Raw genomic sequence first — 51,664 nt, 5'->3', positions numbered from 1 at the left:
GGGACGGGCCGACCAGCGACCAGGCAACAAAGGCGATCGCCGCGACCGCGATCACCGTCGGCACGAACCATCCCGAAACCGTGTCGGCAAGGCGCTGGATCGGCGCGCGGCTGCGCTGCGCATCGGCGACCATCTGGACGATGCGCGCCAGCATGGTGTCGCGCCCGATCTTCTCGGCGCGCATCACAAGCCCGCCGGTCTGGTTGATGGTTCCGCCGATCAGCTTCGCGCCCGCCTCTTTGGTCACCGGCATGGACTCGCCGGTCACCATCGATTCATCGACCGTGCCGCGCCCATCGAGAACTTGGCCATCGACCGGCACCTTCTCGCCGGGACGGACGCGCAGGGTATCGCCAACCAGCACCTGGTCGAGAGCGATTTCCTCGTCGGATCCGTCGGAACGAACGCGGCGGGCGAGCTTGGGCGAGAGGTCGAGCAGAACGCGGATCGCGCCGCTGGTGGTTTCGCGTGCGCGCAGTTCGAGCAATTGGCCGAGCAGCACCAGCACGGTAATCACCGCTGCAGCCTCGAAATAGGTTGGGACAGCGCCATGTGCGGTCTGAAACGCCTTCGGGAAGACGCCGGGCGATAGTGCGGCCACCATGCTGTAGGCCCAGGCAACGCCGGTCCCCATGGCGATGAGAGTGAACATATTGAGATGACGGCTTTTTAACGAGGCCCAGCCACGCTCGAAGAATGGCCAGCCGGCCCAGAGAACCACAGGCGTCGCCAGCGCCATTTGCAGCCAGTTCGACAACCGAGGGTCGATAAATCGGTCGAGCCCCAACAGATGACCGCCCATTTCAAGCACCACAACGGGCAGCGTCAAAATGAGGCCGATGACGAAGCGCTGCTTCATGTCGGCAAATTCGGCAGACGGACCTTCGCCGAGCGTGGGGGTCATCGGCTCCAGCGCCATGCCGCAGATCGGACAACTGCCCGGACCCGGCCGCTGGATCTCGGGATGCATCGGGCAGGTCCAGATCGCGCCTTCAGGTGCAAGCTTGGCTCGGCGAGGCGCATCGCTCAAATATCGAGCCGGATCGGCATTGAACATGGCCAGGCAACCGGCGCTGCAGAAGTAGTGATGCGTGCCGTCGTGGACCGTGACATGCTCGGTAATCGCCGGATCGACGCTCATCCCGCAGACAGGATCGATTGCCATTCCCGGTGTCGCAGGCCCGGAATGGGCGCAGCAGCTGTGATTATGATGCGACTCGGCCATAGATTGTGCTCCTTCAGTCGCGAGCTTAATCGACCCTGACATCATGTCAGGGTCAAGACCCTTTCAACTTGCCGCTTCGAGCGGGTCGAGAGTGCCAAGCCATGCGACCAATGCGAGGATCGTCACTACTGCCGTGCCCTCTGCCAGCAGACTTCGTTTGAGACCGCTGAGCGTCGGCGCAGGATCACCATTGCCGATCGTGGCACCGAGCGCAGGGGTCAACCGCCAGCGATTGAGCGCGGCCAGCGCCAGCATTGCGGTAAACAGCAGCAGTTTGATGATCAGCAGCTTGCCATAAGGGGTAAGGGGCAACCCCGTGAAATGCGGGAAGCCCACAACTGCGAGGCAATTGATGATCCCGGTGGCCAAGATCAGGCCGACGACGAGCGCGCCAACCCGCGAAAATCGATCGAGCGCGCGGTGCACTACGGTCAGATGCATATTCGATCGGGCCGTTTCGGGCCGAAACAGCATCCACGCGAAGGCAGCGATTCCGCCAATCCAGGCCGAAGCCGCGAGCATATGGACGATGTCACTGAGGCGATGGACCGTCCCGATCCAGCCTTCGGTTGCACCGGCATGCCCGGTCCAGACGAGAGTGGCGATGGCAACCGCAGTTGTAGCCAGCAAGACAAAGTGTGCGGCCGTTGGCCAGCGGCGAAGCGCAATTGCTGCGGCCACGGCAGCCATCATCGCTGTCATCCGGACGATCCATGCCGTGCCGATTGCGGTCCCGCTGACGATCTCACGCATCGTTTCGCGATCGACGGACAGGAGGCTCGAACCCGTCATTGATGCGACAAGTGCAAGCATTCCAAGTCCGGTCAGAACAAGACCTGCAAGAGTTAGAGCGAGTGCGGGACGTGCCAAGGGCAGCAAGCCGAGGCTGCGCTCTTTGCGGTTCAAGGCGTAGAGCGTGAAGGCAGTCAGGCCCGCCAGCACCATCAGGACGGCATAAAGCGCGAACCGGATGACGATGACGGGCAGGTTTTCCATGATGGCTAGCGCACGGTGAAGGTGAAGTTGCCACTCATGCGGTGCGTGTCCGCGCCCGCTGCCGCCCACGTCACGCGGTAGGTGCCGACTGTGAGCCCGCGTCGTAGCTGCAGTGTCATCGACTTGCGGTCCTTGCCCATTTGCGCGGTGAAGCCGGTGATTGGCATCGGCGCGTGGCTGGCCATGCCTGGCATGCCGGTCATCGCGATCTCGGCGCGTGCTGTGGCGCCGATGACGGCTTCGTTGAAGCGAAGTTCGATCCTGGTCGGAGCGGCGACTGTGGCATTGGCGGCGGGGCTCGATGAAACGAGTTGGGTATGAGCGGCAGCGATCTGCGGGGCAGCAAGCCCCAGTGCCGCGGCGGCGAGGGCAAGACTTGGCAGGCGCATCTACAATCTCCTTGGGCTGCGTGTCGTAAGGCAATACGCAGCGCAAATCCTGGCCCCTCGAAATTTGTTGCAGGAATTTCTTTGAGGGATGAGGCGCCCGTCCGCGTATAGGAAGTGAAGACATGAGGAGATTGTCCGTGCCCGACCTTGATCAGGCGCTTCACCGCCTTGGCGCATTGCCGGTTCCGTCCAAGCTGGCCGCGATCGACGATGCCGTGTTCGTCGGCCTTGCGCAGAGCCGCCGGGAAGCAGTAGCTGCCCCTCGCCTGCTAGGGTTTGCCGCTGCGCTTGCATTGGTCCTCGGGGTGGCCGGTGGCGGGCTAGTCGGCGGAGAGCCTGCCGTCGCGCAGCCGATGTCGCCCTTCGTGCCCAACAACCCGCTGGCACCATCGACCCTGCTGGCGGTTCATCCGTGAGCTGGGGCAAGCGTCTGGCGCTGATCGCACTTGTCGCCTTTCTGGCGGCTTTGGGCGGCACTTATGCGGGTCGGGCCATCTTTGCGCCGCAACGGCAGAGCGAGACCGAACTTCATGCGCTCCTGCACAAGGAGTTGAGCCTTGATGCCACCCAGGCAGCGAAGATCGAGGCCATCGAGCAGCGGTTCGCGGTTCGCCGCAGGGCGCTTGAACTCGAGATGCGGGCGGCAAACGCCCATCTCGCCGCCGCGATGCAGGCCGAGCATGGCTATGGACCGGAAGTCACCGCGGCGATCGATCACACCCATCAAGTCATGGGCGAGATGCAGAAGGAGACGCTTCAGCATCTCTTTGCCATGCGTGCCGTCCTCAAACCCGCTCAGGCGGCGAAGTTCGACAGTACCGTGGTCAAGGCCCTTTCGCCTGAAGTTCCGGCTCCCGAAGCGCAGTGAGTCTGCCGCTGTCCGATGGCAGCGATGCGGAACTCGCGGTGCTGGCGCTTGGCGGCAGGCAGGATGCCTATCGCGAGCTGCTGGCGCGACACCGGGAATCAGTATTTCGTCTGGTCCGTGCGACAACCGGCGATCCGCACGAGGCGCTCGACATTACGCAGGACACCTTCATCGCGGCCTTTGCAGCTCTGGGGCGCTACGATCGGGAGCGGCCCTTCGCAGTCTGGCTCAAGAGAATTGCGCTCAACAAATGCCGCGACTGGGTTCGGCGGCGCAGGGTGCGGTCCTTCTTTACACGCGCTGCGCCACTGGATGACTCGTTCAATATCTCCGACGATGCTGTTCCCGCCGATGTTCAAGCTGCGGACAAGGCAGAACTGGCTCGGGTGACCGCCGCCATTTCTCGGCTGCCCGCGCGTTTGCGCGAGGCGCTCGTGTTGCGAACTGTGGATGGGCTGAGCCAGACCGAGACCGCACAAGTGCTCTCCGTCAGCGAGAAGACGGTCGAGACCAGGCTCTATCGAGCCCGCACGAAATTAAAGGCGTTGCTCGGCGAATAATGTCGTCAGGAAAATTTTGAGGGGCCGGACGCGGTGCTGCGTATGGGCTTGTGACAGTTTCACAATCTCATCCGGATTACCCATGCCTGCAATCCCGTTCGATCGTCGCACCCTGATCCGTTCCGCCGCATGGGGTTGTGGTGGTTTCGCCCTCTCGTCGGCTCTGCCCGCATGGGCGCGCAGCGGAACACCCGGTCTCGCCGGACCAATGGCGACAATTTCGGGAGAGGACATCGCCCTTTCGATCGGCCACGCGATGATCGGCATCGGCGGCCGTGAAGGCCATGCCGTCGGGATCAACGGCGCTACCCCCGGCCCCGTCATCCGGCTGAAGGAAGGCCAGAGGGTTCGCCTTGCGGTGACCAATACGCTGGCTGAGGAAAGCTCGATCCACTGGCACGGCCTGCTGGTTCCGTTCCAGATGGACGGCGTTGCGGGGGTGAGCTTCCCGGGAATCAAGGCGGGACAGGCCTTCACTTACGAGTTCCCGGTGCGCCAGTCCGGCACCTACTGGTATCACAGCCATTCGGGCATGCAGGAAGCCATGGGCATGTATGGCGCCATCGTCATCGATCCGGCCGGCCCCGATCCCGCCCGCTATGATCGTGAGCATGTGATCCTGCTCGCTGACTGGAGCTTCACCCATCCACATGAGTTGCTGCGCAAGCTGAAGGCGCAGGGCGGTTATTTCAACATGCAGAAGCAGACCCTGTCCGACCTGCTGGCAGGCAAGGAGCAATCCGCTTCCGAACGGCGCATGTGGGCGAAGATGCGGATGGACCCGACCGACATCTCGGATGTCACGGGCTCGACCTATCACTACCTGGTCAATGGCCACGACTGCACGGCCAACTGGACCGGTCTGTTCACGCCGGGTGAACGCGTGCGCCTGCGGATCATCAATGCTTCGGCGATGACCAACTTCAACGTGCGGATACCGGGCCTGCCGATGACGGTGGTCGCCGCCGACGGGCAGAACGTGCAGCCCGTCGAGACCGACGAGTTCCAGATCGGCATCGCCGAGACCTACGACGTGATCGTCCAGCCTTCGGCGGACATGGCCTATGGCTTCATTGCCGAGGCGATCGACCGTTCAGGCCAGGTCCGCGCGACTCTGGCACCGCGCCTCGGCATGGTCGCGCCGATCCCTGTCATTCGCGAACGCCCGCTGCTCACCATGAAGGACATGGGCATGGGCGAGGTGGACATGTCCGGCGGTGGCCATTCAGGACACGGCGCGGCAGCACCCGCCGCTGACCCGATGCCGGGCATGGATATGTCGGGCAGTGGCGACATGTCCGGAATGGACATGAGTGGCGGTTCCATGAACATGCGAGATCCTTCGGTCGCGCCGCAGGTCAAGCTCGGTCCGGGGGTCGCGACCCTGTCGCCGATGCCGATGGACCGGACCGGCGAGCGCCCTACAGGCCTCGAAAAAGTCGATCACCGCGTCCTGACCTACCACGACCTTAGGTCGCTGGCCCCCAATGCCGACACCCGCACGCCATCGCGCGAGATCGACCTGCATCTTACCGCCAACATGGAGCGCTACATGTGGTCCTTCGACGGCGAAAAGTTCAGCGAGAATACTGAACCGATCCCCTTCCGGCATATGGAACGGGTGCGCGTCAACCTCATCAACGACACGATGATGCCGCACCCGATCCACCTCCACGGGCATTTCTTCGAGCTTGTGACTGGCAATCCAGGCCATCACCCGATGAAGCACACGGTCAACGTGCTGCCCGGTGGCAAGGTCTCGTTCGACTTGACTGCGGACGGGCTCGGCGACTGGGCGTTCCATTGCCACATGCTGCTCCATATGATGTCCGGCATGTTTCGCGTCGTGACCGTGCGCCATGAGGAGGACGCGGCATGAGAACGATCCTGCTCAGCACTGCCGCTGCGCTGCTGACTGTGCCCGGTATCGCCGCGGCACAGTCTTCCATGCCGGGCATGGACATGAAGGGCGTTCCGCAACCGTCAGACTCCGCTCCGCCCAAGGCGCCAGCTGATGCGCACGCCGGACATTCAACGCCTGAGGCGCCTGCACCAGCGCCTAACAAGGCCGATCCGGACGCGGCGCATGATACGACCTCCAAACCCTCCAGTGTAGAGGCGATGGATCATTCGGGTCATGACATGGCCGGAATGGCAGACATGCCCGCTCATGGAACGGAAATCGGCACCGCTCCGGCCCCGGCCCCGCCAGCCGATCATGCTGCCGACGCGGTGTTCGATCCGGCCGAGATGGCCCGATCGCGCGAAGCGTTGCGCCGAGAGAATGGCGCATTCACAGGCTCGATGGTGCTGTTCGACCTTGCCGAATATCAGGCGCGCAAGGGCGGCGATGGCTATCGCTGGGAGGGCGAGGCGTGGTTCGGCGGCGACATCGATCGCCTGCTGATCAAGACCGAAGGCGAAGGCACCTTTGGCAAGCCGATCGAAGACTTCGAGGTCCAGGCGCTCTATTCGCGGGCAATCTCGCCGTTCTGGAATGCGCAGGTCGGCGTGCGCCATGACATTGTCCCCAATCCCTCGCGGACTTATGCCGTCATCGGCGTTGAAGGCATCGCGCCCTATTGGTTCCATGTGACAGGACAGGTGTTCCTGTCCAACAAGGGTGATGTCCGGGCGCGATTGGAAGGCAGCTACGATGAGCGCATTACCCAGCGGCTCATTCTCCAGCCCCGGGTCGAGTTCAATTTCTCCGCACAGGATATTCCCGCAATCGGCATGGGCTCGGGGCTTTCGGACTTAGAGCTGGGTGCCCGGTTGCGCTATGAAATCCGTAAGGAATTCGCGCCCTATGTTGGTGTCGAATGGGTGAAAAAGACCGGCAATAGCGCCCGGTTTGCGAGGGCAGTCGGCGAAGATCCCGATGTCGTCAATTTAGTGGCGGGCATCCGGTTCTGGTTCTGAGAGGCCGTAACCAGCGCCTCTACCTGCTCGCGAGCAGGACACACTGTGGCTGGCTCTCGTGATCGGCGTGCGGACGCGCGCCTGCAAGTCGCCGCGGTTCAGCGCTTTGGAGTTCTTTTTCCAAGCAAGAGCATGGAAAGCGCTGCTGCCGCGAACGCCGCACCGGTAGCAAAAGTCACGCTCATCCCGAATTGATTCCATAGCAACCCGGCCAGGACACTTGCGACGAGCATGGCAATACCCGTTGCCAGATTGAACAGGCCGAACGCCGAGCCTCTCAATTCCGGAGGCGCACGCTCGGCCACGAGCTTTGCCATCAAGCCTTGGGTCAGCGCCATATGCAGACCCCAGAGCGCGATGCCGATGAAAGCGCCCAGCAATCCCGGTACAAGGGCAAGGAGCAGATCGGCGAGGATCAGGCAAGCAAGCCCCCATCCCAGCAAAGTGCGAGCCGAAAGCCGGTCCGAAGCAATGCCGGCCGGATAGGCACCAGCAGCGTAAACGATGTTCATGACGACGAGGACTGCTGGTGCAAATGTCAGGGGAAGTCCTTCAGCTGACGCCTTGAGTATTAGGAATGCTTCGCTGAACCGGGCAAGTGTGAACACAGATCCAAGCGCAGTCACTCGCCAGAACGGGCTCTCGAGTAGCCTCAAGTCGACGAGCGTGATTGGTGGCCGGTTCGGCATAGCCTGTTCATGACCGCACCGGTCCTCAACTCCGAAAATCACAAGCAGGACGGCAAGTATGGCGGGTACCACCGCGATCCAGAAGACAAGCCGAATATCATCGCTCAATGCTGCCATCAGCCCGATGGCGAGAAGCGGACCAGCGAAGGCTCCGACAGTGTCGAGCGACTGGCGCAGGCCGAAGGCCCGCCCGTGAATGGCTTCAGGCGTGACGTCGGCAACCAGCGCATCACGCGGGGCGCCCCGCAGACCCTTGCCGATCCTGTCCGCGAAACGTGAGGCGAGAACCACTGCAGCCGACCCGGCAAGGGCAAAAAGCGGTTTGGAGAGCGCGCCCAGCCCATAGCCCAAAAGGATCAGCGGCTTTCGTCGGCCCATCCGATCCGAGATATAGCCCGAGAACACCTTGCTAATGGAGGCGGTCGCTTCGGCAATTCCATCTATCAGTCCGACCATGACGACGCTCACACCGAGTGTGGTCGTGAGGAACAGCGGCAACAATGCGTGAATGATCTCGGACGACAGGTCCATGAACAGGCTGACAAGGCCGAGCGCCCAGACTGTGCGGGGAACCTTATCCACGTGGGCGCGGCGCCAGGGTTTCGATGATCTTGCAGTCGGCTACCGTCCCGTGGCTGCATGAACCGATTACGCGCGCAAGTTCAGCGCGCAGGGCCGTCAGGTCAGCGATCTTTCGGTCGATCTCAGCCAGGTGGACACGGGCGATACGGTCGACTGCTTCGCAGGATTGATCGACGTCGTCGGCAAGCGTGAGCAACTCGCGTACTGCATCCAGCGGAAAGCCAAGAGTCCGGCTGCGACGAATGAATGCCAACCGCTGTGTATCTGCATCGCGATAGATACGCCGCCCCGAAGCGCTGCGTTCGGCCTGGGGCAACAACCCGCTCTCTTCATAGAAGCGGATCGTATTTACCTTGGTTCCCGTCAGCCGGGCCAGGTCGCCGATTGCTAGATGTGGCGCCTCTGTCACCCTCGATCTCCATGTTGCGATTGATTCGCAAAAATCGCTTGCTCCTACAGTTACTGGAGGTTGTATCGGAAGTCCATGAACCTCGCCGAATCAAGTAAATCCGGGCTAAATCGCGTGATTGCCGCGCGAGGCTTACTGCCGATCCTCTTGGCTTTCCTGACGATAGCGCTTGGCCTGACGCAACCTGCCTACGCCAAGGCAAGCGATGACGATGTGCAAACCGCGTGGCGGTTGCTCGACTATGTGGCGGTCGATTACCGGGGTGCGGTTGCCGCTGGTCAGGTCAAGAGCGCATCCGAATATGCGGAGATGACCGAGTTTTCGGTGACGGTTGAAGCCAAGATTGCGGCCCTTCCGGTTACAACCAATCGCGCCAGCCTGATCGCCGAGGTCAGGGCGTTCCGGGCAATGGTTGCCCGGAAAGCAGCGCCCGATGATGTAGCGAAAGCCGCGCGGGCGCTTGGCAGCCATTTGCTGACTGCATATCCCGTGCCGCTCGCACCGACCAAAACGCCCGATCTTGAGCGTGGCGCGGCGCTCTACGCCGACAATTGCGCGAGTTGCCACGGCCTGAATGGCGATGGCCATGGCCCCGATGCTGCCAAACTGAACCCAGCACCCGTTGCTTTCCGCAATGCAGACCGCGCCCGCGAGCGCAGCCCATTTGCCCTCTATCAGGTGATTGGTCAGGGCCTCGACGGGACAGCGATGCGCAGCTTTTCCGAACTTCCGTCGCAAGATCGCTGGGCGCTCGCCTTCTATGCTGGCCGTTTTGCTTTCGGAGAGAGCGAAAAAGGCGAGCAGCTTTGGAAATCTGATCCTGCCTTGCGTAGCCGCGTTCCAAGCCTTGCGGCTCTCGCCGGATTGACCCCTGCAACGCTTGGGCAGCAAATCGGGCAGGACAAAGCTGACGCGGTATTGGCCTACTTGCGTGCGCATCCAGAAGCGGTGACAGCGGTGAGGGCCGGATCATTGACGGTCGCGCATGAGAAATTACAGGCGAGCGTTAGGGCCTATGAGGCGGGCGACCGGGAAGCGGCCAAGAAACTGGCACTTTCGGCCTATCTCGATGGATTTGAACCTGTGGAACCCGCCCTTGCGGCCCGCGATGCGACACTGATGGGCCGGATCGAAGCCGAGATGGGCAATCTGCGCGCGATGATCGGTCGCGGCGAGCCTGTTGCCGCAGTCAAGGATCAGGTCGCTGTTCTCGATACACTGTTCAGTGATGCCGAAGAGGTGCTGTCGCCTGACGCCGCCAGCACAGCATCCACATTTATCGGTGCCTTCACCATCCTGCTGCGCGAAGGACTGGAGGCATTGCTGATCGTCGTTGCGATGATCGCTTTCTTGCGAAAGGCGGATCGCGGGGAAATGGTCCGCCATGTCCATAGCGGCTGGGTAGCGGCCCTCATTGCCGGCGGCGTCACCTGGGCGATCGCTACCTTCTTCATCGGCATCAGCGGCGCGAGCCGCGAGCTGACCGAGGGCTTCGGCTCCTTGTTCGCGGCCATCGTCCTGGTATCGGTGGGTATCTGGATGCACGGCAAATCTCAGGCAGGCGAATGGCAGCGTTATATCGATGAGACGCTGGGCAAGGCCTTGTCGCGCAGCTCGGCATGGTTTCTGTTCGGCCTCGCCTTCATTGTCGTTTACCGCGAGGTATTCGAGACGATCCTGTTTTATGCGGCCCTCACTGCGCGAGGGAGCGGTGCAGTCATTCTTACTGGTGCAGTCACCGCCATTTCCTTGCTCGGGATCATAGCGTGGGTGATGCTGCGGTTCAGCGCCAAGCTGCCGGTAAGCGAGTTCTTCAAATATAGCTCCGCCCTCATTGCCGTCCTCGCGATCGTGCTGGCGGGCAAGGGTGTGGCCGCGTTGCAGGAGGCCGGGATGATCGACATCGCGCCGCTTGCCCAAATCCCGCGCATACCGGTGCTGGGCTTGTTCCCGACGTGGGAATCCGTGGGCGCGCAGCTTTTGACGGTTGCGATCGTCGTGTTGGGTGGCTGGTACAACGAGCGGCTTGCCAGACGGTCGGGTGCTGCATGACTTGGAGAGCAAATCATGGCTGACGATTGCTGCGCCAGCGCATGCGGAAGCAAGACCACGCTCAACGATCCGCGCTGGCGCAAGATTTTGTGGATCGCGCTGGTCCTGAATGCGGCGATGTTCGCGCTTGAGATCGTGGTGGGCCTGCTCGCCCATTCGCGCTCGCTCCAAGCCGACGCCCTCGATTTTCTCGGCGATGCCGCCAACTATGCAATCAGCCTCGGCGTTGCGGGCCTGGCGCTGCAATGGCGGGCGCGAACGGCCCTGATCAAAGGGGGCACCATCCTGATCTTCGGAATTGGTGTGCTCGGCTCAGCTCTTTGGGGTCTGGTCCACGGAGCAACGCCAGATCCAATTGCGATGGGCGCGGTCGGCTCTCTTGCCCTGCTGGTCAACGCTTCGGTTGCGCTGATGCTCTACCGCTACAGGACAGGCGATGCGAATATGCGCTCGGTATGGATCTGTTCGCGAAACGACGCGATCAATAACCTGCTGGTTATCGGCGCCGGACTTGCGGTGCTTTGGTCAGGCAGCGGGCTACCCGATCTGATCGTCGCTTTCATCATGGCGACGCTCGGGATCAGTGGGGGCTGGCAGATCGTTCGGCAATCGCTGCAAGAGTTGAAAGATCGAAATGTGCCCGAAGCCGTGCGCGGCTGAAGGTGCGTCGGGAATCGTGCTGTCTGAGGCTACATTGCAGGGAGGATCCTTCTATCCTAGACGCCGCGGCGTGAATCGTCGGTTGATTGCATTTCTGGTTCAGATGGCTCACGCGCAAATCTACTGGTAGTCAGAGCAACTGCACGCAACCTCAAGGAAAGCTTCAGTGTCGGCTATACCGTGATCCAGATCCAAACCGAACCGGGGGCGAGTGCGCGCTCGAACCCGACGATGGCGTCCAGGCACCCCTATCCCGATTTTCCGAGCCATCTCCGAGTTTTTCTGCATTGGCTGAACCACCTATTTCAAGCTGATCGGCAAACCCGCCGCGATGAAGATCGCGGAATCAACCGCTCTAGCCACCTCCTGATTGATCTTGCCCGCAACATCGCGAAATCTTCTAGCAAGGGCGTTGTCGGGTACAATGCCCAGACCCACTTCGTTGGCGACCAGAATGACCGGCCCCCGCGCGCTTAAAACCGCATGCACCAGCCCTTCCGTGGCGGCAGCCGTATCGCGTTCCGCCAGCAGCAGGTTGGAAGCCCACAGCGTCAGGCAATCGACCAGCACCACCGTTTCGGGCGTACTATATGACGTGATCGCCTCCGCCAGTTCCAGCGGGGCCTCGACGGTTGACCAGCGCGGACCGCGATCAACGCGGTGCAGCGCGATCCGCTCGCGCATCTCGTCATCGAAGGCCTGAGCGGTCGCCAGATAGACCAGTTCACCTGTCAGGATTTCGGCCCGGCCTTGGGCAAAGCGGCTCTTCCCCGAACGCGCCCCGCCCAGCACCAGCAAGTGACCGATAGCCCCGCTCACGCTCTGCCTCCCGCCATGGAAAGCGCCACCAGCGCGTCAATATCGAGATGCTCCTCCAGCGCGGTTGCGATATCGTCCAGTGCCGCCTCGACAGAGGCGCCATAGTCCACGCCTCCGGCTTCTACGTCTATGCGCGACAACAGTGCCCGGCGCAGCTCCGCATCGGCCAGCAGGCCGTGGACATAGGAACCAAACACCGTTCCGCCCGCATTTATCGCGCCCTCGCGTCGGCCATCAGCGAACACGGCGAAAGGCCGCTCCGTATCCGGTCCGCCGGTTCGCCCCATGTGCATTTCATACCCCTGAAAAGGCGCGCCCATTGCCATCCCGCTGACCGGGCGCAGCGCCTTGTCTGCGTGCAAGGTTGTTTCGACATCCAGCAGGCCGAGGCCGCGGGCGACGCTGGCCGGGCCTTCCAGTCCATCAGGATCGGCGATGCTGTTGCCGAGCATCTGGTAACCACCACAAAGCCCCAGGATCAGCCCGCCACGCCGGTAATGTCCGAGAATATCGATGTCCCAGCCTTCTGCGCGCAGAGCGGCCAAATCAGCAATGGTTGCCTTCGATCCAGGCAGGATGATCAGCGCAGCCTCTGCCGGGATCGGCTGGCCGGGCGGGACCATGCGCAGTTCAAGCGCCTCTTCGAGTTTCAGCGGATCGAGGTCATCAAAATTGGATATGCGCGGCAGGATCGGACAGGCGATCAACTTGCTGCCCCCCGCACGCGCCTTGCCGCGCTCCAGTACCACGGCATCTTCGCTGGGGAGCCGCGCTGTTGCGCTCAACCATGGGACAATGCCGAAGCCGCGCCAGCCTGACAGGCTTTCGATTTGGGCGTAGCCATCGGCGAACAAGGCGGGATCGCCCCGGAACTTGTTGATGATGAAACCCTGGATCATCGCCGCGTCGGCTGGGTGGATAATCGTCTTCGTGCCGACGATGGCGGCAATGACTCCGCCGCGATCGATATCGCCGACCAGGACGACCGGAACACCAGCCGCTCGCGCAAATCCCATGTTGGCGATGTCGCCGGCGCGAAGGTTGATTTCCGCAGGAGAGCCGGCACCCTCGACCACGACGATGTCGCACGCCCGGCGAAGCCGGTCATAGCTGGCCAGAACGTCGCCCAGCAACGCGCCCCGTGCCTGCCGGAAATTGCCCGCGCCCAATGTGCCCCGCACCCGGCCATGCACGATCAGTTGCGATGTGCGGTCGGCCTGCGGTTTCAGCAGCACCGGGTTCATGTCGGTATGCGGTTCAACCTCGCACGCTATCGCCTGCAAGGCCTGCGCCCGCCCGATCTCGCCGCCGTCGCTGGTGACAGCCGCATTGTTCGACATGTTCTGCGGCTTGAACGGCAAGACCCGCAAACCCCGCTGCACCAAGGCGCGGCACAGCCCCGCCACCAGCACGGATTTGCCCACATCAGAGCCGGTGCCCTGAAGCATTATAGCGCCCACGCCATACCTCCTGCAATTCCGGCCGCCATCAACCACAGACACAGACAGGCACGTGCGTAGATGCCCAACCCGCGCCGAATATCCTGTGGCCCAGCTGGACGGTCTCCCTCCCCAATCCAGAGCTTGTCCGAAAGAATCCCGTCATAGGCGATAGGCCCCGCCAGACGCAGCCCCAACACCCCGGCCATTGCCGCATTGGGCGAGGCGTGCTTGGACGCATCGCGCCACAATATCCGCCAGCCACCCCCACCGCACAGGCAGATCAGCAATCCCGACAGGCGCGCTGGCACGAGGTTCATCGCATCGTCGGTGCGGGCCGCAGCCCCGCCATAGGCGCGCCATCGCTCCTCGCGGTGCCCAATCATGCTGTCGGCAGTGTTGATCGCCTTATAGGCCCAGATACCGGGCAAGCCCAGCACCAGCAGCCAGAACAACGGCGCGACCACCCCGTCGCAGAAACTTTCCGCCAGACTCTCGATCGCCGCGCGGGCAACACCCGCTTCATCAAGCGCCGCCGTATCACGGCCAACGATCATGCCGACTGCGGCGCGCGCGGCGGGCAGATCCTGCCGCTCCAGCGCCTCGGCTACGGGTCGGACATGGTCGTACAGGCTGCGCTGCGCCAGACCCGGCCAGGCCAGCACAGCGATCAGGGGCCAGGCCCAAGGCCCGACGATAGCCACGAGCAGACTTTGCAGCACCCAGCCAGCACCGCCCGCCACACCCAGCAGGATCAGGACGGTGACCACCCCGGCCATGCGCCGCTGTCCATCGGAACGCGAGGGGACATTCCAGCGCCGTTCCAGCGCGGCGATAATCCGCGCAAAGATGCCCACCGGATGGCCGATCCGGCGATACAGTGGCTGAGGCCAACCCACCGCTGCATCAAGCGCCAAGGCCAGCAAAGCGACCGGCTCAATCATCAGCCAGCGCCGCATCGAGGCGATCCAGCGCCTCACGGTCGGCGGGCAGGCCCAGGCGCAGCCAGCGTGGATCGTAATCGAACGGCCGCGTCAGGATGGCATGGCGCGCAAGGCGTTCGAACAGCGCGGCGGCATCGGCCGTTTCGATCAGCCGGAACAGCGGGCAATCTCCCACCGCGCTGAAGCCGCGCCGTGCCAGCACCGCGTCCAGCGCGTGCGCCTGTTCGCGCAAGGCAACCCGCATGGCGGCAATCCAGTCCGCATCCCGATAGGCCGCTGGGCCGATGGCCAGCGCCGCCGCCGATAGCGGCCAACTGCCCAGCCGCTGACGATATTGCGCGATCACCCCGCGCGGGCCCAACACAAAGCCGAGCCGTACCCCGGCCAGGCCGAAGAACTTGCCGAATGAGCGGAAGATAATCAGCCGCTGTTCGTCCTGCACATGGGCGGCAAGGCTGCTGTGCGGGGTCGCATCGGCAAAGGCTTCGTCCACGACCAGCCACGCTGCGCTGTCGCGCCGCGCCTCCAGCCACCCAATCAGGGTGGCAGGCGGCATGATCCGGCCATCGGGGTTATTGGGATTGGCAAGGATCAGGGTCGCTTCCTCTGTCCCCGCCAATTCGGTCAGGGCTACGGGGCGGCTGCGGGGAATCATTTCGCCATGGGTGCGATAGCTGGGCTGGGCGTGGATGGCAGCGCCGGACAGGATATCGCCCAGCATGCGCAAGCCGATCTCCGTGCCCGGAACAGCGCAGACATGGGCAGGGTCCGCGCCGAAACAGGCGGCGGCGGCGGCCTCCAGATCGTTCAGCGCGCCTGCATCGGGCAGCGCCTGCCAGTCCACCGCCAGATTGTCCGCGCCGGGCCAGCCATGCGGATTGATGCCGGTGGACAGGTCGATCCACGGCGCATTGGCCATGCCGAACTGCGCCATGGCATCGGCCAATCTGCCGCCGTGAAAACTGAAGCTGTTCATGCCGTGAGTATCCATAGGCCGGTGATCGTCAAGCTGAGCAGCAAGCCGGTTTCGATCAGTTCGATGCCTGCGCCATGGCCATCGCCGGAAATCCCGCCCAACGCGCGGCGCACGTGCCAGCCCCACCACAGAACGAGTAATGGCGTGATGAGCAGCGCCGGCGTGAACCACGCCGCCGCAGCCAGCGCGGCGGCCCAGATTGCAAGATCGATCGGGCCGATGGCGGAACGGAATCGTGCCGCCAGCCCCTGATGCAGCGGCATCAGCCACCACGTCCACGCCAGCGGGCCGATACGCGCGGCAAACGGCACCAGTCCCAGCGCGCCAAACGCCCGTGCATCCACCAGCATATCCAGCAGCACCAACTTGCTCAGCAGTTGCAGCACAATCGCGACCACGCCAAAACTGCCGACGTGGGGATCGGCAAGGACGGCCAGCAGCTTGTCGCGGTCCTTATGCGCCGCGCCGCAGGCATCGGCGAGGTCGGACAGACCATCAAGATGCAGCGCGCCTGTCACGCCCACCCAGACGATCAGCGCGGCCAATGCGCCCAGCCAGTGATCGACCAGCGCGCCTGCCCATGCGGCGCCCGCAACCGCTGCACCAATCACCAGACCCGCAGCGGGAAACCAGCGCATCGACCGGGCAAACGCGGCATCATCCACGACGATTGTCCGCAGTGGAGCTGGCATCGGCAGCCGTGTCAGGAATTGCAGGGCGATGATGAAGCCCCTCACGGATAAAGCCCCGCGATCTGTGCCGTGGGGGTTGCTCCGGGCCAGACGCGCAACGTCAGCAGGCAATTATAGGGCAGGTCAACGGCCCATGACTGGCGCATGTCAAACCCGCATAGCACCGCCAGGGCGGCGCGCATCGCGCCAGCGTGGGTAACGATCAGCGTCGGTCGCGCGGCCAGATCGCCAATCGCGGCGGACACACGGTCCACCAGCGCGGACAAGCGTTCTCCGCCGGGCGGGGTATGGCCATCGGGATCGTCCCAGAACCGCGCCAGCGCCGCGCCTTCGACATCGCCCGGTGCCATCCCGTCCCAAGCGCCAAAGTCCAGCTCGCGCCAGCGGGGATCGATTGACAGCGGCACGCCGGTCGCCAGCCCGATGGCCTCGCCCGCCAACCGCGCGCGGGACAGGTCGGAGGCCATCAGCACTTCGGCCGCCAGATCGCGCGCCTGATCGACGCAGGCCGCGATACCTGTGGCAGTGGGCAGCGCATCGGTGCGACCGATCAGCCGCCCCGCGCCGTCCGGTTCGCCGTGGCGCAGGAGGTAAAGTGGAAAGCTGCTCACAGGCCGTCTGCCACCCCGGCCTCGGCAAATGTCGCCATACCATTGTGCGTGGCCAGCGCTGCCCGGATTACCGACACCGCCAGCGCCGCACCGCTGCCTTCGCCCAATCGCATGCCAAGCGACAGCAGGGGATCAAGGCCCAGATGCCCGAACAAGCGGATATGCCCCGGTTCAGCCGAACAATGGCCCGCCAGGCAATGATCAGTGATCGCCGGAACGGCGGCGGCAAGCGGCGCCAGCGCGGCGCAGCTGATGAACCCGTCCAGCACCACCGGAATACGCAGGCGGCGCGCCTCCAGCACGGCCCCGGCAATCGCTGCGATTTCGCGCCCGCCCAACCGGCGCAGGATTTCAAACGGGGTGTGCGGCGCATCGGCGTGAAGGGCCAGTGCCTGTTCCACCACCGCCACCTTGCGCGCGATTCCGCCCGCATCAACCCCCGTGCCCGGCCCGACCCATAAAGCGGGCGCGCCGCCATAGCTGCGCGCGCAGAGCGCGGCGGCGGCGGTCGAATTGCCAATGCCCATTTCGCCGACGACCAGCAGGTGCAGCCCTGGCTCCACCACTGCTGCTCCGGCGGACAATGCGGCAAGGCACTCCGCCTCGTCCATTGCCGCAGCCGTGGTGAAGTCCGCCGTGGGCCGGTCGAGATCGAGCGCGATGACCTTAAGATCCAACCCGGCCGCCCCGGCCAGTGCGTTGATCGCCGCGCCCCCCGCCGCAAAATTGCCGACCATCGCGGCGGTCACGCTGGCGGGAAAGGCGCTGACCCCGTGGACGACGAAACCATGATTTCCGGCAAAGATCGCCGCGCGGCCCTGTTCGATCACCGGCTGCACCGTGCCCTGCCATCCGGCCATAAACACCGCGATGTCTTCCAGCCGCCCCAGCGATCCGGCCGGTTTGGTCAGGCTGGCCTGCCGCGCACGCGCCGCGGCGATAGCGTCCGCATCGGCCATGGGCAAGCGCCCAAGGGCCGATTCAAATGCGACCAGCGTGGCAAACCGGCTCATTCCGCGACGAAGCCTGGGTGCGGGTGATGAAATGGCCCTTCACGCCTTGCGGCCATTGCTTGAACGGCACCCGACCATGTTCACTGGCAGCATAGTGGACGGCATAGTCCAGAATGGCCGTGGCGGCGTCCTCGTCCGGCGTGAACCGGCCCAAAACGTAGCCGACCTTGCCCGGCGCGCGCAGGTGGATGGTGCAGAAATCGGTGCAGGCAAACAGGCAGGGCATTTCCTGCACGGCGACCCCGGCATAGCGCGAGTCGCTCTGCTGAACCGAGCGCAGCGCGGCAACAAGTTGCGCGCCGCCGCGCATTCCGGCGGCGTCCTCACGCGCATCGGCACTGTGGCGGCAGGTGTTGCAGGCCACGATAGCGGGGCCGTCCTCCACGGGTATCAGCATGGTTTTCTGGTCCTTTGATTGAAAATCATCGTTCGAACACCCGGTCGGCCCACGGCTCACGCTGCTGCCAGCCGCGCTGTTCCAGTTCGGGGGTATCGGACGTGTCTGCCGGGTAACCGATGCACAGCAGAGCGATCAGCGACCAGGTGGCGGGAACGTCGAGCAGGGCATGGACCGCCGGTGGATCAACGATCGACACCCAGCCAAGGCCAAGCCCGCGCAGCCGCGCCGCCAGCCACAGATTGTGGATCGCCAGCACGCACGAATAGCGCAACATTTCGGGCATGGTGGCAATGCCAAGGCCGTGCCCCGCCTCGGGCTGTTCGTCACAGAACACCGCGATCAGTTCGGGCGCCTCACGCAAGCCGTGCAGCTTGAGCGACAGGTAGTGATCGTACCGCGCCTGCCCGGCATAGCGCTCTGCCGCATGGGCGCTTTGCCCATCGGCATGCGCGGCCAGCGCCTCCCGTATGTCCGGCGTCCGCACGCGCACAAAGCGCCACGGCTGGGCATTGCCGACCGACGGCGCCATCGCGGCGCAGGCCAGCAGCGCACACATGTCTGCTTCGCCAACGGCGCGGCGGTCGAAATGCCGCACATCGCGCCGCCAGCGCAGCAATTGCGTGAATTGCTCCGCAAATTCCGCGTAGAACAGAGGCGGGGCGTCGCTCAGAACTCAATCCCCGCCTGCGCCTTCACACCTGAACGGAAGGGGTGCTTGACCATGGTCATCTCGGTGACGAGGTCGGCCACCTCGATAAGCGCGTCGGGGGCATTGCGGCCCGTGACGATAACATGCTTCATCGCGTCGCGCGCGGTCAGCACCGCTACCACTTCATCGACCGGCAGATAGTCATACCGCAGCACGATGTTCAGTTCGTCGGCCAGCACCATGTGATAGCTGGGGTCAGCGATCATGCGCTTGACCTCGTCCCAACCGGCGCGGGCGGCTGCGATGTCGCGGGTGCGGTCCTGTGTGTCCCACGTAAAACCTTCGCCCATCGGCTTGAATTCGACATTGTCGGGAAAGGCGTCGAACACGGCCTTTTCACCCGTTTTCATCGCCCCTTTGACGAACTGGACCACGCCCACTTTCATGCCGTGGCCAATGGCGCGGACCACCATGCCCAGCGCCGCGCTGGTCTTGCCCTTGCCCTTGCCGGTGTGGACGATCAGCAGGCCCTTCTCGCGGGTCTTATTGGCCATGATCTTGGCCTGCGCGGTCTGCTTCTTGCGCATCTTTTCAGCATGGCGCGCGTCTCCGTCTGCAATACCCTCTCGCGCGACCTGATTGTTATCGGCTTCCATCGGCCAGTTCCTTTCGCATCAGATAAACGTCCATGATCCAGCCGTGGCGCGCGCGAAGATCAGCGCGGCGCGCGGCGATGCCGGGCGCGGCCTGAGTCAGAGTCCCCCGTTCGAGCGCTTGTTGCGGCATGCCGAGATAGGCGCCCCACCAAATTTCGATTCCGGCGGACTCGATCGCCTCGAAGGCACAGCCGCTGTCGAGCATCACCACGACCGTGTCCGCCCCCGCAGGCCAGCCGTGCTTGCGCAGCATCCGGCCAGTGGTGATCGTGACGCTTCCCGCCAACGGGTTGAGGGGAATGGCATGGGCCGCGGTCAGTGCATGGATGCTGGTAATTCCGGGGACCACATGAACCGTCGTCTCGACGCCGGCGGCCTTGAGCCGATCAGAGATCCGCAAGCTGCTGTCATAAAGCGAGGGGTCGCCCCAGACCAGCAAGGCGAGGCTCCCGCCATTCGGCAAATGCGTTGCAATCCGTTCGCGCCACGCCGCCGCGATGGCGTCATGCCATTCGTCGACCGCCTGCATATATGGCACGCTCGCGTCCCGCACCGGCATGTCGAATTCGATGATCCGCACGGGCCGGTGCAGGACCTGCGCACAGATCGTGCGGCGCAAATCGACCAGATCGGATTTCGCGCTCCCCTTGCGCGGCAGCAGGATGAGATCGGCCTCGTTCATCACGCGAACAGCCTCGGCGGTAAGGTGATCCGGATTGCCAGTGCCGATACCGATGAGATGGAGGTCGATCATGCTTCTTCCGCCAGCGGGCCGTAGAGGACGATGGCCGGGGCAGACGGCCCCCCCTCGGCCAGCACGCGCGCCAGGCCTGTGATATTGCTTTTGGTGATGCGCTGATCCTGGTGCCCGACATTCTCGGCAAGGATGGCGGGCGTTTCGGGCGCCATCCCGCTCTCCAGCAGCCGTTCGACCAGCGCGGGAAAGGTTCGCCGCGCCATGTACACAACCGTTGTCGCGCGCGGATCGGCCAGCGCAGCCATGTTGAGGTCGTCCGGTAACTGGCCATTGACGCCGTGGCCGGTCACAAACTGTACCCGTCGTGCTTGTTCACGCCGGGTGAGCGGAATGCCGATCGCTGCCGCCGCCGCGCTTGCCGCACTGACGCCAGGAACGATTTCGAAGGCGATCCCGGCCTTGCGCAGCGCGTCTATCTCTTCCTCCAGTCGTCCGAATATGCCGGCGTCCCCCGATTTGAGCCGCACCACGTGCAAGCCGGCCTGGGCATGTTCCACCAGCAGCCGGTTGACTTCGGCCTGCGAGGGCGACGGGCGTCCTGCCCGTTTGCCGACCGGGACCAGTTTCACGTCCCGGCGCGCGCGATCGAGGATCGTCCGCGATGCCAGGTCGTCGAAAAGGATGGCATCGGCAGTATCGAGACGTGCGGCGGCTTTTATCGTCAGGAGGTCAGGATCGCCCGGCCCCGCTCCGACAAACGACACGAAACCGCTCATGCCGCACCCCGGCTATTGAGGGGTGCGATCATGTGGAAGAACGTCCCGGTCACATGCCCCCGCCGCGATCCGGTTTCGGCCACCGCATCGCCATTGGCGTCGGTGACCCGGGCCAGCGGGGCATCGCGCTGTTCGACAATGGTGGAGTAATGGAACTCGTGCCCGCACAGTCGTGTGCCAACAGGAATGCCCGATATGGGAGACAGCAATTCTGCAAGGCGATAGCCCAGATGCATCTTGCGCTCGGCATGGCTGGTGACCAGCCCCAGCAGACCGGCCATGCGGTGGGCGACGCCCGCCTTGTCAATCAGAGCCTCGCCAAGCACCATGTAGCCACCACATTCGCCATGGACTGCGCGCGTTTCGGCATGGTTGCGCAGGCCGGACAGGAAGGTGCCCGCCGCCGCAAGCTTGCCGGCATGCAGTTCGGGATAGCCGCCCGGCAGCCAGACGCAGTCGGCATGGGATGCTGGCGCTTCATTGGCCAGCGGAGAAAACGGCAGGATTTCCGCCCCGGCCCGTCGCCAGCCCTCCACCAGGTGCGGATAGATGAAGGAAAAGGCTGCGTCGCGCGCGATGGCGATGCGCTGTGCCGGGGGCACCGGAAGGCGGCTCTCGACCCGATCCGCTGGCACCGGAATCCGCCTCGCCGCGCGGCGAATGGCGTCGAGATCGGCATGGGCGCGCAAGAATGCGGCGTAGTCAGCGATCGCCCGGTCCAGGTCGGGATGCTCGACAGCCTGCACCAGCCCCAGATGGCGCTCAGGCAAGGTCAGGTCGCCGCGCCGGGGCAACGCCCCCAGGACAGGTATCCCGACCGCCTCCATCCCCTTGCGCACCAGTCGTTCATGGCGCGGACTGGCGACACGATTGAGGATCACGCCCGCGAACGGCAAATGCGGATCGAGGCTCTTGAAGCCCAGCGCAGTGGCTGCTGCTGACTGTGCCTGCCCCGAAACGTCCAGCACGAGCACCACGGGCCAGCCCATGCGGCGCGCCATTTCGGCGCTGGCGCCGTTACCTGAGGCACCGTTGCTGGCAACGCCATCGTAAAGCCCCATCGACCCTTCGGCGAGCACCATGTCCGCCCCTGCCGCCTCGGCCGCGATAGCGTCGAGCAGCTCGCCGTCCATCGCCCAACTGTCGAGGTTGAACGACGACCTGCCGCAAGCCGCCCGGTGAAACGCCGGGTCGATATAGTCCGGTCCGCTCTTGAACGGCTGCACCGTCAGTCCGTCCTCGCTCAGCGCGCGAAGCAAGCCCAGCATCACGGTAGTCTTGCCTGTCCCCGATGCCGGGGCGGCAATGATCAAGCCCGGCACGCTCATTCGGATGCCTCCGAGAAGCGCGAAGAGGCATCCTGGGGCCGGAAGCGGCGGTCATAGCCGGGCGCATAAAGGCTGCTTTCGGCAAAATTCTCAGCCGCCAGCACGCGCCCGACCAGGATCAGGGCGGTGCGCTCCATGCTTCCCGCCACGGCCTGCTCGATCGTGTCGAGCGTGGCGCGCACGATCCGTTGATCAGGCCAGCTGGCGCGCCAGACCACGGCGACGGGGCAATCCGCGCCATAGGCTGGCGTCAGGTCGGCCACCACTTGCGCCAGATTGTGGACCGACAGGTGAATGGCCAGCGTCGCGCCGGTCACGGCAAAATTGGTCAGGCTTTCGGCGGGTGGCATCGTGCTGGCGCGGCCCGGCGTGCGAGTCAGCACCAGCGATTGCGACAGCGCGGGCAGCGTCAGCTCTGCCTCCAGCGCAGCAGCGGCGGCGGCGAACGCCGGGACACCGGGCGTCACGGTAAAAGGAATGTCCAGCGCGCGCAGGCGGCGCAATTGCTCGCCCATCGCCGACCACACCGACAGGTCGCCCGAATGCAATCGCGCCACATCGTGCCCGGCGGCATGAGCAACAGCGATCTCGGCCATGATCTGGTCCAGTTCCAGCGGCGCGGTATTCACGATCCGGGCGTCCGGCGGGCAATGATCGAGCACGGCGACCGGGATCAGCGACCCGGCGTAAAGGCACACCGGGCTGCGCGCGATCAGATCGCGTCCGCGCAAGGTGAGCAGGTCGGGCGCGCCGGGACCGGCGCCGATGAAGTGGACGGTCATGTCGTAGGTTCCTGAAGGTTGACACTGGCGGCAATGGCGCATGTCGCCATGCGATCGGGAGAGATTCGGCGCGGTGCCAACAGGCACGCGCCAGCGCCAGCGGCGGCCAGTGCCGATGCCTCTGCCACGCTGCCGACGTGACGAGCATTCAGGCTGGCGATGGAGCGCGTGGGGGTGGAAACGGCGGCCAATGCATCGGAAGCGACGCCCATCAGCGGCAGGCCCAGCGCTTTGGCCAACGGAAGCAGCACCGCGAGCTTGTCGTGCGCTGTGGCCAGATGCGTCACCGGCGGTTGCCCCTGCCCTGCCAGCGCGAACGCCGCGCGCAGCGAAGGCAAGGCCGCGCCCGACCGAAAGCCGAAGCCTGCGACAATCATAGCGTCACGCTCCACTGCACCACGGGATAGCGGGCGCGCCAGCCGTGACGGTTGCCCAGTGGAGCGGCATCTGCCAGTTCGATCCGCAGCAAACTCCCGCCTTTTTGGCCATGCCAGCGCGTCAGCAGTGCTTCTGATTCCAGCGTCACCGCATTGGCCACCAGCCTTGTTCCGGCGGGCAAACCTGCCCATAGTGTGTCCAGCAAGGCTTCCGACAATCCGCCGCCGATAAACACCGCATCGGGTGCCGGACCATCCGGCAAGGCATCCGGCGCGCGTCCGATAAACACTTTCAGTTGATCAACGCCCAGCGCGACTGCATTGGCTCGCGCACGGTCCGCGCGCACCGGATCAGCTTCTATCGCACAGGCCCGGTTGGCCGGGTGGGCCAGCAGCCATTCGATCCCGATCGATCCCGATCCTGCGCCAATATCCCACAGCAATTCACCGCCGCGCGGGGCCAGCGCCGACAGCGTCAGCGCACGCACCGGGCGCTTGGTGATCTGCCCGTCGGATGCAAACCAGTGGTCCGGTCGGCCCGCCGTCAGCGGCAAGGCATCACCGTGCCCGGCACAGTCGATCCCGACCGCAACCGGATGGGCGATGTCGGTAAAGGACAGCGCCTCGGCGGTTACGCCGCGCATCCGTTCGCGTGGGCCGCCCAATGCTTCCATCACATGCAGCATCGAAGGGCCGAACCCCTGCCCGGACAGACAGTCCGCCAACGCGGTCACCGCCTCGCCATCGCGCAACAGTGCAATCACGCGCTGCCCCGGCGCCAAGTGGGGCTTAAGTCGCTCTAACGGGGCAGCGTGCAGGCCAAGGCAGGCCACATCCTCAAGCGGCCAGCCCAACCGCGCGGTGGCCAGCGTGAACGTGGAGGGCGCGGGGATCGCCACCCATTCGCCCGGTTCGAGGTGGCGGGTTACGCTAGTTCCCGCGCCGAACCAGAACGGATCGCCCGACGCCAGCATCACCACGCGCCGTCCGCGATGTTGCATCAAAAGGGCAATACCGTCGGCAAACGGCACTGGCCATTCCATCACCGGGCAGCTAATCGCGGGCAGCAGCGCAAGATGCCGGGCCGGTCCCATGACCAGTTCAGCCTGCGCCAGCGCCGCGCGGCCAGCGGCGGACAGGCCATCCGGCCCGTCCTCACCGATGCCGATGATCGTCAACCACGCTTCAGGAGAGGACTCAACCATGCCCAATGTCCTCCTGCTGGGCGGCACAACCGAGGCCAGCGCGCTTGCCCGATTGCTCGCGAAGCGCGGCATTGCGGCGACGCTCAGCTATGCCGGACGGACCGCAAACCCCCGTGCTCAGCCGGTTCCGGTGCGGGTTGGCGGGTTCGGCGGAGTTGCGGGGCTGGCCGATTATCTGCGCCACCATCGCGTGACTCATCTGGTCGATGCCACCCACCCCTTCGCCGCGACGATGAGCCGTCATGCGGTGGAGGCGGCCCGTCTGGCCGGGGTGCCTCATGTGGCGTTGACCCGTCGTGCGTGGGAGCCGGTCGCTGGTGACCGCTGGACCCACGTTACGGACATCGACGGCGCGGTCGCCGCGCTGGCCGGGCCAGCCCGCCGCGTCATGCTGGCGTTGGGACGAATGCATGTGGAAGCCTTCGCCGCCCAGCCACAGCACCACTATCTGCTGCGTTTCGTGGACGCGCCGGAACAGCCGCCGGGCTTGCCCCATCACACCCTGATCGTTGATCGCGGGCCGTTCACTGCCGCTGGAGACAGCGCATTGTTGCAGACCCACGCCATCGATCTGGTGGTTTGCAAGAATGCGGGCGGCAGCGGCGCCAATGCCAAGCTGATCGCGGCGCGCAATCTGGGCTTGCCGATCCTGATGATTGACCGTCCCGCCATTCCCAACCGGGCCGAGGTTTATGATACCCAAGATGTGCTTTCCTGGTTGGGTCATCATGCTGAAACCGTGACCGACCGGGGGGTGTAAAGGATCGGGCGCGCGGGCCCATCGATGATCCGCGTCATGCTTGATCCGACGATCACCATCGTGCGCATATCGGCCATGTCCGCGCGCGCCTCAGCCAGCGGTACGATCCGCAATTGCTCGTCAGGCGTCGAAACCGCACGGGCGAACAGGATCGGGCGATCAGGGCCGCACACCTCGCGCAGCAGTTCCAGCACGCGCTTGAACCCTTCGGGCCGGGCCTTCGACCTCGGGTTGTAAAAGGCCATGGCGAAATCTGCTTCCGCCGCCAATCGCAGCCGCTTTTCGATCAGCGGCCAGGGTTTGAGATTGTCCGACAGGTTAATGGCGCAAAAGTCATGCCCCAGCGGCGCCCCCGCCCGCGCGCTGGCGGCCAGCATGGCGGTGATGCCGGGCAGCACCCGAATGTCGAGATTGCGCCAATGGGCCGGGCCAGCCTCCAGCGCCTCGAACACGGCAGCGGCCATCGCGAACACGCCCGGATCGCCAGACGACACCACCACCACGCGCCGGCCCTGCGCCGCCAGCTCCAGCGCATGGGCCGCGCGATCCAGCTCCACCCGGTTGTCGGACGGGTGCAGCGTCAGCCCCGCGCGGGGGGCGATGCGGGCGACATAGGGAATATAGCCGATAACATCGCTCGCCCCGGCCAGAGCAGCGGTGACTTCGGGCGTAATCAGCGCCTCATCCCCCGGCCCCAGACCGGCGATGGCCAGCCAGCCGCTCATGGCCCCGGCACTCATGGCCGCCTTCCCTGTCCATGAATCAGCAGGATCGAGAAATAGGGTGTGACGCTGGTCGCCTCGATCAACCGCGTGACGCGCTGGCCGGGCATGGCGGCATGTTCGACCAGCCAGGCGGCGTCCTCGCGCCCGGCCGCCGCCACCGCGCGGCGCAATTTGGGCAGGTTGCGCCCGATCTTCATCACCACCAGCGCATCAGTATCGCGGATGCGCCGGGCCAGTTCGTCCTCGGGCAGGGTTGCCATGGCTACCGTCAGTACGTCGTCGCCCCAGGTGATGGGAATGTCAGTCGCGTTCCATGCCCCGGCCATGCCGGTGATGCCCGGCACCACCGTCACCGGGACCAAGCCTGCCAAACGGCCATGAAGATGCATGAACGAGCCGTAGAAGAACGGATCGCCCTCACACAGCACAACCACATCCTCGCCCGCCTGTGCCAGTACGAGCAGCCGCTGCGTGCATTCGGCATAGAAGGCGGAAAGACAGTCGTTGTAGCGCGGGTCGGACAGCGGAATTTCGGTGGTCACCGGATATTCCATCGGGATTTCGATCACGTCGGCGCGCAGCATGCCATCGACAATCCGCCGCGCCCGTCCCGGCCGCCCGGCCTTGCGGAAATAGGCAACGTGGCGCGCCCCGCGCACCAGACGGTCGGCGCGCACGCTCAGCAGATCGGCCGCGCCGGGACCAAGCCCGACGCCGTGGATCGTTCCGCAAGCTATGGTCACACTCATTCGGCGCGACTCGCGAGAGCGTTGATCGCGGCCACCGTGATCGCGCTGCCGCCCAGCCGCCCATCGACGATGCAGCACGGCACCGGCGGCGCGGCCCACAACGCGGCCTTGGATTCGGCTGCGCCGACAAAGCCCACCGGACAGCCGATGATCGCCGCCGGGCGCGGGCAATCGGGATCTTCCAGCATATTCAGCAGATGGAACAGCGCGGTCGGCGCGTTGCCGATGGCCACTACCGCGCCTGCCAGATGCGGTCGCCACAGTTCCAGCGCGGCGGCGGAACGGGTGTTGCCCATGGCCCGCGCCATGTCCGGCACTTGCGGCGCATTCAGCGTACAGATGATCGGATTGGCGGCGGGCAGCCGTGCGCGGGTGATCCCCTCGGACACCATCCGTGCATCGCACAGCACCGGCGCGCCAGCGGCCAGCGCTGCCCGCGCAACACTCGCAAAGCCGGATGAAAAGCGGATATGCGCGGCAAGATCCACCATCCCGGCGGCATGGATCATGCGCACCGCCACCTGTTCCTCATCGGCTGAAAAGCGCAGCAGATCGGCTTCGGCGCGAATCATTGCGAAGGACTGGCGATAGATGGCAGCGCCATCGGTTTCATAGACATGAGGCATCAGGAGGTTCCGAAATGGGCAAGAGTGTCGGCCGGGCCAAGCGCGGAGCGAATCGCAGGCCCTCCGGCGCGCGCGTTCAGGGAAAGATCGAACAGTCCATCGCGGCCCGTCAGCGTGACATCGGCTGCGCGCGGGCGGGCACAGCCCTTGGCACAGCCCGAAACATGCAGCCGTCCGGCGACATGCGGGGCAAGGCGGCGGGCAAGATCGCGGGTTTCGACCGAGGCCTGAGGGCAGCAGGGCACGCCCGGGCAGGCATCGACATGCAGCAGCGGATCGGCAGGGTCGGTGATCAGGCCATCCACCTGCATGGCAGGCGCGCCTTCCACGACCAGCACCCGCCACGGGGTGATCATCACCGCTCCGGCAGACGATGCCTCCATCACACCAGCCAGTATCGGCGCCTCAATCCGGCCGAACGGCAGGCCATAAGCCCAGCCCAGATCATGGATGCCCGGCACGACGCGGGCAGCCGACGGCGCAGGCCGAATGTCGCCACAGGCCCATTCGGGCAAGGCAACCGTGTGCCGGGCCATGCGCCCCGCATCCGCGCCGCCGGTTGCCACAAACCAATGGGCCAGCGCGATCAGGGCGTCCACTTCCTGACCCGCAGCAACCGCAACACCGCCCCGATAGCCGTAGGCGCGCAGGATCAAGCTGCCATCTCCGCCGCGTTCAATGCGGAAATCTCCAACCTCGCCACGCAGGACGCAGGCCTGACCCGCATCGATGGCAAAGCCCACCTTGTCCGGCAGATCGGGTAGTTCACCCAGCCGGTCCAGCAATTCGCCCGCAATGCGGTGGCTGTCATCGCCGGCGCGCCAATCCGGCGCGACCAGAATGTTGCGCCGCTGTTCGATGACGGGGTCGCCGTCCACCAAATCGAGCGCCAGCAACCGGTCGAGCAGCGCCTGCCAGCCGGTTTCGCGCATCCCGCGAAGCTGGAGATTGGCGCGGGCGGTGATGTCGATCAGGCCATTGCCATGCAACACGGCGGCATCGCACAGGCCCAGCACTTGCGCGCGGGTCAGCCAGCCAAGCCGGGGCTTGACCCGCACCAGCAACCCGTCGCCTGCCATCATCGGGTGCCACGCATCGGGGCACCAGCCCTTCACCGCAAAGCTGCTCATGCCCTGTCCTCAAGACCGACCGAGATGGGCAGGCTGGCGATGATGGAATTGCGCCGGGTCTGCCACAGCCCGGCGGCATGGAGCGCGGCGAAGCGGGCTTCCATCGCCGCCAGCGCGCCGGGGTTTTCGCGCTCAAGAAAGGCGCGAACATCGGCCTGGCCCAACGTCGCATCGTGATAGAGGTCGAACAGATGCGGCGGCACGCTGCCCGAAAGATGGGCAAAAGCGCCCATATGATCCAGCGTCGCGGCCAGCTCCGCGCCTCCGCGAAAACCATGCCGCATCATGCCTGCGATCCAGCCCGGATGCGCGGCACGGGCGCGGACGACGCGGGCGATTTCTTCGGTCAGGCTGCGCGCGACCGGATTCAGCGGGTCGCGATTGTCGAGATGATAGAGCGCCGACACCCCGCCCGATAGCGCCTTGGCAGCGGCAAAGCCTGCCTCGTGTGCGACATAGTCGGCGGCCAGCAACAAGTCGGTTTCGGGCAAGTCCTGAAGATGGACAAAGGCGTCTGCACCTTCAACGCGCCGACGCAGGCCGTCTGGATCAGGGACGGCCCCGGTCGCATCGCAGGTCGCGTCGAACGCATGGTCCGATGCCGCCAGCCACGCCTCTCCGGCAGCGCGCCGGGCCGCATCGGTATAGACCTCGGCCGCATCGCCGAGACCCAGTCCATAGCGGCCCGGAGCCGGGCCATAGACACGCGGGGCCGCTGCCTGCCCCGCAAACGGGTTCCAGTCCGCTGGTTCATCCCGCAAACACAGCGCGCGCACCGCCTGGCCAAACAGCATGGGCAACGCCGGGAAGGCATCACGGAACAGTCCGGAAACCCGCAGGGTCACGTCAATGCGCGGGCGATCTAGCAGCGCCAGCGGCAGGATCTCGACACCCGTTACCCGTTCGGATGTCATGTCCCACACCGGTTTTGCGCCGAGCAGGTGCAGCGCCATGACGAATTCCTCGCCCGCCGTGCGCATCGTGGCCGATCCCCACAGATCGACCACCAGCCCACGCGGATAATCGCCATGATCCTGCAAATGCCGCCGGATCAGTTCCTCTGCCAGTGTCACGCCTTGCGCATGGGCGGCGCGCGAGGGCACCACGCGCGGGTCTATCGCATAAAGGTTGCGCCCGGTTGGCAGCACATCGCTTCGCCCGCGAAAGGGGGAGCCGGAGGGACCGGGAGGAACGCGTCGTCCGTCCAGCGCCGCCAGCAATCCGGCCCGCTCGGCTGCGCCCTGATCGCCGCACCCGAACACGTGCAGGCCGTCGCCGAACTGGCTTTCCTTGACGTCGCAAACGAAGCGGTCGATCCGGGTGATCGCCTCGACCAGAGTGGCCGCGCTATCAAGGCCCAGCTCGGCCTCAAGCCCCAGCGTTCGCGCTTCCTCCCGGATGGCTGCTTGCAGGCGGTCGCGGCGGGCCGGGTCGAGCCCGTCGGCATTGGAGAATTCATCCAGCAGCGCCTCGATCCGGGCCAGCCCCGCGCCGCTTTCGGTTTGCGCCAGCGGCGGCGGAACGTGTCCGATGGTAACCGCACCGATGCGCCGCTTGGCCTGTGCCGCCTCTCCGGGATCGTTGACGATGAACGGATAAATCACCGGCATCGCGCCGGTCAGCGCCTCGGGCCAGCAAGTATCCGAAAGGGCAACAGACTTGCCCGGCAACCACTCCAGCGTGCCATGCGCGCCGATATGGACCAGTGCGTCCACAGCCCTTGCGCGGAGCCAGAGATAGAAGGCGACATAGCCATGGCGCGGACAGCGGGAGAGATCGTGATAGTCCTCGTCGCGACTGGTGCTGCCACCGCGTTCGGGCTGCAAGGCGACCAGCGCGTTGCCGACAGCCAGCGCGGCAAAACAGAACGCGCCATCGACGACTGCCACATCGGCTTCCGGCTCGCCCCACACGGCGGAAAGATCAGCGCGCAAGGCGTCGGGCAGTGCCGTCAACGCCTTGCGATACTCGGCCAGCGGCCATTGCAGATGCCCACTTTCAAGGCGCATCGCCAGATCGGTCTGGGCCGCCGTGGCATATCCCGCTTGCGCCAGGTCGGCCAGGATCGCCTCGGCTGAGGCGAGCGCATCCAGCCCTACGGCATGGGCCATCTGGTATACCTTGCCGGGATAGGTCGACAGGACCAGAGCAACGCGCCGCTCGGCAACCGGCCTTTGGGCGAGGGCGATCCAGCCCGCCACCCGCGCAGCGATCGCCTCGACCCGGTCGGGATCGGCGCGATGGACGTTGCGGGCGAATGCAAGGTCGGGATCGCGCGTCCCCGCCTCCTTGAAGCTGGCGACTCCCGCAAAGACCCGCCCGTCAATCTCCGGCAGAACGACATGCATGGCGAGGTCTGCCGGGGACAGCCCGCGCGATGTCGTCGCCCAGGCCGCGCGGCCGGACGTAGCGAGCGCCAGTTGAAACACCGGAACGCCCGCGCCATCGAGCGAGGTAGAGCCGTCCTCGCCGCGCGCGGAAAAGGCGGTGGCGTTGATGATCGCCGCCGGGCCAAGGCCGCGCACCCACTGGTCCACCTGATCGCGTACCTGCGGAGCTTTCAGCGAGGGAACGAAAATCGACAACGCGTCAAAGCCGCGCCGCTCGAATACGGCATGGAGGGCGGCAAACGGGTCCAGATCGTGCGCGGTCAGATAAGAGCGATAGAATATGATCAGGACCAGGGGCCGTCCGGGATTGTGCGCGAAGGCATCGGGATCGACCACGCCATGGTCGGGATGCCAACCTCCCGCCACAGCCAAAGGCTCGCAACCTTGGGCAGGCGTATCGGTCAGTCCTGCCAGCCGTGCCAATCCGGCAAGCGCCGCATGCGCCGCCCCTGCGCCCCCCGCATCACACAACTGCGCAAGTTCTCGCAATGCGGACACCGGGACGGTCGAAGCCGCATCCAGCCGCGCGTCTTCCCAGCCGTCGCCGGGCAGCACGGCCAGCGCGATGCCGCGCGAGCGAGCCAAAGCCTCGACCTGTTGCAGCCCGTAACTCCAATAGGGCGTACCGCCGATGAGCCGAATCAGGATCGCCTTCGCGCGGAACAGCGTCCGCTCGACATAAGTATCGACCGATAGCGGATGCATAAGCGCGGCCAGATTGGCGATCCTTAAGGACGGAAATGCCGCATCGGCCGCGCGGGCCATATGCCATGCCGCCGCAAAGGCCCCCAGGTCGCTGTCCGAAAAGGACAGGACCACCAGGTCCGCAGGCTCTTGCCCCAGATCCTGCGGGACGGCGGTTTCCTCCATCCCATGGGTTTCGCGGAAGATGACGTGCATGGCGTGCGCCTACCCCAGCAGCACCGCGCGAATGGCGTCGGCATCGATATGATCATGCTCGGCAATGGCGACGAGCGTGGTGCGCCGCGTCTCGTCAGAGCGCCACGGGCGGTCGTACTGATGACGCACCCGCGCGCCCACCGCCTGCACCAGCAACCGCATGGGCTTGCCGGCAACGGCGGCATAGCCCTTCACCCGCAGGATATTGTGATCGCTGGCCAGCGTTTCGATCCGCGCGACAAGGGCCGCCGGATCGGCGATCTCGCCCCATGCGATGACGGTGCTGTCGAAATCATCATGCTCGTGGTCGTCATTACCGTCATGGTGCGATGGGCGGGCTGCAATGTCGTCCTCGGCTGCGGCGCCAAGGCCCAGGATCACCCGCGGATCGACCACGCCTTCGGTGAGTTCGATAACCGGCACAGGGCGCGGCGCCTCAGCCGCGATGATGGCGCGCGCGGCGGCGACGCCCTTGGGTCCGGCCAGATCGACCTTGGTGAGCAGAACCATATCGGCGCAGGCGAGTTGATCTTCGAACACCTCCGACAGCGGTGTTTCATGGTCGATGCTCGGATCGGCGGCGCGCTGAATATCCAGCGCTGCCACATCGGGCGCAAACCGCCCTGCCGCAACCGCCTCGGCATCGGCCAGCGCCAGTACGCCGTCCACGGTGATCCGGCTGCGGATCGCAGGCCAGTCGAACGCCTTGAGCAACGGCTTGGGCAGCGCCAGACCCGATGTCTCGATCAGGATGTGATCGGGGCGCGGATCAAGCGCCAGCAGCTTTTCCACCGTCGGGATGAAATCGTCCGCCACGGTGCAGCAGATGCATCCATTGGCCAGTTCGACGATGTTTTCCGCCGGGCAATCGGGAATGGCGCAGGATTGCAGAATGTCGCCATCCACCCCCAGCGTGCCGAATTCGTTGACCACCACCGCCAGCCTGCGCCCACCGGCATTGCGGATCAGATGGCTGATGAGCGTGGTTTTCCCTGCGCCCAGAAAGCCCGTAATGATCGTGACCGGCACCTTTGACAGGGAGACCTTGGACAGGTCTGGCATGGCAACTTCTCCGCGCGCCAGAGCGAGACACGGCGGGGCTTGCCGGACAAGTCCGGTCGGCGCGCGGCGACGGGCGGGCGCGATGAAGCACCCGTTACCACACGGCCGTGCAGCCCCAGCCACACAGCTTCGTCGCTCAGACGGAGAGTTACCGTGCCGTGACCATCCCCTGGATCAGGCAAGAGCGACCGGTGCGCCGGCAGGTCTCCTGGCTCGCGGGTCACAGCTTGATGCACGCCTTCCCAGACTTGGCGCAATGCGCCGTCCAGTGGCTGCTCCTGACTTCAGGAGCATGTGCATCGCGCTATCCGCTTACAGTTGCAGGGACAGCCACGGATTTGGGAGCAAGCTCCCGCACCGCATTCCCGATTAAGCCCCTTGCGGGGCACCGGCGCGATCATCGAAGGATGGAATCAACCAGTCCTTCGATGATCGCCCTAGACGAAGATGGAAGCCAAGCCAATTGCTGTTGTCACACTATCTGCTTCGCGCCACCCCTGTATCTCGCCTAGGTTGGCGGCCAGCCGTTCGATCGCATCGCAGGGATAGGTCCAGAGCGATATCTCTGTTGCGCCTTTTCTGATCCGGCACGTCCCCGATCGGGGCAGGCGGCCGTCCTTGCCCCACCGTATCCGCTCGCGGGACGTGATACCGAGAATATCCTCGACCTGCCGTTGGCTGACAGGCTTGCACGCTATCCCGAAAAGCCGTTTCCGTATGGCATCGACGAGATCCTCCGCAGACTGTATCGAGTCTGGCTCAAAGACACAGCTTCGGCTGGATTTTACGAATGTTCCGGTCGAACGCGCCATCAGCATCCGGATCGCGGCGTCACGCTCACCGCGATGCACACGAAGTCCGAGCGGCATACGGACATCAAGATCGATTGAGACGGTGCAGGACTTGTCGTCGTGCCGGAGCAAGACACAACGATCGACACGGGACCGGTCAGGCAACGACCGAGACCTCGATTTCATCGAAACGCTTCCAGCGGTAGATCGCGAAACTCGCCAGCCAACAGAACACGAAAAGTCCGATGATGGCGAAGCCCAGGCCATTGAAATTTTCGCCCAGTTCAACGGCGACCCGCCATGGCGCACCCTCAAGGCCCAGCTTGTCACCGATCAGGGCCAGCGTTTCGATTCCGCCAATGACAATCGCCACGATGGCCGAGATCAGGGTGATGGTGATATTGTAATAGAGCTTGCGGATCGGCTTCACGAAGGCCCATTCATAAGCGCCCAGCATCACCACGCCGTCCACCGTATCGATCAAGGCCATGCCGACGGCGAACAGGGCGGGCAGGACCAGAATCGTGCCGATCGACAGGCCATCGGCAGCCTGACTGGCCGACATGCCCAGAATGGCGACTTCGGTTGCGGTATCGAACCCAAGCCCGAACAGAAAACCCAGCGGGGCCATATGCCAGCTCTTGTTCACCAGGCGGAACATCGGCCTGAATAGCCTGGAGAGCAGCCCGCGCCCACCCAATAGCAGATCAAGATCGTCGTCAACATAGTGGCCGCCCGCGCGAACATGGGCAAAAGTCCGCCAGACGGAGCGCAAGATAACAAGGTTCATGCCGGCGATCGTGAACAGGAAAATCGCGGAAATCACGGTTGCAACCACGCCGCCGATTTCCTTGAAGGCGCCAAACCCTGACAGTGCACTGGTCGTCACCGCAATGATGATCGATGCTATGGCAATGATTCCGGAATGCCCGATTGCAAACCAGAATCCCACGGCGATGGGCCGCTTCCCGTCCTGCATCAGCTTGCGGGTCACATTGTCGATGGCGGCAATATGATCGGCGTCGACCGCATGGCGCAGACCCAGTCCCCAGGCAAGCAAGGCGGTGCCCAGCATCAATGGCTGCGTATGGAACAGGCTGAATGCCCAGACCCAGACGGCGATATTTGCCGCGATCAAACCGGCGAACAATATGCCGATCCGGCGGCGCAACGACAGGACGGGCGGTGTTACAATCTGGGTCATGGCGATCTCGGCTGATGCTTGGGGACACAGGAAGCGCGGCGCCGGATTCAGCGCCGCGCAGAGTAAGAGCGGCTAGAAAGTTACCTTCGCGCCAATTCTTACGGTTCGCGGCTCCACCACGCGGCTGAGCCGTCCCTCCACCGGGCCGCCGAGGTCATAGGCGGGCAAGTAGGACTCGTAGAAGTAGGCAATGTCCTTTTCGCGGCTCCCCAGAAGATTCAGCATCTCACCGTAGATCTCGACCCTTTTTCCCTTCCATGCGGCCCGGGCGTTGACGACAGTGCTGCCCGGATCGCGCAGGCTATTATCCTCAACCAGCGGAGACGGTCCGAGGTGGCGCATCCGAAGGCTCGCGACCCAAGGATCGAGAATCAGCGATGCACCTGCCGATGCCGCGTTCTCGAAGGCATTGGGAATATGATCGCCATTTTCATAGCGGGCGTAGCTCGCGGTGTAATTCCCGTCGAGTGCCAGCCAGGGGAACGGTCGCCAGAATGCGACAATCTCGTAACCGCGCCGCCGACTGGCACCGGAAGGCTCGACAGCATTGGAATCCCCGACGAAGCGCAACTCACTGTCAACATCCAGCCACCAATAGGTCGTGGTCAGCGTGACACCCTTGAATTGCACGCGCGCGCCCAATTCCTTGCCCGTGCCGCGCACCAGCACCGGGACCGGCGTATCGACATTCACCGCGCCACGCACATCGTTGGAATGAAAACCGCGCCCCCAATTGGCATAGGCTTCCAGATGCGGCGTGATCTCATAAGCGAAAGACGCCTTGGGTGAGACCAGGGAGGCAGAGCCTCGGCCCTCGCCCAACCCGGCGGCAACGGCATCGCGCGCGCGAACCGAGTAGCGATAATGGTCGCCGCGCAGGCCCGTTATCACCCGCAGCCCTGCCAACGGCTTCCAACTGGCCTCGCCATAAAGCGCGGATGACAGCTCCTTGACCCGGTAGTGCCCAAGCGAGGCCAGAAATGCGCGGTTGCTCGTCCTGTCAACGCCGACATTGCCGATGGCGTCATAGCGGTTCTCGGTCCCGACGGTCAGCGTCAGCGCTGGACTGACGTCCCATTGCTTTTGGGCGTTCAGCCCCATCACCCAGCGCCGATCAAACTGATCGATCTGCGCACCTGTGCCATCCGGGTCGGTATACGTGGGGTTGGAGAACATCGACCAGTCGTAAAATTGGGCATAGGCATTGGCGTGCCAGGTGGGTTGTTTGACCGCAACATTGCCGATCAGGCGCGTTGTCTCCCCCCGTGCGGAGGGATCGGGCGAGCAAAATACATCGGCGCACAATGCAGTTCCCACGATCCGCTCAGGGATCTGCTCGGTCGGCCGCCATGTCGCCCGGTAACCGTGAAGCGACGCCTCGATCGTACCCGCGCCCATCGGCAAGTGGTATTTGGCAAAGCCCGAATAGTGGCGCAGGCGCTCTGGTTCCTGCCACGGCCCGTCGTAGGTTTTTGCCTGGGCGACCAGCGTAAGATCGCCCGCCCCCAGATCATGCAATGTCCCGCCTGCCGCAGCGCGGCGCCAGCCGTAGGAGCCGCCCTCGGCCGATACCCAGGGCCGGTCATAGCCGTCAATCGTGGTCATATAGGCCGCGCCGGCCAGCGCGAAATCGCCGCCGTCCGCGCGATATGGACCCTTGCGGAAATCCTCGCGCGCGACGATCTCAGGAATAAGACCGTTGAGATCGAGATAGCCATGGCCATGCCCATGGGTGCGAAAGTTCATCTGCACCCCATCGATATAGGTAGTGAAATCCGAGCCATGGTCGAGGTTGAAACCACGCAGGAAATATTGGTTCGCCTTACCGCTGCCCGAATGCTGGGCCGCGACCATGCCTGGAACCGCTTCCAGCAGTTCGGCCACGCGCAGCAAAGGGCGTACCAGCAGATCGGCGCCGCTAACGCTGCCCTCGCTTGCGGCCTGGGCCGTACCGATTTTGGTTTCTCCGCGCCCAAAAACTACGATTTCGCTACTGGCCTCATCGGCGATTTCACCGGCATCGGCTTCGGAAGCTGCCGTTTCGGCATAGCAAGGCATGGCGGTAAAGGTCAGCGCGAGCGCGCTGGTCATGATGGTCTTGATCACAAATAGTCCCCCGGCGTCTTGCGACGTGGCCGGGGCAAACCCGCGCGAACGGGCGACACGCGCGGCGGCCGGACGCCACGGGCTGCCGACGCACGTCTCCGATGCGGCCCCAGCCGCTCGTTCGTCGCTCAGACGGAGTTCACCGTGCCGCAGCCATCCCCTGGACCAGGCAAGAGCGACCACACGCCGGCAGGTCTCCTGGCTCACGGGTCAAAGCTTGATGCACGCCTTCCCAGGCCTCGCATGATTTAGCGTCCGGCCCAGTGGCTGCCCCTACAAAGAGGAGCGATGTGCATCGCGCTATCCGCTTACAGTTGCAGGGACAGCCGCGGATTTGGAAGCAAGCTTCCGCACCGCATTCCCGATTAAGCCCCTTTCGGGGGCACCGGCGCGATCAATGAAAGCCACAGAATCGCTTTCGCAGCTCGCATAGGGGAAAAGAGTGAAGAATCCAATTGCCGTGCAGGACATCCTGAAAACACATTGTCGCGGATGAGGCAGTCGGGATAATGATAGAGGTATAGCAGCGGATTTCGCTTGCGACAGTCGCCTCCGGCATCAGCTGGCCCAGGTTTCGGTGCCGATTTGGCAATTGTTGTCATCTGCTCCGGCTTTGGTCATAGACCTGCTGCTGGTAAATCCGGTTTCAAGCGTGGCCGGCCTACGGGCGCATCCGGGTTGGAGGAGGACTGATAGCTCACAAACTGCGAATCGGATTTCTTCCGCTGGTCGATGCAGCCTTGCCGATCCTTGCCCGCGAACTTGGTTATGCGGAGGATGAACGGCTCGATATCGAATTGGTACGGGATGTCAGTTGGGCGGCAGTTTGCGACAGGCTGGTCTATGGGCATACCGACGCAGCGCATTTGATTGCTCCCCTGGCAATTGCCGTCACCCTCGGTGTCGGGCGCCCGGCTACTCCTTTGTCGGTGCCCTTCGTGCTCGGCCTGAACGGAAATGCCGTGACAGTGCGACCTGAAATCGCTGATCGCATCACTCATCCCGGCAAGCCCGGCGATGCGGCCGCGATCGGCAAGAAGCTGGCTGAAGTCGCGCGTGAACGACGAGACCAGGGTTCGCACCTTCGCTTTGGCGTGGTGCATCGCCATTCCAGCCACAACTACATGCTCCGCTACTGGCTGCGAGGCTGCGGCATTGACCCGGACCGGGACGTTAAGATCACCGTCGTATCTCCTCCTTTCGCCGCTGACGCACTTGGGCAGGGTGAAGTAGACGGGATATGCGTCGGAGAGCCTTGGAACAGTGTTGCGGTCGATCGCGGGCACGGCACAATCGCGGTCATGACATCGCAAATCTGGCGTCGCGGCGTTGAAAAGGTGCTGGCCATGCCAACACAGCGTATGAGCGAAAATCCGCAGATCACTGACCAGCTTGTTCGCGCCCTTTATCGTGCTGGAATTGCCTTTATCGATCATGAGCGAACCGACGAAATCGTCGGCATTCTTGCCCGGGAAAATTATATCGGTGCGGCAGCCGATGCAATTCGGCGAGCCATGACCGACAGGATACTCTTCGCCAAAGGATGCGAGCCGGTTCATGTTCCGGACTTCATGTTCCAGCACCGCGAGGCGGCCAATTTCCCCTGGTCCAGCCAGGCTGCCTGGCTCTATGCGCAGATGTGTTTGGCCGGCCATGCCCAGCCAAATGCCGAAGCCTACGAAAGCGCCCAACGAGTCTTCAGGCCCGATGTCTACCGGCGGGCTTTACGCGTTGTCGATGCCGCACTTCCGGGAGCTGGTGCCAAGCTTGAAGGCGCAATCGCCGGAACCATGGCGGTTGGAACAACCCAGGGGCGGCTCATCCTTGGCGCCGACCGCTTTTTTGATGGCAGACTGTTCGATCCGAACCGGCTTCGGGACTATCTCGATTCAACCCAAGCGTCGGAAAAATGATCGAGACCAGTTGCGACAACTGAATGGCTGCCTGTAAATTGGGCAGCGACTACTGCAAGCGCCCAATAATTGTGCAATGCAATATTTCACTTGAAATCTGCGTGCAATTTGGACAGTTGCGCCAAGCTTGAGAGCAACGGCGCTCTCATTGGTTACACCCGCCGCGTCCATTCTGGCGCGAGGGACATTGCAGATTCTGGCGAGGCAACGAAGCCGCGCAGCCTGGGAACGCGATTCCCGGGCCGCGCGGATTTTTGCGTTTCGCCAGGGAAACCGGGAGTGGGCTTGAGTGCTGGAAAACGCGTCTGGACAAGAGAAGCACGAGGTTCGCGTTGCCGCGATCCTTTGGTTACCTTGCGCCGCGTTACCGCATCGCCAGGGCCGCGATCAACGCCGCCAGCAGCATCAACGAAACCATCTGCCAGAAGCGCGCGGGATTGCGCTCGATCAAGGGCACGAAATTCTGTTTGACCCTTGCCACAGCCGCGCCGCCCTCGAGAGCACGCAGCAGTTCGATAGCGTCGCCATAGCGTTCCTCCGGCTCGATAGAGACCGATCGCATCAGCACCGCGTCGAGCCAGGCCGGAAGCTGCGTGCGGTGGACGCTGGGCATATCGGGCTTGCGAAAACGCGGGCGGGTGAACGGCTCGATCTCGCCGTAGGGGTAGCGGCCCGCGAACAGGCGCCACAGCGTGACCCCCAGCGCGAACATATCTGTCTGCTGATCGCCGCGATTGCCGGTGAACATCTCGGGAGCGAGATAACTGGGCGTTCCGGGTATCTCGTTCTCTGCGAATTCGTCGATCCGGGGCAGCCGCGCGACGCCCAGATCCACCAGCTTCAGTCCGCCATCCTGGGTCAAGATGACGTTATCGGGTTTGATGTCGCGATGAATGATATCGAGCTTGTGCAGGGCCGCAACCGCGCGGGTCAGGCGGACGGCGATGGCCAGCCCCTCTTCCAGACTGACCTGGCTGCCCAGACGCTGCTCCAATGTTTGCCCTTCATAATAGGGCTGGACGCCGTAAAGCTGGCTCTGCCGGTCCTGCGGCACGGGGATCGCGCCCCCCACGAAGGGGCTGGATATCCGGCTGCCGACCAGAATTTCGCGCATGAACGCCAGTTTTGCGCCACCTTCGGACAGCAGGGCCGGCTTGGGGAACTTGACGACAACCACCTGTCCGCTCACCGAATCAACAGCACGAAACAGGCGGGTGTAGCGTCCATCGGACAGCAGCCGGTCAAGCTTGAAGCCATCCACGCTGCCCCCTGTTTCGGGCGGCGGCAGGATGGGCAGCTTGTCGATGTCTCCGGCCACGCTGTCATGGCCGACGCCCGGCAACGACACGACATCGAGAACGACAGCGCTCGCATTGTCCTGGCTTCCCCCGGCAAGCGCCGCATCGACGATGGCCATGGCATCCGCTTCGGCAGAATTGCGCGCGCCAAGCAGTTTCTCGATGCGCCTGGCGGAAAGCGTCCCATGCACGCCGTCGCTGGTCAGCAGGATGCGATCATGTTCGGCCAGGGCGATCTCGTGGTGATCGAGCCGCAGCCGCTCCTCGATACCGAGCGCGCGGTAAAGGATGTGGCGCTGGTCTGGATGCGAACGGGTGTGATCCTCGGTCAGCAGGGTCAGCCGGCCGTCGCGGAAATGCCATGCGCGGCTGTCACCGACGTGCAGGACATGCCCCTTACGTCCCTTGAGCACACAGGCGGTGAACGTGGTTGCCGCATGGGCCATCGTATCGCTGCGGCCCATGGCACAGAGCCAGCGGTTGAAGGGTGCCATCACTCGCTGGACGGCAGCGGCGACGCCGATGGTATCCGGCTGGCAATAGAACCCGTCGATCGCTTCGCGCACGGCCAGTTCGGCGGCGATCCGGCCGCCCCGATGGTCGCCGCCGATGCCGCCCCCCACGCCATCGGCCACCACGGCGATCATGCCGCGGCGCATCCGTTCCAGTTCACTGGCGGTGTAGATGCCGACAAAATCCTGATTTTCAGGCCTTGCGCCCGTCTGGGACGAATGGCCCCCGGCCACCAGCAGTCGTCCCTCCGGTATCATCAATCCCGATCCTTCCCTTGTGCGCGTACTCGCACACGCACGAGAGGACATTCGGGCAAGCCCCTTCGTCAAGCCCTAATCGCTCCTGAAAGGAACTGCGCCGCATGAGCGGGAAATCATTCTGGGAATCCGGCCATCGGCCGACGCTGATCATGGCGTTCCTCTATTTCGATATCGCCTTCATGGTGTGGAACATGCTCGGCCCCTTGGCACCGATCATCGCCAAGGAACTGATCCTGACCCCCGCCGAAAAGGGTTTCATGGTCGCGGTGCCGACACTCGCGGGCGCAGTGCTGCGCCTCGTCAACGGCTTCCTTGTCGATCGCATCGGCCAGAAGGTGACCGGCGCAATCGGGCAGGTCGTGGTAATCGCCGGGCTGTTCGCGGCATGGTTCTTCGGGGTGAACAGCCTGAATGGCACGATTGCGGTGGGCGTGGTGCTCGGTTTCGCTGGCGCAGCCTTTGCCGTCGCCTTGCCGCTCGCCTCACGCTGGTATCCGCCAGAGCATCAGGGCAAGGCCATGGGTATCGCCGGCATGGGCAATTCGGGCACGGTGTTCGCCGCGCTGTTCGCACCGCTGCTGGCCAAAGCCTTCGGCTGGAACAACGTGCTGGGCCTCGCGCTCATTCCTCTGGTCATCGTCTTCATCGCCTACATGGTGCTGGTCAAGGACAGCCCGGACCAGCCACCGGCGAAGTCGATGGGCGAATATGTCGCCAGCTATTTCGGGATGCTGCGCGAAGGCGATGCATGGTGGTTCATGCTGTTCTACGGCGTTACCTTCGGCGGTTTCGTCGGCCTTGGCGGGTCGCTGCCGCTGTGGTTCACCGGCGAACTGGCGATGAGCCCGATCCAGGCCGGTTATGCGACGGCGGCCTGCGTTTTCGCCGGATCGCTGGTGCGCCCGTTCGGCGGCGCGCTGGCGGATCGCATCGGTGGCATCCGCACGCTTTCGATTGTTTACATGGTCGCTTCCGTATTGCTGGTTGGCATCGCTTTTGCGCCAATCGCTTTTGCCGCGATGTTCCCGCTGTTCTTTGCGGTGATGGCGACGCTGGGCATCGGCAACGGCGCGGTGTTTCAGCTGGTGCCGCAGCGCTTTCGCCATCAGGTCGGCATCATGACCGGCCTCGTCGGCTTTGGCGGCGGCCTTGGCGGGTTCTACCTCGCCTCCTCGCTCGGCCTTGCCAAGCAGTGGACAGGCAGCGCCTCGTCCGGTTTCCTCATCTTTGCCGCGCTGGCGCTGATCGCGCTTGCCGGCCTCACCTCGGTCAAAAAGCGCTGGCGCACGACCTGGGGTGCCGCCATCCAGGGAGTACGCATCTGATGTCATCGAAACAGAAACTCGTCGTCATCGGCAACGGCATGGCTGGGTGCCGCGCGGTGGAGGAAATTCTCTCCCGTGCGCCCGATGCCCATGCCATCACCATCTTCGGCGCCGAACCGCGGGTGAACTACAACCGCATCATGCTGTCGCCAGTGCTGGCAGGCGAAAAGGCATTTGAAGACATCGTCATCAACGATGCCGCCTGGTATGCCGACAACGGCATCGAATTGGTCAGCGGCGATCCGGTGACTGCGATTGACCGCGCGGCCAAGGTGGTGACCGCGAAGTCGGGCAAGCAAGTCAGCTATGACAAGCTGCTGATCGCTACGGGGTCCGATCCGTTCATCATCCCCGTGCCGGGCAAGGACCTGCCCGGCGTGGTCACCTTCCGCGATCTGGATGACGTCGACCGGATGCTCGATGCCGCCAAAGCTGCTGAAAAAGCGGGCGGCGGCGATGCCGTGGTGATCGGCGGCGGCTTGCTTGGCCTCGAAGCGGCGCATGGTCTGGCCTTGCGCGGCATGAAGGTGACCGTGATCCACCTGATGCCAACACTGATGGAGCGCCAGCTGGATGAAGCGGCGGGCTACCTGCTCAAGAGCGAACTGGAGCGGCGCGGCCAGACCATCCTGACCCACGCCGATACCGGCGAAATCTATGGCAATGGCAAGGTCGAGGGTGTGCGTCTGAAGGACGGGCGCGAAATCCCTTGTTCGATCGTAGTCATGGCGGTCGGTATCCGCCCCGCGACCGCGCTGGCACGCGAGGCCGGACTTGAGGTCAATCGCGGCATTCTGGTTGACGACCACATGGTCACTTCCGATCCCGATGTGCTCTCGGTCGGCGAATGCGTCGAGCATGACGGCATGGTCTATGGCCTGGTCGCGCCGCTGTGGGACATGTGCCGCAGCCTGGCCGATGGCCTGCTGGAAACCCCCAATCCCTATCGCGGATCGGTCACTTCAACCAAGCTCAAAGTATCTGGCATCGATGTGTTCTCCGCCGGCGATTTCGCGGGCGGAGAAGGCTGCGAGGACATCGTGCTGCGCGATGCGACGCGCGGCGTCTACAAGCGGGTGATCGTCAAGGACGACAAGGTCATCGGCGCGGTGCTCTATGGCGATACCGCCGATGGTTCGTGGTATTTCGACCTGCTGAAGCGCGAGGAAGACATTGCCGGGGTCCGCGATGCGCTGATCTTCGGGCAGGCTTTCGCCTCGGGCGGAGGTGCCTCCGCAAACCCTCTTGACGCCGTTGCATCGCTTTCGGACGAAGCCGAAATCTGCGGCTGCAACGGCGTTTCCAAAGGCAAGGTCGTCGCCTGCATCAATGGTGGCGCTCAGGATCTCGACGCGGTGCGGGCGGGATGCAAGGCCTCGGCGAGCTGCGGCCAATGCACCGGTCTTGTCGAAAACCTGCTGGCGCTGACGCTGGGTGATGGTTTTTCCGGCGAACGCCAGAACAAGCCGATGTGCAAGTGCACCAGCTTCACCCACGAGGACGTGCGCCAGCACATCCGCGATATGGAGCTGAAATCGATCCCGCAGGTCATGCAGGAAATGTCGTGGTCGACGCCCGATGGCTGTTCGTCCTGCCGCCCTGCCCTCAACTACTATCTGCTGAGCCAGTGGCCGGCGGAGCACGAGGAAGACCCGCAGAGCCGCTTCGTCAACGAACGCATGCATGCCAACATCCAGAAGGACGGCACCTTCTCGGTCGTGCCGCGCATGTGGGGCGGCGTCACCACGCCCGATGAACTGCGCGCCATCGCCGATGCCGCCGACAAGTTCGGGGCAAGGATGGTCAAGGTCACCGGCGGCCAGCGGCTCGACCTGTTTGGCATAAAGGGCGAAGACTTGCCCGCGATCTGGGCGGACCTGAACGCGGCCGGGATGGTCTCGGGCCACGCCTATGGCAAGGCGCTGCGCACGGTGAAGACCTGTGTGGGATCGGAATGGTGCCGCTTTGGCACCCAGGATTCCACCGGCCTTGGCATCAAGCTGGAACAGATGACCTGGGGTTCGTGGATGCCGCACAAGTTCAAGATCGCGGTTTCGGGCTGCCCGAGGAACTGCGCAGAGGCCACGATCAAGGACTTCGGCGTAATCTGCGTCGATTCGGGCTATGAACTGCACATCGGCGGCAATGGCGGCATCCACCTGCGCGGCACAGATCTGCTGTGCAAGGTTACGACCGAGCAGGAGGCGATGGATTACTGCGCTGCCTTCATCCAGCTCTACCGCGAAGAAGCCCGCTATCTCGATCGCACCGCCCCCTGGGTGGAACGGGTCGGGCTGGACTATGTGAAGCAGCGCATTGTCGAGGACGCGGTGGGGCGCGAGGCACTGCGCTCGCGCTTCCTGTTCGCCCAGACGTTCCTGCAAGTCGATCCCTGGGCCGAGCGCGCCGAGGGCAAGGAGGCTCATTTGCACAAGCACATTGCCGAAATCCGTCCCTTCGCCGTGGTGGGAGCCTGAACCATGCCAGATGCATTGAATGGCAGGTGGCTCGACATCGGCCCGGTGGACCAGTTGCCCTCACTGGGTGCCCGCACGCTTCCGGTGCGGGGCGGCAAGGACATCGCCATTTTCCACACCGCCAACGGCGAGGTCTATGCCCTGCTCAACGAATGTCCACACAAGCAGGGACCGCTGAGCCACGGCATCGTCCATGACACGACCGTCACCTGCCCGCTGCACAACTGGCGGATCAGCCTCAAGACCGGCCAAGCGCTGGGCGAGGACGAAGGCTGCGTACCGACCATCCCGGTAAAGATCGACAATGGCCGCATCTTCATCGGCCGCAGGGAAGCCTTGCAGGGGATGGCATGATCGAGGCCGCGACAGACGGTGTCCGCACGACCTGCGCCTATTGCGGCGTGGGCTGCGGCATCGTGGCGACGCGACAAGGGGACCGGGCGGCGCGCATCCAGGGCGATGCCGCGCATCCCGCCAATCATGGCCGGCTCTGTTCCAAGGGCACCCATCTTGGCGAGACGATCGGCCTCGAAGGGCGGCTGCTCCACCCCGAAATCGGGGGCAAGCGGGCGAGCTGGAACAAGGCGATTGCCCATGTCGCGCGGAAATTCGCCGACACCATCGCCGAGCACGGACCGGACAGCGTGGCCTTCTATGTCTCGGGCCAGCTGCTGACCGAGGATTATTACGTCGCCAACAAGCTGATGAAGGGCTTCATCGGTTCGGCGAATATCGACACCAATTCGCGCCTGTGCATGTCGAGCGCGGTGGCCGGGCACATCCGTGCCTTCGGCGAAGATGTGGTGCCCGCCAGCTATGAGGATTTCGACGTAGCCCAGCTGATCGTGCTGGTCGGCTCCAATACCGCCTGGTGCCATCCGGTGGTCTATCAGCGGATCATGGCCGCACGCGCCGCGAACGGCACGAAGATCGTCGTCATCGATCCGCGCCGCACCGAAACCTGTCAGGATGCGGACCTGCATCTGCCGCTGAAGCCGGGCAGCGACGTGGCCCTGATGAACGGACTGCTCGCCCATTGCCGCGCGGCGGGGATTGTCGACGAAGCCTTCCTGTCCGCCTCTGTCTCCACGCCGGAGGGTTTCTGGGATGCGCTGGAAGGCTGCACGCCCGAAGCCACGGCCGAGGCCTGCGACCTGCCGCTGGAAAGCCTGCGCGCCTTCTTCGACCTCTTCGCCGCCAATCCGCGCACGATCACCCTGTTCAGCCAGGGCATCAACCAGTCGATCCGCGGCACCGATCAGGTCAATGCGATCATCAATGTCCATCTTGCCACCGGCCGCATCGGCAAGCCGGGGGCCGCGCCCTTCTCGATCACCGGCCAGCCCAACGCCATGGGCGGGCGCGAGGTCGGCGGGCTGGCCTCGACGCTAGCCTCTCACATGGATTTTGCCCCGGAAAACCGCGATACCGTGAAGCGTTTCTGGTCCTCCCCCGCGATCTCGCCCAAGCCGGGGCTGAAGGCGGTCGACCTGTTCCGCTCGATCCGCGAAGGCCGGGTCAAGGCGCTGTGGGTGATGGCGACCAATCCCGCCGTCTCGCTGCCCGATGCCGGTCTTGTGCGTGATGCGCTGGCCACCTGCCCCTTCGTCGCCGTGTCGGATTGCATCGCCGATACCGACACCACCCGCTTCGCTCATGTGAAGCTGCCCGCCACTGGCTGGAGCGAGAAGGACGGCACCGTCACCAACAGCGACCGCTGGATCAGCCGCCAGCGCGCCATCTTCCCGCCGGCGGGCGAGGCGCGGCACGACTGGTGGATCATCGCGCAGGTAGCGCAGGCCATGGGCTGGCGCGATGCCTTCGCCTATGACAGCGCCGCCGATGTCTATCGCGAACACGCCCGGCTTTCCGCCTATGAAAACCACGGCAAGCGCCTGTTCGATCTGAGCCACCACGCCGCGATCACCAACGCCGCCTATGATGCGATGGAGCCGGCGCGCTGGGGCGGCGCCCCCTTTGCCGATGGCCGCTTCTCCACGCCGGACCGCAAGGCGCGGCTGGTGCCGGTTACGCAGATCGCGCTGCAGAACACGCTGCCGCACTATCCGATGACGCTGAACAACGGCCGCTACCGCGATCAGTGGCATACCATGACGCGCACCGGCCTGTCGCCGCGCCTGTCGCAGCACCTGCGTGAGCCGATGGCCGAGATCCACCCGATGGACGCCCGCGCGCTGGGCATCGCGGATGGCGATCTGGTGACGGTTTCCACCCCCAGCGGCAGCAGCGTGTTTCGCGCCACGCTCAGCGACGGGCAGCGGCGCGGCGAGGTGTTCACTCCGATCCACTGGACCGACCGCCAGTCCACCGGCGGTCGCACCGGCCTGCTGCCGCGCCCGCTGGTCGATCCGCATTCCGGCCAGCCCGGCTTCAAGAACACCCCCGCACGGGTGGAAAAATTCGCCCCCGAATGGCGCGGTTTCGTTATCGCAAGCGCACTGCCCGACGCGATCCCTGCCGCCTATGCCACCAGGGTCCGCGTGCAGCAGGGCTGGCTGGTCGAGGTTGCGGGCGATGGCGATCCGGCAGCGCTGGCCAAGGCCCTGCTGCCCAGGGGTGAGCGCATCGAAAGCATGGACGCCGCGCGCGGCACGCTGCGCGTGGCGGTGCTGGACCAGGGCAAGCTGCGCGCCGCGCTCTATGTCACGCGCAGCGGCGGCCTGCCCCCGCGCGAATGGCTGGTCGCCCAGCTTTCGCTGTTCGAGGCCTCGACCATGGAACTGCTGGCGGGCCGGCCCGCCTCCCCGGCGCCCGATCGCGGGCCGATCGTCTGCGTCTGTTTTGATGTGGGCATGAACACGATCATCGAAGCGATCGCCAGCCAGTCGCTGGTAACGGTCGAACAGATCGGCGCCGCGCTCAATGCCGGGACGAACTGTGGTTCGTGCCGACCCGCGATCGCGCGACTTCTGGCGGACAGCCCCGCAACCGGCGAGCCCGTGCCCGCCTGATGCCATCCAAAAGGACAATTTGTGAGCAAGCTTCATCTCGTGATGGGCGGCCGCGTGGCCGATCCGCAGGGCCTCGATTTCGAGGATATCGATGCAATCGATGTGGTCGGCATTTATCCCAACTATGCAAGTGCCGAATCAGCGTGGAGGGGAGCGGCCCAACGCACGGTCGATGACGCGGCAATGCGCTACGTCGTCGTTCACCTGCATCGGTTGATCGAACCTGCCGCATCAGGCTAGAGGCATCCAATGAAACGTGCGGTGGTCATAAGGCATCTGGCATTCGAAGATCTCGGAGCGTTTACCGCTCCGTTAAGGGATGCCGATTATTCCGTTCACTACCAAGACGCCGGGGTTTGCACGCCTGACGCCGGACCCGAACCATGGGACTCTGCGAAAATCGATTTGCTGATCGTCCTCGGCGGTCCTATCGGCGCATATGAGGAACATCTCTACCCCTGGCTTACCGATGAGATCGACGGGATCGCCTCGCGATTGCGCAAACGGCTGCCCACAATGGGTATCTGCCTTGGCGCGCAGCTCATTGCGCGTGCGCTTGGCGCCAAGGTTTATCCGAGCGGAATCAAGGAAATCGGGATCGGCAATATCACACTGACCGACGCCGGCCTTGCCAGTTGCCTCGCTCCCTTCGCGGATGCTCCTGCAACACTTCACTGGCATGGCGACACCTTTGACCTTCCCGAAGGCGCTTCACTTCTGGCTTCGACCGACCTGTGCCGAAATCAGGCTTTCTCCGTTGGCCCCAATATCATCGGCTTCCAGTTCCATCCGGAAGCCGATGGCACGACATTCGAGCGTTGGCTAATCGGTCATGCCTGCGAACTCTCAGTCGCGGGCATCGACATCCGAGAACTTCGGGCCACGATGGCAGTCGTGTCACGCGAACTCACCGACAAGGCCAAAACACTTCTCGAATGCTGGCTGCGCGGCCTGCATGAGCAGTGACCCGATATTGAGGCGTCTGAACTCCGATGCTCGTCAACGAGCCGCAGGAATGGCATACGCCCGTTTCGACAATTGGGACCGGTCGGGGCCTGTTCATGTCGTTGCCGAGACTGACTTGCGAAGCTCAGGATTTTGCGCTCTATCGCATCGGCCATGACCGTATCCCTCGTTTCCCGAACTGATTGGACCCGCGATGAAATCGCGGCCCTCTACGAACTGCCGTTTACAGAGCTGGTTTTTCAGGCCGCCGAGATTCATCGCGCCTGTCACCCGGCGAACGAGGTCCAGCTTTCCACACTGCTTTCGATCAAGACCGGCGGGTGTCAGGAGGATTGCGGCTATTGTTCGCAGTCGGTGAAAGCAGGCAGCGGTGTCAAGGCGACCAAGCTATTGGAGGTGCAAGCCGTCCTCCAGCGCGCCGCACAAGCGGCCGACCAGGGTTCCACCCGCTTTTGCATGGGCGCTGCCTGGCGCGATCCCAAGGACCGCGACATGCCTGCCATTATCGAGATGGTTAAAGGCGTGCGCGCGCTTGGCATGGAAACCTGCATGACGCTGGGCATGCTTACACCCCGACAGGCCGACATGCTAAGCGAAGCGGGGCTCGACTACTATAATCACAACATCGACACCTCGCCTGAACGCTATGACCAGGTCATCACCACGCGCACGATGAAGGACCGGCTCGATACGCTGGCCAACGTCCGTATGGCCGGCATCAGCGTCTGCTCAGGCGGTATCGTGGGCATGGGCGAGACCCGTGAAGACCGAGTGGGCTTCATCCACACCCTCGCGACTTTGCCCGATCACCCGCAGTCAATACCGATCAACGCACTGGTCCCGGTGAAAGGCACGGTGCTGGGTGACATGCTGGCAGATACCCCACTGGCGAAAATTGACGATGTCGAATTCGTGCGAACAGTCGCTGCGGCGCGTATCACCATGCCTCACTCCATGGTGATGCCTCACTCCATGGTGCGCCTTTCCGCAGGGCGTGAATCCATGTCAGATATGACGCAGGCAATGTGCTTCCTCGCCGGAGCGAATTCAATCTTTACCGGCGACAAGCTGCTTACCGCGCCCAATGCAGGCGATGACAGGGACACAGAAATGCTATCGCGTCTGGGCTTGAAGGCAATGGCTCCCCTGAAGGGCGGCGTCGAAGAAAGAAGAACACCGGCCAGCTCGTCGTAGTTCAATCCTCTGTTGCCCGGGACCGCCCGTCCACGAGCTTGACCGCATAGAGCTCCATCTTGTGGTCGACGAGCCGGTAGCCCAACCGTTCTGCAATCAGACGCTGCAGTGCCTCGAGTTCCGGGTCCACGAATTCGACGACCTGACCTGTTTCAACGTCCACCAGATGATCATGATGAGCATCGGGCGAAGGTTCATAGCGAGCCTTTCCGTCACCGAAATCGTGCCGTTCAATGATCCCGGCCTCTTCGAACAGCCGGATTGTTCGGTAAACCGTTGCGATGGAAATACCAGGATCGATTACTGAGGCACGCCTGTGCACGGTATCGACATTCGGATGATCGACCGCATCGGACAGTACGCGCGCAATGACGCGGCGCTGCTCGGTCACCCGCAAGCCACGCTCGATGCATAGCGCCTCAAGATCAATCCTCGAGCCCATTGTGAAGCGTCCCGGGTTTCCCGGAGGCTCCTATCTGTGAGAAGGAGCTATAATGAGCAACGCAAGGAACAAGTTTTCACCTGAGGTCCGCGAACGCGCGGTTCGGATGGTTGGTGAGCACCGTGCCGATTACGGTTCGGAATGGGCGGCAATGACCTCCATCGCTGGGAAGATCGGCTGCACTGCGGAAACGCTGCGTCGGTGGTGCCGTGAGGAGGCGAGCCGACGAACGGGGCCAGCGGCGCAAGCCGCTAGCGAACGGGAACGGCTCAAGCTTCTCGAACGCGAGGTGAAGGAGCTTCGCCGTGCCAACGAGATCCTGCGCAAGGCGTCGGCATATTTTGCGCAGGCGGAGCTCGACCGCCACGGCAAATGGTGATGTCGTTCATCGACGCTCATCACGAGGAACTGGGTATCGAGCCGATCTGCCGCGAACTGCGGGTCGCCCCATCGTCCTACCACGAGCACGCCGCAAGGCTTGCCGACCCTGACAAGCGCTCGGCGCGTACCCGGCGCGATGACGAGATCAAAGAGCAGATCAAGCGGGTCCACGATGCCAGCTTCGGCCTCTACGGCACCCGCAAAGTCTGGCACCAGCTGCGCCGCGATGGGATCGACGTCGCCAAGTGCACCGTGGAGCGGCTGATGCGCGCGATGGGCTTGGCAGGGATAAGGCGCGGTAAAGCCTGCGTTACCACCGTCAGTAATCCGAAGACACCGTGCCCGCTGGACAGGGTCAACCGTGCGTTCAAGGTCAAGCGGCCCAACGCGCTGTGGGTCGTCGACTTCACCTATGTTCATACCTGGACCGGCTTTGTCTACGTGGCCTTCGTGATCGACGCCTTCGCCCGGCGGATCGTAGGCTGGAAGGTCAGCACCAGCGCCACAGCAGGGTTCGTGCTGGATGCCCTGGAGCAGGCAATCCATGCGCGCAGGCCAAATGCCGAGGATGGCCTGATCCACCATAGCGACAGGGGTGTGCAATATCTGGCCATGAGCTACACCCAGCGGCTGTCCGAAGCCGAGCTGGTGCCCTCTGTGGGCAGTGTCGGTGACTCGTATGACAACGCCCTCGCCGAGACCATCAACGGGGACTGTCAGGATTTCCGTGTGTGGGCGGGCGGTTAAACATTACGCCGCCATGG

The 51,664-nt window shown here is 64.0% G+C and carries 48 protein-coding genes, 1 pseudogene, 2 riboswitches and 1 other annotated feature; of the genes and pseudogenes, 17 read left to right on the top strand and 32 right to left on the bottom strand.

Annotated elements, in window-relative coordinates:
* The 3 genes from AX724_RS06315 to copC form a co-directional block, all read right to left on the bottom strand.
* Nucleotides 1-1,225 (bottom strand): HAD-IC family P-type ATPase (locus AX724_RS06315; RefSeq protein WP_156448009.1); only part of this gene is annotated, 1,225 nt, incomplete at its 3' end.
* A 63-nt stretch (nt 1,226-1,288) separates the two neighbouring features.
* The gene (gene copD, locus AX724_RS06310; protein ID WP_066764498.1) at nt 1,289-2,221 is read right to left on the bottom strand and encodes a copper homeostasis membrane protein CopD; all 933 of its coding nucleotides are present in this window, start codon (nt 2,219-2,221) and stop codon (nt 1,289-1,291) included.
* 5 nt (nt 2,222-2,226) lie between these two features.
* A complete protein-coding gene (copC, locus tag AX724_RS06305) occupies nt 2,227-2,610 on the bottom strand; it encodes a copper homeostasis periplasmic binding protein CopC (protein WP_066764497.1) in 384 nt (127 codons plus the stop codon).
* Nucleotides 2,611-2,747: 137 nt separating this feature from the next.
* Here copC and AX724_RS06300 point away from each other — a divergent pair, with 137 nt between their 5' ends.
* The 5 genes from AX724_RS06300 (at nt 2,748) to AX724_RS06280 (ending at nt 6,960) form a co-directional block, all read left to right on the top strand.
* Complete coding sequence (locus AX724_RS06300; protein WP_231736521.1) at nt 2,748-3,026, top strand: hypothetical protein; 279 nt, start codon at nt 2,748-2,750, stop codon at nt 3,024-3,026.
* Nucleotides 3,023-3,478, top strand: coding sequence for a periplasmic heavy metal sensor (locus tag AX724_RS06295; protein ID WP_066764492.1), 456 nt, complete (start codon nt 3,023-3,025; stop codon nt 3,476-3,478). Before AX724_RS06300 ends, AX724_RS06295 begins: the two co-directional genes overlap by 4 nt.
* Nucleotides 3,475-4,038 carry an RNA polymerase sigma factor gene (locus AX724_RS06290; protein WP_066764488.1) on the top strand — a complete coding sequence of 188 codons (564 nt, stop codon included), beginning with the start codon at nt 3,475-3,477 and terminating at the stop codon, nt 4,036-4,038. The genes AX724_RS06295 and AX724_RS06290 overlap by 4 nt, the downstream gene beginning before the upstream one ends.
* A gap of 82 nt (nt 4,039-4,120) precedes the next feature.
* Nucleotides 4,121-5,917, top strand: a complete 1,797-nt coding sequence (locus AX724_RS06285) for a copper resistance system multicopper oxidase (protein ID WP_066764486.1) — start codon at nt 4,121-4,123, stop codon at nt 5,915-5,917.
* Nucleotides 5,914-6,960 (top strand): copper resistance protein B, encoded by a 1,047-nt coding sequence (locus AX724_RS06280; protein ID WP_066764484.1) that lies wholly within the window; start codon nt 5,914-5,916, stop codon nt 6,958-6,960. The genes AX724_RS06285 and AX724_RS06280 overlap by 4 nt, the downstream gene beginning before the upstream one ends.
* Before the next feature lie 98 nt (nt 6,961-7,058).
* Here AX724_RS06280 and AX724_RS06275 read toward each other — a convergent pair whose 3' ends face one another.
* Nucleotides 7,059-8,231: an MFS transporter gene (locus tag AX724_RS06275; protein ID WP_066764482.1), complete on the bottom strand. Its 1,173-nt coding sequence runs from the start codon at nt 8,229-8,231 to the stop codon at nt 7,059-7,061.
* Nucleotides 8,224-8,640 (bottom strand): MerR family transcriptional regulator, encoded by a 417-nt coding sequence (locus AX724_RS06270; RefSeq protein WP_066764479.1) that lies wholly within the window; start codon nt 8,638-8,640, stop codon nt 8,224-8,226. The genes AX724_RS06275 and AX724_RS06270 overlap by 8 nt, the downstream gene beginning before the upstream one ends.
* Before the next feature lie 75 nt (nt 8,641-8,715).
* Between AX724_RS06270 and AX724_RS06265 the strand changes: the two genes are divergently transcribed.
* Both AX724_RS06265 and AX724_RS06260 read left to right on the top strand, forming a co-directional pair.
* On the top strand, nt 8,716-10,692 hold the full coding sequence (locus tag AX724_RS06265) for an FTR1 family protein (RefSeq protein WP_066764478.1): 1,977 nt from the start codon (nt 8,716-8,718) through the stop codon (nt 10,690-10,692).
* A gap of 15 nt (nt 10,693-10,707) precedes the next feature.
* Complete coding sequence (locus AX724_RS06260) at nt 10,708-11,352, top strand: cation transporter (protein WP_066764475.1); 645 nt, start codon at nt 10,708-10,710, stop codon at nt 11,350-11,352.
* A 300-nt stretch (nt 11,353-11,652) separates the two neighbouring features.
* Here the strand turns inward: AX724_RS06260 and cobU are convergent, their stop codons facing one another.
* The 16 genes from cobU to AX724_RS06180 are packed head-to-tail and all read right to left on the bottom strand — an operon-like array spanning nt 11,653 to nt 24,716.
* On the bottom strand, nt 11,653-12,171 hold the full coding sequence (gene cobU, locus AX724_RS06255; RefSeq protein WP_197421494.1) for a bifunctional adenosylcobinamide kinase/adenosylcobinamide-phosphate guanylyltransferase: 519 nt from the start codon (nt 12,169-12,171) through the stop codon (nt 11,653-11,655).
* Nucleotides 12,168-13,631, bottom strand: coding sequence for a cobyric acid synthase (locus AX724_RS06250; RefSeq protein WP_066764473.1), 1,464 nt, complete (start codon nt 13,629-13,631; stop codon nt 12,168-12,170). The genes cobU and AX724_RS06250 overlap by 4 nt, the downstream gene beginning before the upstream one ends.
* Complete coding sequence (gene cbiB, locus AX724_RS06245; protein WP_066764503.1) at nt 13,619-14,554, bottom strand: adenosylcobinamide-phosphate synthase CbiB; 936 nt, start codon at nt 14,552-14,554, stop codon at nt 13,619-13,621. Before cbiB ends, AX724_RS06250 begins: the two co-directional genes overlap by 13 nt.
* Nucleotides 14,547-15,530: a threonine-phosphate decarboxylase CobD gene (gene cobD / locus AX724_RS06240; RefSeq protein WP_066764471.1), complete on the bottom strand. Its 984-nt coding sequence runs from the start codon at nt 15,528-15,530 to the stop codon at nt 14,547-14,549. Before cobD ends, cbiB begins: the two co-directional genes overlap by 8 nt.
* Nucleotides 15,527-16,267 carry an adenosylcobinamide-GDP ribazoletransferase gene (locus AX724_RS06235; RefSeq protein ID WP_066764469.1) on the bottom strand — a complete coding sequence of 247 codons (741 nt, stop codon included), beginning with the start codon at nt 16,265-16,267 and terminating at the stop codon, nt 15,527-15,529. Before AX724_RS06235 ends, cobD begins: the two co-directional genes overlap by 4 nt.
* Entirely contained in the window at nt 16,264-16,833 is a 570-nt protein-coding gene (locus tag AX724_RS06230) for a histidine phosphatase family protein (protein ID WP_066764467.1), read from the bottom strand. The genes AX724_RS06235 and AX724_RS06230 overlap by 4 nt, the downstream gene beginning before the upstream one ends.
* Nucleotides 16,830-17,846, bottom strand: coding sequence for a nicotinate-nucleotide--dimethylbenzimidazole phosphoribosyltransferase (gene cobT, locus AX724_RS06225; protein ID WP_066764465.1), 1,017 nt, complete (start codon nt 17,844-17,846; stop codon nt 16,830-16,832). The genes AX724_RS06230 and cobT overlap by 4 nt, the downstream gene beginning before the upstream one ends.
* Complete coding sequence (locus AX724_RS06220; RefSeq protein WP_066764463.1) at nt 17,815-18,243, bottom strand: DUF1636 domain-containing protein; 429 nt, start codon at nt 18,241-18,243, stop codon at nt 17,815-17,817. The genes cobT and AX724_RS06220 overlap by 32 nt, the downstream gene beginning before the upstream one ends.
* 25 nt (nt 18,244-18,268) lie before the next feature.
* Nucleotides 18,269-18,916, bottom strand: coding sequence for a 5,6-dimethylbenzimidazole synthase (bluB, locus tag AX724_RS06215; RefSeq protein WP_197421495.1), 648 nt, complete (start codon nt 18,914-18,916; stop codon nt 18,269-18,271).
* On the bottom strand, nt 18,913-19,551 hold the full coding sequence (cobO, locus tag AX724_RS06210) for a cob(I)yrinic acid a,c-diamide adenosyltransferase (RefSeq protein WP_066764461.1): 639 nt from the start codon (nt 19,549-19,551) through the stop codon (nt 18,913-18,915). The genes bluB and cobO overlap by 4 nt, the downstream gene beginning before the upstream one ends.
* Complete coding sequence (gene cobF / locus AX724_RS06205) at nt 19,538-20,305, bottom strand: precorrin-6A synthase (deacetylating) (RefSeq protein ID WP_066764460.1); 768 nt, start codon at nt 20,303-20,305, stop codon at nt 19,538-19,540. The genes cobO and cobF overlap by 14 nt, the downstream gene beginning before the upstream one ends.
* A complete protein-coding gene (gene cobA / locus AX724_RS06200) occupies nt 20,302-21,024 on the bottom strand; it encodes a uroporphyrinogen-III C-methyltransferase (RefSeq protein ID WP_066764459.1) in 723 nt (240 codons plus the stop codon). Before cobA ends, cobF begins: the two co-directional genes overlap by 4 nt.
* Nucleotides 21,021-22,352, bottom strand: a complete 1,332-nt coding sequence (locus tag AX724_RS06195) for a cobyrinate a,c-diamide synthase (RefSeq protein WP_066764457.1) — start codon at nt 22,350-22,352, stop codon at nt 21,021-21,023. Before AX724_RS06195 ends, cobA begins: the two co-directional genes overlap by 4 nt.
* Entirely contained in the window at nt 22,349-23,134 is a 786-nt protein-coding gene (gene cobM / locus AX724_RS06190) for a precorrin-4 C(11)-methyltransferase (protein WP_066764455.1), read from the bottom strand. The genes AX724_RS06195 and cobM overlap by 4 nt, the downstream gene beginning before the upstream one ends.
* Nucleotides 23,131-23,511, bottom strand: a complete 381-nt coding sequence (locus AX724_RS06185; RefSeq protein WP_066764453.1) for a cobalamin biosynthesis protein — start codon at nt 23,509-23,511, stop codon at nt 23,131-23,133. The genes cobM and AX724_RS06185 overlap by 4 nt, the downstream gene beginning before the upstream one ends.
* Entirely contained in the window at nt 23,508-24,716 is a 1,209-nt protein-coding gene (locus AX724_RS06180; RefSeq protein WP_066764451.1) for a bifunctional cobalt-precorrin-7 (C(5))-methyltransferase/cobalt-precorrin-6B (C(15))-methyltransferase, read from the bottom strand. The genes AX724_RS06185 and AX724_RS06180 overlap by 4 nt, the downstream gene beginning before the upstream one ends.
* On the opposite strand from AX724_RS06180, the gene AX724_RS06175 reads away from it, so the two are divergent.
* Nucleotides 24,715-25,476 carry a cobalt-precorrin-6A reductase gene (locus tag AX724_RS06175; protein ID WP_066764449.1) on the top strand — a complete coding sequence of 254 codons (762 nt, stop codon included), beginning with the start codon at nt 24,715-24,717 and terminating at the stop codon, nt 25,474-25,476. The genes AX724_RS06180 and AX724_RS06175 overlap by 2 nt on opposite strands.
* Here the strand turns inward: AX724_RS06175 and cobJ are convergent.
* From cobJ to AX724_RS06130, 9 genes are all read right to left on the bottom strand, one after another.
* Nucleotides 25,443-26,201 (bottom strand): precorrin-3B C(17)-methyltransferase, encoded by a 759-nt coding sequence (gene cobJ / locus AX724_RS06170; protein ID WP_066764447.1) that lies wholly within the window; start codon nt 26,199-26,201, stop codon nt 25,443-25,445. The genes AX724_RS06175 and cobJ overlap by 34 nt on opposite strands.
* 11 nt (nt 26,202-26,212) lie before the next feature.
* Nucleotides 26,213-26,950, bottom strand: coding sequence for a precorrin-2 C(20)-methyltransferase (cobI, locus tag AX724_RS06165; RefSeq protein ID WP_066764443.1), 738 nt, complete (start codon nt 26,948-26,950; stop codon nt 26,213-26,215).
* Nucleotides 26,947-27,576 carry a precorrin-8X methylmutase gene (locus AX724_RS06160; protein ID WP_066764441.1) on the bottom strand — a complete coding sequence of 210 codons (630 nt, stop codon included), beginning with the start codon at nt 27,574-27,576 and terminating at the stop codon, nt 26,947-26,949. Before AX724_RS06160 ends, cobI begins: the two co-directional genes overlap by 4 nt.
* On the bottom strand, nt 27,576-28,706 hold the full coding sequence (locus AX724_RS06155) for a cobalamin biosynthesis protein CobG (protein ID WP_066764439.1): 1,131 nt from the start codon (nt 28,704-28,706) through the stop codon (nt 27,576-27,578). The genes AX724_RS06160 and AX724_RS06155 overlap by 1 nt, the downstream gene beginning before the upstream one ends.
* Nucleotides 28,703-31,996 carry a cobaltochelatase subunit CobN gene (gene cobN, locus AX724_RS06150; RefSeq protein ID WP_066764438.1) on the bottom strand — a complete coding sequence of 1,098 codons (3,294 nt, stop codon included), beginning with the start codon at nt 31,994-31,996 and terminating at the stop codon, nt 28,703-28,705. The genes AX724_RS06155 and cobN overlap by 4 nt, the downstream gene beginning before the upstream one ends.
* Before the next feature lie 9 nt (nt 31,997-32,005).
* The gene (cobW, locus tag AX724_RS06145; RefSeq protein ID WP_066764436.1) at nt 32,006-33,058 is read right to left on the bottom strand and encodes a cobalamin biosynthesis protein CobW; all 1,053 of its coding nucleotides are present in this window, start codon (nt 33,056-33,058) and stop codon (nt 32,006-32,008) included.
* Nucleotides 33,059-33,239: 181 nt separating this feature from the next.
* A riboswitch (cobalamin riboswitch) is annotated at nt 33,240-33,466 on the bottom strand.
* A 29-nt stretch (nt 33,467-33,495) separates the two neighbouring features.
* Complete coding sequence (locus tag AX724_RS06140; protein WP_156448008.1) at nt 33,496-33,981, bottom strand: hypothetical protein; 486 nt, start codon at nt 33,979-33,981, stop codon at nt 33,496-33,498.
* Between the two features lie 25 nt (nt 33,982-34,006).
* On the bottom strand, nt 34,007-35,053 hold the full coding sequence (locus AX724_RS06135; RefSeq protein WP_066764432.1) for a HoxN/HupN/NixA family nickel/cobalt transporter: 1,047 nt from the start codon (nt 35,051-35,053) through the stop codon (nt 34,007-34,009).
* Between the two features lie 72 nt (nt 35,054-35,125).
* Entirely contained in the window at nt 35,126-37,111 is a 1,986-nt protein-coding gene (locus AX724_RS06130; RefSeq protein ID WP_425516684.1) for a TonB-dependent receptor, read from the bottom strand.
* Nucleotides 37,112-37,330: 219 nt separating this feature from the next.
* Nucleotides 37,331-37,564, bottom strand: a riboswitch (cobalamin riboswitch).
* Between the two features lie 233 nt (nt 37,565-37,797).
* On the opposite strand from AX724_RS06130, the gene AX724_RS06125 reads away from it, so the two are divergent.
* Nucleotides 37,798-39,072 carry an ABC transporter substrate-binding protein gene (locus tag AX724_RS06125; protein WP_331711429.1) on the top strand — a complete coding sequence of 425 codons (1,275 nt, stop codon included), beginning with the start codon at nt 37,798-37,800 and terminating at the stop codon, nt 39,070-39,072.
* A gap of 364 nt (nt 39,073-39,436) precedes the next feature.
* Here the strand turns inward: AX724_RS06125 and AX724_RS06120 are convergent, their stop codons facing one another.
* Entirely contained in the window at nt 39,437-41,140 is a 1,704-nt protein-coding gene (locus AX724_RS06120; protein ID WP_066764426.1) for a bifunctional protein-serine/threonine kinase/phosphatase, read from the bottom strand.
* A 104-nt stretch (nt 41,141-41,244) separates the two neighbouring features.
* On the opposite strand from AX724_RS06120, the gene AX724_RS06115 reads away from it, so the two are divergent.
* The 7 genes from AX724_RS06115 (at nt 41,245) to bioB (ending at nt 50,077) form a co-directional block, all read left to right on the top strand.
* Nucleotides 41,245-42,468 carry an MFS transporter gene (locus AX724_RS06115; RefSeq protein WP_066764424.1) on the top strand — a complete coding sequence of 408 codons (1,224 nt, stop codon included), beginning with the start codon at nt 41,245-41,247 and terminating at the stop codon, nt 42,466-42,468.
* Nucleotides 42,468-44,945 carry a nitrite reductase large subunit NirB gene (nirB, locus tag AX724_RS06110; protein ID WP_066764422.1) on the top strand — a complete coding sequence of 826 codons (2,478 nt, stop codon included), beginning with the start codon at nt 42,468-42,470 and terminating at the stop codon, nt 44,943-44,945. Before AX724_RS06115 ends, nirB begins: the two co-directional genes overlap by 1 nt.
* Nucleotides 44,946-44,948: 3 nt before the next feature.
* Nucleotides 44,949-45,299: a nitrite reductase small subunit NirD gene (gene nirD / locus AX724_RS06105; RefSeq protein ID WP_197421493.1), complete on the top strand. Its 351-nt coding sequence runs from the start codon at nt 44,949-44,951 to the stop codon at nt 45,297-45,299.
* Nucleotides 45,296-47,917: a nitrate reductase gene (locus AX724_RS06100; protein ID WP_066764414.1), complete on the top strand. Its 2,622-nt coding sequence runs from the start codon at nt 45,296-45,298 to the stop codon at nt 47,915-47,917. Before nirD ends, AX724_RS06100 begins: the two co-directional genes overlap by 4 nt.
* 21 nt (nt 47,918-47,938) lie before the next feature.
* Entirely contained in the window at nt 47,939-48,157 is a 219-nt protein-coding gene (locus AX724_RS06095) for a DUF4170 domain-containing protein (protein ID WP_066764412.1), read from the top strand.
* Nucleotides 48,158-48,166: 9 nt separating this feature from the next.
* On the top strand, nt 48,167-48,883 hold the full coding sequence (locus tag AX724_RS06090; RefSeq protein ID WP_066764409.1) for a glutamine amidotransferase: 717 nt from the start codon (nt 48,167-48,169) through the stop codon (nt 48,881-48,883).
* Nucleotides 48,884-49,036: 153 nt separating this feature from the next.
* Nucleotides 49,037-50,077, top strand: coding sequence for a biotin synthase BioB (bioB, locus tag AX724_RS06085; protein ID WP_066764407.1), 1,041 nt, complete (start codon nt 49,037-49,039; stop codon nt 50,075-50,077).
* A gap of 1 nt (nt 50,078) precedes the next feature.
* Here bioB and AX724_RS06080 read toward each other — a convergent pair whose 3' ends face one another.
* Nucleotides 50,079-50,519: a Fur family transcriptional regulator gene (locus AX724_RS06080; protein WP_066764405.1), complete on the bottom strand. Its 441-nt coding sequence runs from the start codon at nt 50,517-50,519 to the stop codon at nt 50,079-50,081.
* Between the two features lie 52 nt (nt 50,520-50,571).
* Between AX724_RS06080 and AX724_RS06070 the strand changes: the two are divergent.
* Nucleotides 50,572-51,611, top strand: a pseudogene (locus tag AX724_RS06070) (IS3 family transposase); the annotation flags it as partial.
* Nucleotides 50,853-50,967 (top strand) — a sequence feature (AL1L pseudoknot). It overlaps the preceding pseudogene by 115 nt.
* Nucleotides 51,612-51,664: the final 53 nt, after the last annotated feature.

It is taken from the genome of Sphingobium sp. CCH11-B1 (genome assembly GCF_001556865.1).
Classification (GTDB): Bacteria; Pseudomonadota; Alphaproteobacteria; order Sphingomonadales; family Sphingomonadaceae; genus Sphingobium.
This window is presented reverse-complemented; position numbering and strand designations above follow the sequence as displayed.

Excerpts from the sequence above, each read along its gene's own strand:
- copD (WP_066764498.1), bottom strand. The coding sequence starts at position 2,221 with ATGGAAAACCTGCCCGTCATCGTCATCCGGTTCGCGCTTTATGCCGTC.
- copC (WP_066764497.1), bottom strand. The coding sequence starts at position 2,610 with ATGCGCCTGCCAAGTCTTGCCCTCGCCGCCGCGGCACTGGGGCTTGCT.
- AX724_RS06285 (WP_066764486.1), top strand. The coding sequence starts at position 4,121 with ATGCCTGCAATCCCGTTCGATCGTCGCACCCTGATCCGTTCCGCCGCA.
- AX724_RS06280 (WP_066764484.1), top strand. The coding sequence starts at position 5,914 with ATGAGAACGATCCTGCTCAGCACTGCCGCTGCGCTGCTGACTGTGCCC.
- AX724_RS06265 (WP_066764478.1), top strand. The coding sequence starts at position 8,716 with ATGAACCTCGCCGAATCAAGTAAATCCGGGCTAAATCGCGTGATTGCC.
- AX724_RS06260 (WP_066764475.1), top strand. The coding sequence starts at position 10,708 with ATGGCTGACGATTGCTGCGCCAGCGCATGCGGAAGCAAGACCACGCTC.
- cbiB (WP_066764503.1), bottom strand. The coding sequence starts at position 14,554 with ATGATTGAGCCGGTCGCTTTGCTGGCCTTGGCGCTTGATGCAGCGGTG.
- cobD (WP_066764471.1), bottom strand. The coding sequence starts at position 15,530 with ATGAACAGCTTCAGTTTTCACGGCGGCAGATTGGCCGATGCCATGGCG.
- cobT (WP_066764465.1), bottom strand. The coding sequence starts at position 17,846 with ATGAGCCGGTTTGCCACGCTGGTCGCATTTGAATCGGCCCTTGGGCGC.
- AX724_RS06220 (WP_066764463.1), bottom strand. The coding sequence starts at position 18,243 with ATGCTGATACCCGTGGAGGACGGCCCCGCTATCGTGGCCTGCAACACC.
- cobO (WP_066764461.1), bottom strand. The coding sequence starts at position 19,551 with ATGGAAGCCGATAACAATCAGGTCGCGCGAGAGGGTATTGCAGACGGA.
- cobF (WP_066764460.1), bottom strand. The coding sequence starts at position 20,305 with ATGATCGACCTCCATCTCATCGGTATCGGCACTGGCAATCCGGATCAC.
- cobA (WP_066764459.1), bottom strand. The coding sequence starts at position 21,024 with ATGAGCGGTTTCGTGTCGTTTGTCGGAGCGGGGCCGGGCGATCCTGAC.
- AX724_RS06195 (WP_066764457.1), bottom strand. The coding sequence starts at position 22,352 with ATGAGCGTGCCGGGCTTGATCATTGCCGCCCCGGCATCGGGGACAGGC.
- cobM (WP_066764455.1), bottom strand. The coding sequence starts at position 23,134 with ATGACCGTCCACTTCATCGGCGCCGGTCCCGGCGCGCCCGACCTGCTC.
- AX724_RS06185 (WP_066764453.1), bottom strand. The coding sequence starts at position 23,511 with ATGATTGTCGCAGGCTTCGGCTTTCGGTCGGGCGCGGCCTTGCCTTCG.
- AX724_RS06175 (WP_066764449.1), top strand. The coding sequence starts at position 24,715 with ATGCCCAATGTCCTCCTGCTGGGCGGCACAACCGAGGCCAGCGCGCTT.
- AX724_RS06180 (WP_066764451.1), bottom strand. The coding sequence starts at position 24,716 with ATGGTTGAGTCCTCTCCTGAAGCGTGGTTGACGATCATCGGCATCGGT.
- cobJ (WP_066764447.1), bottom strand. The coding sequence starts at position 26,201 with ATGAGCGGCTGGCTGGCCATCGCCGGTCTGGGGCCGGGGGATGAGGCG.
- cobI (WP_066764443.1), bottom strand. The coding sequence starts at position 26,950 with ATGAGTGTGACCATAGCTTGCGGAACGATCCACGGCGTCGGGCTTGGT.
- AX724_RS06160 (WP_066764441.1), bottom strand. The coding sequence starts at position 27,576 with ATGCCTCATGTCTATGAAACCGATGGCGCTGCCATCTATCGCCAGTCC.
- AX724_RS06155 (WP_066764439.1), bottom strand. The coding sequence starts at position 28,706 with ATGAGCAGCTTTGCGGTGAAGGGCTGGTGCCCCGATGCGTGGCACCCG.
- cobN (WP_066764438.1), bottom strand. The coding sequence starts at position 31,996 with ATGCACGTCATCTTCCGCGAAACCCATGGGATGGAGGAAACCGCCGTC.
- cobW (WP_066764436.1), bottom strand. The coding sequence starts at position 33,058 with ATGCCAGACCTGTCCAAGGTCTCCCTGTCAAAGGTGCCGGTCACGATC.
- AX724_RS06135 (WP_066764432.1), bottom strand. The coding sequence starts at position 35,053 with ATGACCCAGATTGTAACACCGCCCGTCCTGTCGTTGCGCCGCCGGATC.
- AX724_RS06130 (WP_425516684.1), bottom strand. The coding sequence starts at position 37,111 with ATGCCTTGCTATGCCGAAACGGCAGCTTCCGAAGCCGATGCCGGTGAA.
- AX724_RS06120 (WP_066764426.1), bottom strand. The coding sequence starts at position 41,140 with ATGATACCGGAGGGACGACTGCTGGTGGCCGGGGGCCATTCGTCCCAG.
- AX724_RS06115 (WP_066764424.1), top strand. The coding sequence starts at position 41,245 with ATGAGCGGGAAATCATTCTGGGAATCCGGCCATCGGCCGACGCTGATC.
- nirB (WP_066764422.1), top strand. The coding sequence starts at position 42,468 with ATGTCATCGAAACAGAAACTCGTCGTCATCGGCAACGGCATGGCTGGG.
- nirD (WP_197421493.1), top strand. The coding sequence starts at position 44,949 with ATGCCAGATGCATTGAATGGCAGGTGGCTCGACATCGGCCCGGTGGAC.
- AX724_RS06100 (WP_066764414.1), top strand. The coding sequence starts at position 45,296 with ATGATCGAGGCCGCGACAGACGGTGTCCGCACGACCTGCGCCTATTGC.
- AX724_RS06090 (WP_066764409.1), top strand. The coding sequence starts at position 48,167 with ATGAAACGTGCGGTGGTCATAAGGCATCTGGCATTCGAAGATCTCGGA.
- bioB (WP_066764407.1), top strand. The coding sequence starts at position 49,037 with ATGACCGTATCCCTCGTTTCCCGAACTGATTGGACCCGCGATGAAATC.
- AX724_RS06080 (WP_066764405.1), bottom strand. The coding sequence starts at position 50,519 with ATGGGCTCGAGGATTGATCTTGAGGCGCTATGCATCGAGCGTGGCTTG.